This is a genomic window from Tannerella sp., from assembly GCF_030528505.1.
Classification (GTDB): domain Bacteria; phylum Bacteroidota; class Bacteroidia; order Bacteroidales; family Tannerellaceae; genus Tannerella.
Map to the genome: position 1 here is coordinate 1 of NZ_JAUMYS010000018.1, position 44,727 is coordinate 44,727.

Here is a 44,727-nt window from a genome sequence, read left to right on the forward strand (position 1 = left end):
GGCATACAAGGGCTGAAAGCCCGGATTATTTCAGCCCCATCCCGCAAGGGTGGGGGATCGACATCCGTACCTTGTTCGCAGAGCTGAAGACCTGAATGAAATTCATTATGATTTGTTCTATGAGGGTGTGTCGAAACGCAATGTTTGGGCACACCCTCTTCAGGTGTGTAAGAATGGGTGAAATGCAAGGCGCTAAGGATGAGGGTGAGGGAGCATACTAAGGTATGTGACCGAGCTCTCATTCCGCAAGCAACGAAGCAGTTTGCCCGTTATGACACACCACCACAACAGCTGTAACGGCTTGTCGGTATCCTTGCTCCGATCCGTCAAGCTATGTCCTTTCATCTTACATCCATCTATGGATGAAAAAAATAAGCAATATCCGACGAAAAGACAAACATAAACATTCGTCAATTGAGCAATAAGATTCAAAAAATCAGCATCTTTGCATCCGCCATCAAAAAATCATTACACATTCTTATAGCTATTCAATTCGGTAAAACATGGTGGGGTGAACATTGGTTACGTTCATTGGAAAATGCAGATTATGACAACCGTCTGCCACGAGGAGCCGCTTATGCAAGGAGCGGGTACGTACAATCTGTAAAAATGAACAATAATACGATAATGGCCAAAGTATCCGAAAGTCGCCCTTCTCCATACCGTCCCGCCATTTTTTGAAGATCAGATTGAAATACTGATGCAAAAAATCATTGCAAGGCCGGTGTTGATTTCGAAATTACTTAACCGGGAACTCGATCCCGCCATTTTAGATATTGCCGAACAAGCGATCGGGGATATTCGTGGATGTATCGGAACAGTCGCATCGGTTAACGAAAGAACATGGTAGAACGCTTCCAAACGAATCGGGCCAACAAAATATTCATTCTCTCGCTCAAAGCTGCCGGCACCGGATTAAACCTCACGGCCGCTTCGCACATCATCCACTACGACCTGTGGTGGAATCCTGCCGTCGAGAATCAGGCAACCGACAGAGCTTATCGTATCGGACAAAAGAAAAATGTAATGATGCATCGCCTGATTACTAAAAATACGTTTGAAGAAAAAATTGATGAATACCTGCGGGGCGAGGGTGTGTCAAAATGCAATGTTTGGGCCCACCCTCTTTAGGTGTGTAAGAATGGGTAAAAAGCAAGGCGCTAAGGATGAGGGTGAGGGAGCATACTAAGGGATGTGACCGAGCTCTCATTCCGCAAGCAACGAAGCAGTTTGCCCGTTATGACACACCGCCTTAATATAATATGCAAACAGACAGATATTAATTCCGTATTTTCAATAAACAACCATCCGCAAAGAAAAAGCTGCCCCACAATCCCAACATTGCAAGGCAGCTCCTATCACTTCTTGAAGCAAACGATACCTTATTTCGCTTGAAGCGAGTCCTTCGCTTGAGGATATCTGAAAGTAATCGGAAGCGTATATTTTACTGCCACATCCTTTCCTCTCTGTCTTCCGGGTTTCCAGTTCGGCATCGATTTGATCACCCTGATTGCTTCCGCATCCAAATCCGGATCAACACTTCTTACAATCTGAACATCCCGGAGACTTCCATCGCAGCTTACAACAAATGCTGTGACAACCCGTCCTTCGATTTTTTTCTCGATAGCTTTGACCGGGTACTTGATATTCTGAGCAAGATATTTCATCATCGCACTCATTCCACCCGGAAATTCAGGCATTTCCTCCACCACAACAAACACCACGGTATCTTCGGGTGTTGTAGGTACAGGTTTGGGTTTGGCGGCAGGCACTTTCGTTTTACGAGGAGCAAGCGTTTCCACTACCGTTTCGACCGGTGCGGCAACTTCCTGTCGAGGCGGAGCAACGACTTTTTCTACACTTTTTGCTTCGACGGGTTGGGCGGCCGGAGCAAAATAACTAACTTTGACACTCGAAATCTCGTCGAACGGACGTGAGATTTCCGGGCGGGCAAAGGCAACAACAGTCGTAGCTGCCAACGGGAGTACAAGCGCGTACTTCAACCGTGCCCATGCATTCGATTTTTTTTGTAACATCATAGTGATACGTTTTTTGAGGTTATTACTGTGATTATAGCCGTTGGCCATGGAGTAGAGTCGTGTGCCGACGGCTTTTTTTATAAGCAATAATTGATAATGTTGCGCTTCGAATCCTTCGTCGAGAACGGATTTATCGGCTTCATATTCGTGCGTATTCCGCAAGTCGCGGTATACCAGCCATGCGAAAGGATTGAACCATTGCAGAATGACGAAAACATGCGCAGCCATCAAATCCCACGAGTGGCGAAGGCGGATATGCGCCGTTTCGTGCGCGATAATCGCGGCACCGTCGTCGGTATAGTCCTCCTCGGAAAGCACAATATACTTCATCCAACTGAACGGAGCCATGCGCGTGTCGGTATGTATGATCAGCCGGATATCGTTATGCAATACCGTGCGCTTTGCTTTAGAGAGCAACCGCCATAACCGTAAATAAGACACTGCCTGATAAAGTACGCAAAAAGCGATGCCGATAAAATATAACGTAAAGACCGGTACAAAGACAGACTGCCAGACAGACGACTCGAATGGCGTCACAGCACCTTTGGAAAGAGCTGCGAGCGGCTCCTCAACGATCATTTCCGGCATCACATTCGCACCGGTACGGAACGACAGCGCACCGGCAAACAGCGGTATCATCCACGACAGCGCCATGATGACAAGCAGCGTGTAGCGATTGAGCCGATGAAACGTTTCACGACTGAGCACGAAGGTGTAAAACAAATAGAATACCGCGAGGCACAGTGCCGATTGCAGCGAATAAGAAAAAAATGCTCCCATGATGCTTCAAGATTGATCGCCTGCGGGCGGTGAGTTTTTTTCCACTTCACGGATCAAAGCCTTCAATTCTTCGACCGAAATATTTTCGCTCTGCACAAGCGACGAAACGGCGTGCAGATACGAATTATCGAAATATTTACGGATGACACTCCGCAACGTACCGCGCCGATGCTCTTCCTTACTGATGACGGCGTAGTACTGATACGTATTCCCGAACGTCTTATGCGCCAAAAACCCTTTCTCTTCCAGCCCCCTCACAATGGTCGAGAGCGTATTGAAATGAGGCTTCGGAGCCGGATAGAAATCGAGTATTTCCCTGACAAACAACGCTCCTTTCTCCCAAAAAAAGAGCATCAATTCTTCTTCTTTAGCTGTTAACTTTTGCATACATCTGTCCTCCTGTTCAAATTACGACCACAAATAACGAGATAATTTAGTTCATAAACTAACTTTTGTAGTTAAATATAACTAAAAGGAGTAGTTTCTCCGCATTTCTCTTTCTTATCTACTCTCCGAAAACACTTCCTTTTCATCGCTGCAACATGAGCACCTCAAACGATGCAAATGGATGAGCCATGCGAAAAAGGCCAAATCGTACGGTACGAGGTTCGCGGAAAAACATTATCTTTGCGGACGCAAAAAACAAGAGACAAATAGATTTACTAAAAAAGCAATACATCATGACAAAGAGCGCATTACAAATTGAGCGGGCACACTATGTTCCGAAGATGCCCACCGCACTGAAAGGAGCCGTAAAAGCCGTAGACGGCGAATATACTGAATCGGTAGCCGATCAGGAAGACATCAAAAAACTGTTTCCGAACACGTACGGCATGCCGATTGTGACATTCGAGAAAAGCAACGAAAAGAAAGCGATGCCGCCGATCAACGTCGGTGTGATTTTATCGGGCGGACAAGCGCCGGGCGGCCACAACGTAATTGCCGGACTGTTCGACGGACTGAAATCGGGAAACAAAGAATCCCGTCTGTATGGATTTATTTTAGGCCCGAGCGGTCTGATCGAGCACAAATATATGGAGTTAACGGCCGATATCATCGACGAATACCGTAACACGGGAGGATTCGACATGATCGGTTCGGGACGTACGAAGCTGGAACAGAAAGAACAGTTCGATAAAGGATTAGAGATTCTGAAAAAGCTCGACATCAAGGCGCTCGTGATTATCGGCGGTGACGACTCGAATACGAATGCCTGCGTACTGGCGGAATATTACAAATCGATCGGCGCCGGCGTGCAGGTGATCGGCTGTCCGAAAACGATCGACGGCGACTTGAAAAACGAGCAGGTAGAAACGTCGTTCGGTTTCGATACGGCATGTAAGGTCTATTCGGAGGTGATCGGAAATATCCAGCGCGACTGTAACTCGGCACGTAAATACTGGCACTTCATCAAACTGATGGGACGTTCGGCCTCGCATATCGCTTTGGAATGTGCGCTGCAAACCCACCCGAACGTCTGCATCATCTCGGAAGAGGTGGAAGCCAAAAACCAGACGCTCGACGATATCGTAAACCAGATCGCAACGGTTGTCCTCAAACGCTCGGAAGCCGGCAACAACTTCGGGACGGTGCTGATTCCCGAAGGACTGGTAGAATTTATCCCGGCCATGAAACGGCTGATCGCCGAACTGAACGACTTCCTCGCCAAGCACGAAACGGAGTTCAAGATGATCAAGAAGAGCGAGCAGCGCAGCTACATCATCGCGAAGCTGACGAAAGAAAACTCCGAGCTGTACGCCAGCTTACCCGAAGGCGTAGCCCGTCAGCTCACCCTCGAACGCGACCCGCACGGCAACGTACAGGTATCGCTTATCGAAACGGAGAAACTGCTGGCCGAGATGGTAGGCAACCGTCTGGCCGAATGGAAAGCGGAAGGGAAATATACCGGCAAGTTCGCCACTCAGATGCACTTCTTCGGTTACGAAGGCCGTTGCGCCGCTCCGTCGAACTACGACGCCGACTATTGCTATTCGCTCGGATATGCGGCTGCCTGCCTGATTCAGGCCGGTAAAACGGGCTACATGTCGTCGGTACGCAATACGACCGCATCGGCCGATAAATGGATTGCCGGCGGTATTCCGGTGACGATGATGATGAACATGGAGCGTCGTCACGGCGAAATGAAACCGGTGATTCAGAAGGCGCTCGTCAAACTCGAAGACGCTCCGTTCAAAGCATATGCCGCACGTCGCGAAGAATGGGCGCTGAGCACGGACTATGTCTATCCGGGTCCGATACAGTACTTCGGTCCGTCGAGCGTATGCGACCAACCGACGAAGACATTGCAGTTGGAACAACAGAAATAATCATCCCACATTCTATTATTATGTTTTCAGGAATTGTAGAAGAAGCCGCAACCGTCGTTGCGCTGGAGCAAGACAAGGGCAACCTGCATCTGACGTTGCATTGCTCGTTTGTCGACGAGTTGAAAATTGATCAGAGCATCTCGCACAACGGGGTGTGCCTGACCGTAGTGAAGAAAACGCCGGAGAGCTACACCGTGACGGCCATCAAAGAGACGCTCGAACGTTCGAATCTGGGGCTGCTCAAGGTGGGCGACCGGGTGAATCTGGAGCGCAGCATGCTGATGAACGGACGGCTGGACGGACACATCGTGCAGGGGCACGTCGATCAGACCGCGGTTTGCACGCGGGTAACGGAAGCCGACGGCAGCTGGTACTACGCTTTCGAATATGAAATCGACCCGGCGATGGCCAAACAGGGATACATGACCGTCGAGAAAGGCTCCGTCTGTGTGAACGGCGTCAGTCTGACCGTCTGCAACTCACAGACCAACCGTTTCGAGGTAGCCATCATTCCTTATACGCACGACTGTACGAATTTCGGGCAGATCGAGCAGGGAACGGTCGTGAACCTCGAATTCGACATCATCGGGAAATATCTCAGCAAACTGATGACATTTCAATAAAACACAAGGACAGAGAGGAGGAGTCAGGAAATGACCCTCCTCTTTTTCCATCGCCCCGTATAATAATAAATGTATGTGGCGACGAATCCGAGTGAGATACTCAGCACAATCGCCCACCAGATGCCTGTGCGTCCCCACGCATGGCTGAGACCGTAAGCCAGCGGTATACGGATCAGCCAGAAGGTAACGATCGTCGTCACCATCGCAAACAGCGTATCTCCGGCTCCGCGCATCGCGCCGTTGAAGATTCCCAACGCACCGTGAACCACGAGAAAACCTCCGAGAATCAACAGATATTCGTAACCGATGGCAATCACTTCGGCATCGTGCGTAAAAGCCTGCATCATTGCTTTCCCGAAGAAACATACGGCGGCAAACACCATGGCGCAAAAGAGCAGATTAAACGTCAAGGCAAAACGTACGCCTTCACGCACACGGTCTAACCGCTGCGCACCGATATTCTGTCCGCAAAAAGCAGCCAGCGCGCTCGAAACGGTCAGAAGCGCCTGCGTGATGAACGAATCGACCTTTCCGGCTGCCCCGTAAGCCGTCAACGTATCGGTTCCGAACCGGTTGACGATCCCCAGAAGCGCCACCAGACCGATGGCGATGGAGACCTGCTGGATACTCGTCGGGATGCCGATACGCAACCCCTGCATAAAGAGTTTGGTGTCGAAGACCCAATCCCTCCGACGAATGGACAGCAACGGATGACGCCGGTGGATGTATGCCAATACAATACATACCCCGATGCCCTGCGCCGCGACGGTCGCAAGGGCAGCTCCTTCGATCTCCCACCCGAACCCGACGATAAAAAGCAAATCGAACAGGATGTTCAGTACGGCGGTGATGAGGACGAAAATCATCGGACGCGCCGAATCGCCCATGCTCCGCAAAACGGACGACATGCTGTGGAACGTAATAAACAGCACCGTTCCGCCCACATAGATGCGAAAATAGCGGACGGCTTGCGGAATGACATCTTCAGGCGTGCGGGTCAGCCGAAAAAAATCTTCGGTAAATACGATGCCGGCCACCGACAGCAGTATACCGGCAATCAGCGTGAAGCCACAAAACGACGAAAAAGCGCGCTGTACCTTGTCGTACTGCCGCGCCCCGTAATATTGCGAAACGATGACCGTGATACCGCTCCCTATACCGATCACGAACGAGATAATGAAATAGTAGATGAAAAACGAAGCCGAAACGGCCGCCAGCGCCTCCTTGCCCAAAAATCGCCCGACGATTACACTGTCGGTAAGGTTGTAAACCTGCTGAATCAGATTGCCGATAAGCAAGGGAAAAGCAAACGTCAAGATGACCTTCCAGACCGCCCCTTGCGTTAAATCGTGTTTCGGTTTCATGTCGTAAAAGTAGAAAAGATTGCCGAATCTGCCAAATGCCGAATGCCGGTGCGAAAGAGATCATGGTCTTCCTCCAAACAAAGGCGGCCGTCATCCCGACGACCGCCTTCCTGTGAAATTAAAACTTAAATATCATGAAAACTAAAATCATATGCTCGTCATTCAAGCATATATTCGTTATCTATCTCACCACGACCTTACGTACCGTATCCGTGCCCAGCTTCACGATATACACCCCGCGAGAAACGCTAAGCGTGCGTTCTCCCGGCGACGAAGCCAGCTTATGTAACAACTGACCCGTCAGCGAGTAGACGTACACATCCTTCGGACTGCCCGTACGAACATACAGCACACCATTCGAAGACCAGACCTCGTCGGCCTGTTCTACCGAGATGTTCGAAACAGGACTCACGCCCGTGAGTCTCACCTTCAACGGGTCGATTACGTGACGGAATTGTACCGTCACCGTACCGTCCGCGTTATGCGTTACCTTCATAAAGCCTAACTCGTCCTGCGATTTCGAACCCGTCGTCACCTTCAAGCCTTCCAGCGTATAACCCGGCTCCGGTGTCAACACAAGCGTAAACGTACTTTGACTTCTCACATAGTGAAAACCCTGACCCGGAGACGTCGTTACATGGGCGTAACGACCGATTTCCACACTGTGCACCAAATCTACCGTGCCCTGATTCGGGTGATACTCGTAAGCACCCATATCGACCACATCGTCATAGATTCTCGCGCGACCGCTCAGATCGTTCCGCAATGATGAAACGTATCGGCCATCCGTCGGCCGGGAGAGCGTAAGGCTCGCGATATTCCTGAAGCCCGACAAAACAAAGGGGTTGTAGCCACGGTTTACCGACGGACTCGATTGTGACAGACGGTAATCGCCATCCTTGCGAGGCGTCAGGTCCGAATCATATCCTTTGCGCAAAAACAGCGGATCGCGATCCATATTGTTGCCTCCGTCGCGTCCCGGCGTAGCGCCCCAGCCCGACACGTTACAATGCTTCCAGTACGGACTTCCGCCCGCGTTCAGCACATCGCCGCCCAGCGAACCGTCCGTGAGGTTACCCCACACGATCGTGTTGCGGAGTACCGGATTGCCATCGCTGTTATAGAAGCCTGAAGCCGATGAGGCCATGTTCCCGCTTAACGTATTGTTTACCGAAAGGAAGTTGCTGCCGTTATTGTACAGACCACCTCCTGTCGAAGCGCGGTTATGGCTCAGTTCCGTATTATAGATCAGCACATCGTCCGATGAAGTACAGCCCGCATATTCCCCGCCGATGTAGATTCCGCCACCGGATTCACGCGCCGTGTTCTCTTTGACGATACAGTTAGCCACCGTTCCCGAGGCGCCCCCGCGGAACAGAATCCCCGCGCCTTCTCTTGCCGTTCCGCCCAGCACCGTGAAGCCATCGAGTCGCGCGTCGCGGCTTGTGCCGCACGAACCGTTCGTATACGTCGTCGAACCGTCGAAGATCACCACCGAATTACCGTTGCCCTTCAGCACCGTACGATACTCCGCAGGATTGCGTTCGCTCAGATTCGTCTCCGTGCCCTTGAAACCTCCGTACACATGTACACTGTCGTAATCGATCAGGAACGAACCTCCTTTGGGCGGGGTGTACTCGCCCTGAGCCACCCACACGTAATCGCCCTGCGAAGCCACCGAGAGCGCATCCTCAAGTCGCGGAAAGGCGTTTTCCCAGTCCGAACCGTCACCCTTGCCACCCGTAACAGAGCCGTTCACAAAGTAACCGTTAACGGCCGAACGGACATCAACCGTCAACTCGATCGTCGTGTCGCACGTGATTTGATGCACGCCGGCGCCGGCCGTAGCAGACAAACGTAAGGTTACTTTTTTCTCGCCCGTTGAATTCCACGTCACTAACGGAGCTGCGAACGATGAACGTTCGGGCTTACCGCCCTCGAATGTCCAGTGATACGTCAATGAGTTAGCCAGTGAGGGGCTGACGGACGCGTCGAAGAGTTGCGGAACATTTAGCTTGGCGGGTTTGTTGGGCTTGCGGTTGACGGCTGCCTGAAACTGCATATCGAGCACCCAGCAGGTATCTCTCACCCAGTATTGTTCACCTGCCCCCAAATCCTGATCCATCAGTAAGACGTATGGACCGTTTGTGCGGGCTTTCAGGACGGAGCGACTGGGCCCTTGCACGATCGAACTGTCGGGTAATATCCATTTGTAATCTTTGGCGTAGCCGCCCATCAAGGTTTTCGGTTGCGGATTCGATGCGCATCTCCACAGCGTATCGGGATCGAATTTAAACTGTCCGAAACCGGAGAGATAACCGTAATTCCCCGTACCGCCGGCGCTGTTAAAATAACCGAGTGAGAAAGGAGACTCGGAGTTTTCGATTTTCACCAGTTTGTTCTTAGCCGCATCCGGCAGCTCGATTTTTCCCCATTTCCAGTCGTCTATCCCCGGAAGCGGCATGTCGGTGACCGCAAGCGGATACGTATTTCCGTCATATCCGATCGTAAAGTAACGCTCGCAGGTATCGCGGAAAATAACGAAGATGGCATTTTTGTTGAAGTTGGACTGGTAGAACGAGAGCGCGCTTTGTCCGATCGAATATAACGACGGAATCAATGCCCCTCCTTCTTCTTTGCCGTAACCGGAGGCATGGTAACAATAGACGGGTTCGGAGGCTTCGACGGTAATTGCTTTCGTGATTTCGTTGTGACTGTTCCCCATTTCAAAGTCTGTAATTTGCCCGGCATTGACCGTACGGTTCACGGTTTGAAGCGTATGGGATGCATCGAAATATTTCAGGGTAATATTCGTGCCGTCTTTCGTTCCCATCAGGTAGAGGATGTCTTTGAGGCGGTAGACGGCCGGGGTATTATCGCCGGTGTATCCGCGAATCACGGCATATCGTTTGCCCAAACGATCGGTCGGGACCAGCTGATCGCCCATGGCGTCGTGTCCGGAGAAAGCCGGCAGTCCGGTAAAATCCTGCACCATCGTGACGGCAATCGGCTTGGTAGCGGTAATCTTGGAGCCGGTAAGTTTATGGGGATTATCACTCATCACGGTTTCTTTGAGTTTGAGCGTTTGTCCGCGGTTGAGTGGCCCGACATTCGTATGCGTACCGGCCGGAAATCCGTCGCAGTCTTTCTTGAGTTCGAACGACAGGTACGTATTGTCTTCCGTAGCGACGATATCGATCTGGTCATACCCGTCTCTAGGCTGAGGCAAGCCCGGCACCGTGGCGCCGATATTCGTATAATGCGTGGCAAAGGGAATGTAAAACTCGGTACCGAGCGCCGGAGCACCTTTGAGCGTGAAGAGATCGCCGGAGGTATAATTCATCAACTGATAATAGACGATGATGCCGACATCGGAGGTGACGCGTATGCCGTAGTTCGTAACCGTTCCGGCAGCAGCACGAGGATTTTCGACCTTGGCGATGGCTGCGGCATCTAAAAACTGCGCACGGTCGGAGCCTCCCGGAGGGATACTGTACGTCGTACGTTCGGGGGTGGCATTTCCGGCCCACAGTTCGAGGGTGACATGGGCCGTCTGCGTTTTGCTTTGATTGGAAAAGACGATGAAAATCGGCATATCCGTGCCCGTTTCCGGAACTCCGTATTGCGGCCTTGGATTCGGCCTGTCTAAATAAGTCCCGAAATCGGGCGAGACGAACCAGAATTCGGTATCCTGTGCATGGCCGTAAAAAGCAAGCCATGAGAGTGTAAGCAGTAATATAAACTTCTTCATAGAGGTATTTTTTATCACTTCATTGTAAATACGATATACTATAATTTCATGCAAAGATAAGAATACGACGCAGAAAAACAAGTTTTTTTTAGGTAATCAGAAAAAAAGACCTTATCTTTGGGACGTAACACGCTGTCCGGCATCCATCATCGGTATAGCCCGATAAACGATGCACGGGGTGTCCGGACAGACACAAATCTTTCTAAACTATGGTTAAATACGTATTATCAGAGAATTTGTTGACGGCTCGCCCCGATGATTTTATGGCGACGCCGGTGGATGTCAAATCGTTCGACCGGGACACGATCGTGGAAATGATGCTCAGACGAGGTACTTTGCTGACTAAAACGGACATTCTGGCGGTGCTCAACTCGCTCGAAGAGGTGGTTGCCGACATTGTCAAAGACGGCGGGGCGGTCAATATGCCGCTGTTCAACACGTCGTTTTCGATCAGCGGTGTTTTTGACGGAGCCATGGACGCGTTCGATCCCAACAGACATCGCCTCTACGTGAACCTGAACAAGGGTACGCTCTTGCGCGACGTGGAGAAGCAGGTAAAAACATCGAAGACCGAAGGATCGGCTGTTGCTCCTTCGGTAATCGAAGTGCGCGATGTGCTGAGCGGCACGAGCAACGAGAAACTTACCCCCGGAGGGGTCATACAGGTATTCGGCAGCGGGCTGCGTATCGAAGGAACAGAACCGTCTGTCGGGCTATGGTTCGTTCCTGCCGAAGGCGCACTGCCTCCGGTCAAGGCCAACGTACTGGTATCGAACAAACCTTCGAGCCTGACGGCCATGGTACCCGCGCTCGACGCCGGAACCTACCGCATCAGGGTAGCCACCCAGTATGCAGGAAGCGGTAGCCGGTTGTTGAAAACACCACGGATTACAACGTGGGAAAAAGTTTTTGTGGTCGGATAACCACGCGAACTTTTTGCACGGACAGTCCGTGCACCGTTGCACGGACGGAACGTACACTACTGCACGGACGATCCGTGCAGATTTTCATGATTTCGAGAATAAGGGGGGCACACGTAAAGCCCCCCTTATTAGTAAGGTATCTAAATCGGGGCAGAGACGCCCCTGCGTTCTACCCGAATAAAACACAAGCGCGAAGGTCACCCCCCGCGCTTGGAAACTCAGCGTTCTTTTTGCGTAACTATAAATAATTTCGCTTCGTTTTTTGAATCATCTTGCTTCGTTTTTTGCTCTCAATACCCGCGAATCGCTTCGATTCCGGGAAGAGTTTTTCCTTCGATGGCTTCGAGCAGCGCGCCGCCTCCGGTCGATACGTACGATACCCCGTCGGCCAATCCGAATTTATTGATACATGCTACCGAGTCGCCGCCTCCGATAAGCGAATAAGCGCCGTTCTTCGTGGCTTCGACAATGGCTTCGGCTACCGAGCGCGATCCGTGCGTAAAATTGTCGAACTCGAACACCCCTGTCGGGCCGTTCCAAAGAATCGTTTGCGAAGCGCGAATCACTTTACCATATTTCTCTTCTGTCTTAGGACCGATGTCCATGCCTTCCCATCCGTCGGGGATTTCATTGCTGGGAGCATAAGCCGTTTTCGCATCGTTGCTGAAATCGTCGGCAATCTTCGAATCTTCGGCCAATACGAGGTTCACACCTTTTTCTTTGGCTTTGGCCAGCAATTCGAGGGCGAGGTCTAATTTATCGTCTTCGCAGATCGACTTTCCGATTTTTCCACCCAGCGCCTTCATAAACGTATACGTCATTCCGCCCGTGATAATCAGGTTGTCGACCTTATTAAGCAGGTTCTCGATCACCTCGATCTTAGACGATACTTTCGATCCTCCCATAATGGCGGTAAAGGGTCGGTTGATGTCGTTGAGTACTTTCTCTACGGCCTTCACTTCCTTCTCCATCAGATAGCCGAACATCTTGTGATCGGCATCGAAATAAGCGGCCATCAACGCCGTTGAAGCATGCGCGCGATGGGCCGTTCCGAATGCGTCGTTCACATACACGTCGGCATAAGAAGCCAGCGTTTCGGCAAACTTCTTCTGGCTTTCCTTCACGGCTTTCTTGGCGGCCGCCTTCTCCTGCTCCGAAGCGTCTTCGGCCAATCCGCGGGGCTTGCCTTCTTCTTCGGCATAAAAGCGCAGGTTTTCGAGCAATAACACTTCGCCGGGTTGCAGGGCAGAGGCTTTGACTTTGGCTTCTTCGCCGATGCAATCGTTGGCGAACTGTACATCGACGCCCAGCAGGTCGGATACGTGTTTGAGAATATGTTTCAGCGAATATGTATCGGTAACGCCTTTGGGACGTCCCAGATGTGAACCGATGATGACGCTGCCGCCATCGCTCAGTATTTTTTTCAGGGTGGGTAAGGCAGCACGGATACGCGTATCGTCCGTGATATTGAATTGTTCGTCTAAGGGTACATTGAAATCTACCCGTACAAATGCCTTCTTTCCGGCAAAATTAAAGGAATCGATCGTCTGCATAATGATTGAATTTATCGAATATTAAATGTTGCGAATGTTTACCGGCTTGTTTTTCCAAGCCATGTGCAAAGGTATAAAATAATTGCCAACCGACAACCGGCAGCAGATAATTTTTACGCCTGCGGAAGAAAGAGATGCGGCCCGGGCGGCTGACCGCGTCGCAAGCCGCGTCACGTCAGCTTAAAGCGAATACGGAGCCGTCCGTTTTCGTAATCGTGCGAAATGATTTTAAAATGGCCGACTTCGCAGGTGTTCGAAACATGTTGTCCGATACAGGCGCAGGCGTCGTAGTCGCCGATGCGGACAATGCGCAATGTTTCGGATACGCCTTCGGGCAGTTTGCTCAAGTCGACAAACGCCGCCGCCTCTTCGTGCGACATGTACTCGCTCGTGACCGGCAGATGCCGGTCGATCACCGCGTTCACACGCTCAGCGATCTCCGCGATCTGTTCGTCCGTCGGGGCGGAGGCAAGCAGGTAGTCGCATTTCGATTTCTTGCGTTCGATGTGCGAATTTCGGGAGCGCGGACAACCGAACATTCTCACCATGGTTTGGTTCAGGATATGCTCGGCCGTGTGCATCGGGGGATGTTCCGTTTTATGGTGTTCGTTTAATAACGGGCTTTCTTGTTCCATTACTCTGATTTACGTTTTGAAGAAAAGAAGTTGTTCGGGACGATCAAAACTGTTCGAGCACCCGGATTCTTTTTTCGATGGGCGGATGGGTCGCAAATAATTCGTTGATGAACGAGGCGCCTTTCTTCATCGGGTTCTCGATAAAGAGCTGCGCGACATCGCTTTGTTCGACGGCTTCGATCAGCGGATCGGTCGATATTTTACGTAAGGCCGAGGCCAGTGCCTGCGGATTCTTCGTCATCTCGGCGCTTCCGGCGTCGGCCATGTATTCCCGATTGCGGGAGATGGCAAAGCGCATCAGAATCGTAATAAAGTAGCCGATGATGGCCAGTACCAGAATGACTAACAGGATAGCGAGCCCTCCTCCGTTTTTGTCGTTTTTACTGCTTCGTACGCTTCCGTGCAGCAGACTGCGCGAAGCAATCTGGGTGAGAAACGAAAAGATGCCGACGAAGACGATGGAAACGATCAGTACGTGTACGTCGCGATTGCGAATATGCATCAGCTCGTGCGCGATAACGGCTTCCAGCTCATCATCGCTCAGACGGTTGATAATTCCGCGCGAGAGCGAGACGGTATACGTCTGTTTATTCAGTCCGCTGGCAAAGGCATTCATCGACAAGTCTTCGATCACGTTGATTTTCGGCATCGGCATCCCGTTGGCCATACAAAGGTTCTCGACCAGATTATAAACGCGTTTATTGTCCCGCCGTTCCAGCGTATGCGACCCGGTCGCGGCATGGATGATGGCCGTATTGGAGAAGTAAGCGACCAGAAACCAGACGAAACAAACGCCCACCACCCATGGCGCGGCGTTGAGAAACGATTCGTTCGCAATGAACCAGGAATCTTCCCAGGAAGAAACGGCCGCCGCATCGTCCGAGCCGAGAAAGACATGGATAATCACGAAGAAAACCCATGTCAGAAAAAGGATGACGCAAGGGAAAAGCAATAACATCATCATCGATCGGATGTTATTTCTCCGTTGCTGCGTCTGTATACCGAGGTATTTCACCGGATCAGAAATTTATCTTCGGCGCCTCGTCCAGTTGCGCGCGTTGTTGCTGGCCGAGATCGAACATCGTCTCGCGACGGAAACCGAACATGCCGGCCACAAGATTAGCCGGGAACGTTTCGACGGCATTGTTGTATTCCTTCGTCGCCGAATTGAAGTAACGACGCACGGCCGCCAGTTTGTTTTCGATATCGGCCATCTCCTCCTGCAACTGCATAAAGTTGGCGTTGGCTTTCAGGTCGGGATAAGCTTCGACCGACACGGTCAGCCCCCGTAGCGCGGCAGACAACTGATTCTCGGCCGCAATTTTCTGATCGATACTCTGTGCCGACATGGCAGCGGAACGGGCTTGCGTGATGCTCTTCAGCGTTTCACTTTCATGCTTCATATACCCTTTAACGGCTTCGACCAGCTGCGGTATCAGATCGTGACGCTGTTTTAACTGCACATCGATATCGGCAAACGCATTTTCGCGATTGTTGCGGAAACGGACCAGCCGGTTGTATACCGACATAAAAAAAAGAAACAATACTACGACGATGACAATCGTAATGATTAATCCTACACTCATTTTCGTTTGAATAAAAAATTGAACATGCGGCAAAGATAGATATTTTTTCCGTAACCCCATTCCCCCTTGCGAAACAAACCCTTCATGTACAAAGAGGCCTTGACAGCAAATGAATAACCAACGCGCATGGAATTACCACACGACCGTAAAAGTATCGGATAAAATTTCGATGTTTGGCATTTCTACCCTATATTTGCCGATCGGGATACATATAATATATAGCAAACTTAGACGGGTTTCAGCAGAAAGTACATGATGTACGATAAATTACAAAACATGATTAGTCAAGTGAACCGGATCGGGGGATATGGCATTCTTCTTTGTCTGTCACTTGCAATACCGGCATGGGGCTTAGGTCTTTTTTTTCCTCTTATAGGCGGACCGGTATTCGGCATTATAACAGGGATCATGATCGGTCATCTGATCAAAGATAAAACCCGGATCGCTTCGGGTATTTCGTTTGTATCGAAAAAAGTCTTGCAATACGCCGTCGTTCTGTTAGGCTTTGGTCTGGACTTGCAAACGGTCATCACGGTAGGGAGTACATCGCTTCCCCTTATCATCGTTTCTATCGGAGCGGCATTGACCGTCGCCTATCTCTTGGGCAAAGCCATGCATATACCAGCGGGCACAGCCACACTCGTGGGAGTCGGCTCGTCGATCTGTGGAGGATCGGCCATCGCAGCCACCGCTCCGGTGATCAACGCCCGTGATGAGGAAATCGCTCAGGCCGTATCCGTCATCTTTCTGTTCAACGTAATCGCCGCCATCCTGTTTCCTTGGTTGGGAGACGGATTGAATTTCTCGCATGCCGGATTTGCGCTCTTCGCCGGAACAGCCATCAACGACACCTCGTCGGTAACAGCTGCCGCATCGGTCTGGGACAGCATGCATCAGACCGGAACACAAGTCTTAGACCATGCCACCATCGTCAAATTGACCCGAACACTCGCCATCATTCCAATCACACTCTCTCTGGCCCTCTATCAGGCGAAAAAACAGCCACGTGCGAACGGATTTTCGTTGAAAAGAACATTCCCGATGTTTATCGCCTGTTTTATTTTAGCCTCTCTGCTGACCACAATCTGCAACTACGCAATAGAAAGAGGAGGATTACGCGGTGAATTTACGGACATGATTCAAGGAACTTTCTCTTCACTGAAGCAATTGAGCAAATTCTTTATTATTATGGCAATGACGGCTATCGGTTTAAATACGGATATAAAAAAACTGCTTCGGTCGGGGACCAAACCTTTACTGCTGGGACTATGCTGTTGGATCACCATCATTCTGGCAAGCATCGGTTTACAAAAGATGTTGGGTTTCTTTTAATTCTCTCTCCCGATGCGATGACAATAAGCAATCATCTTTTACTTTTAAACTCATAAATTATATGAAAACAAAAATGCTATTTTTCTGCTGGATGACCTGTATGCTCATCCCTGCTCTGAAAGCACAAGACAACTCGGCCTTATTGAAAATCGGTACGCAGGCGCCTGCTTTTACGTTGACCTCGATCGACGGTAAAACGGTCAGCCTCTCCGATTTCAAGGGACGTTACGTGTTGATCGATTTCTGGGCATCATGGTGTCACGACTGTCGAAAGGCCAGCCCCGAAATGGTGGCGCTATTCGCACAATACGGAAAGGAGAACATTACGTTTCTCGGCGTATCGTTCGACGACAAGCGCGAGAACTGGGAGAACGCCGTAAAACACGATCAACTGACGTGGACGCATGTAAGCGAACTGAAAAAATGGAAAGAAACGACCATTTCCGGGCAATACGGCATCCGATGGATCCCGACCGTCTACCTGATCGATCCCGAAGGGCGAGTGGCGTATGCCGATATTAACGGACGCGGGTTGGAAGAGAAACTGCAGGAGATTTTCGGACGCAAATAAAACCTTGCTACCATACAGCCCCTCGCGTTTTTTCCTGCAATAAAAAATAACTACCTTTGCCACGTTTTAAGTTTAGGAGATGTCAGTAGCAGTATCAGAAGACAACCGCAAGGTAACGACACACCGCCTTTTTGAAATGAAACAGCGCGGCGAAAAGATTTCGATGCTTACGGCCTACGACTATTCGATGGCACAAATCATCGACCGGGCAGGCATGGATGTGATTCTCGTCGGCGATTCGGCCTCGAACGTCATGGCAGGCAATGTAACAACCCTTCCCATTACACTCGATCAGATGATTTATCACGGCAAATCGGTGATGAAAGCCGTCAAACGGGCGCTTGTCGTCGTCGATCTGCCTTTCGGAACGTATCAGGGCAATTCGAAAGAGGCACTCGCCTCGGCCATCCGCGTGATGAAAGAGACCCATGCCGACTGCATCAAAATGGAAGGCGGGTCGGAAATCAAAGAATCCATACAACGTATCTTGTGCGCCGGCATTCCGATCATGGGACATTTGGGATTGACGCCGCAATCGATCAACAAGTTCGGTACCTACGCCGTCCGTGCCCGCGAAGAAGAAGAAGCCCGCAAACTGCTCGAAGATGCGCATCTGCTCGAAGAGTGGGGATGTTTCGCGCTGGTACTCGAAAAGATTCCCGCAGCATTGGCTTCACAGGTAGCTTCCGAACTGAAAATCCCCGTGATCGGTATCGGTGCCGGGGGCGGTGTAGACGGTCAGGTGCTGGTGATGCACGACATGCTCGGGATCAATCAGGATTTTTCGCCTCGCTTCCTGCGTCGCTACGCCAATCTTTACGAAGAGATGACCAAGGCGCTTCACACCTACATCGAAGATGTCAAAGCAGGCGATTTCCCGAACGAGAGCGAACAATATTAAAAAACGAAAACAAACTACAATGGCAAAAGAACTAAAGGAACTCACTTCACAGGACGAAAACTATTCACAATGGTATCAGGACTTGGTCGTAAAAGCCGATTTGGCCGAAAATTCGGCCGTGCGCGGCTGTATGGTCATCAAGCCCTACGGGTATGCAATCTGGGAAAAGATGCAGCGCATTCTCGACAATAAATTTAAGGAAACAGGACACCAGAATGCTTATTTTCCACTGCTGATCCCGAAATCGTTTCTGAGCCGCGAAGCTGACCACGTCGAAGGGTTCGCCAAAGAGTGCGCCGTTGTGACGCACTACCGTCTGAAGAATGACCCGGAAGGTAGCGGGGTCATCGTCGATCCGGCCGCCCGCCTCGAAGAAGAACTTATCATCCGCCCTACCTCCGAAACCATCATCTGGAACACGTATAAAAACTGGATTCAGTCGTATCGCGATCTACCGTTGCTCATCAACCAGTGGGCGAACGTGATGCGCTGGGAAATGCGTACGCGCCTGTTTCTGCGTACGGCCGAATTCCTCTGGCAGGAAGGCCATACGGCACATGCCACACGCGAAGAAGCCGAAATTGAAGCACGGAAGATGCAGGATGTCTATGCCGATTTTGCCGAAAACGATATGGCTATGCCTGTAATCAAAGGCGTAAAGACCGAAAGCGAGCGGTTTGCCGGTGCCGTCGATACATACACCATTGAGGCGATGATGCAGGACGGGAAAGCCTTACAGGCCGGTACATCGCATTTCCTCGGACAGAATTTCGGGAAGGCCTTCGATGTGACGTTCATCGATAAAGAAGGAAAGACCGACTATGCGTGGGCCACTTCGTGGGGCGTTTCCACACGGCTCATCGGGGCGCTGATTATGTCGCACTCCGACAACAACGGGCTGGTGCTGCCTCCGCATCTGGCACCGATACAAGTCGTGATCATCCCGATTTACCGCTCTGCCGAGCAATTGGCGCAAATCAGCGAGAAGGTCGATCAAATCATCGCCGGTCTGAAAGCGTTAGGCATCAGCGTGAAATATGACGACCGCGATACAAAGAAACCCGGCTGGAAATTCGCCGAATACGAGCTGAAAGGAGTGCCCGTACGCTTGGCTATGGGCGGACGCGATCTCGAAAACAACACAATCGAGGTCATGCGTCGCGATACGCTCGAAAAAGAAACGGTTACCTGCGATGGAATCGAGGCATACGTGAAGAATCTGCTTAAAGAAATTCAGAAGAATATTTTCCGGAAAGCGTTGGATAACCGTGAGAAGCATACGGTCAAAGTCGATACATATGAAGAATTTAAAGAAAAACTCGAAGAAGGCAACTTCATTCTGGCTCATTGGGACGGTACGCCCGAAACGGAAGAACGCATCAAAAACGAAACGAAAGCGACGATCCGCTGCATTCCTTTCGACGACACAACGCCGGGACAATGTATGGTAACCGGCAAACCGTCCGCACAACGCGTTCTTTTCGCACGAGCCTATTAATAATAGATGTTAGAAATATCATAAAGTGAAAGAAATATGGAAGTAAGAGGAAAAATCATCGTCGTTCAGCCGGTTCAGACGGGCGAAGGCAAGAACGGAACATGGAGAAAACAGGAATACGTGATCGAATATGACCGGAACGCTCAGTATCCGCGAAAAATGATGTTCAACCTTTGGGGAGACCGGATCGACCAGTTTAACATTCAGGAAGGACAGGATCTGAAAATTTCGTTCGACATCGATTGCCGTGAATACAACGGACGCTGGTATAACGATATACGCGCCTGGCGAGTGGAGCCGGATAACGAATCGGGCGGAATGCAACCGATCGATCAACCGCTTCCGCCGCCGGAAATTCCCCCTTCCGATCCGGCAGACGATCTGCCTTTCTGAAAACGGAAAGAGAGTCAGGAAACACTTCGCTCCGATGCGTCATTTCCTTACGTGCGACGCGACCGGTAGAAGTACCCGCAAGAGGGGGCCGGTAATAAACCGTACCTGCCCTCTCCCGTACGGATACTGCAATCTTTAACCTGAACTGTGGAAAAGAGAACGGATATATATGATTTCAACCGTTTGTATCACGACTACCGTCAACGATACATCCGTTTTGCCCGTACCTATGTACGCGACACGGCCACAGCGGAAGATATCGTAATGGACAGCTTGATGTACTATTGGGAAAACCGCTCCGTTCTGCCGCATCAGACGAATATTCCGGCGTATGTCCTGACTATCGTAAAGAACAGATGTATCAATTACCTGAGACGTGAGCAAAAACGTGAGGAAGTGGAACGTTTTATTTCGGAGTATGAGGCCTGGGAACTGAATGTGCGCATCTCCACCCTCGAAGCTTGTAATCCGGAGCAGCTCTTCTCTGAAGAAATACAGTCCATCATACAAAAGACGCTCAACTCCCTTTCGGAACAGTCGCGTCAAATATTTATCCGCAGCAAGTACGAACGCCAAAGTCATCGCGAAATCGCAAATGATCTCGAACTTTCAATCAAAAGCATCGAGTATCATATCACCAAAACGCTTAAAGTCCTCCGCCAAGCCCTTAAAGATTATTTCCCCGCTTTGCTCGTGCTGCTCGGTACTTGACTATTACGCAAGCTCCACAGTACGCCTAAAAATCGGATATGAAATGCGGTCTTTTTCGATGGACGAATGGATGCCTCAGCACACACGTTTGGGAGACTGATCGAATGATGCCGTATTCGTGACGAAATGTATATACAAAAAAGGAGCTCTCTCATTTTGAGAAAGCTCTCTCTTTATAGGAGGCCGCACTGCCGATATGAACAAACTCCGTATGACAGGTTTTGAGTGCCTTTGACGCCTTTGTAATCTGCTGTGCCGAAGCATTCACAAGGAATTGCAGCCCGCCATCAGCGCCAAGAGCGTGTCTCGGAATTGTATTTTATCTGATGAGTTTCCCAATCTAACAATGCGGCTTTACTCATTCTTCGTCTGCAAATATAACAGATTCTTAAACGACATCCAAATAATTCCCATGAAAAAAGAGTAAAAAAATCAAATTTTGACACAAACGTAAAATAAGATATCCCCTCTCATGAAAAAACAAAGGCGGTGTGTCATAACGGGCAAACTGCTTCGTTGCTTGCGGAATGAGAGCTCGGTCACATACCTTAGTATGCTCCCTCACCCTCATCCTTAGCGCCTTGCTTTTTACCCATTCTTACACACCTAAAGAGGGTGTGCCCAAATATTGCATTTTGACACACCCTCTTGTATTTATTCTTCTCGCAAAGTTCTGCCTATTTCAGATACAGCGCAGAAAACGATTACAACCTGCCCCAATCGTGGGTTTGGATAGCAAAGATACGAAAAACATGAATCTACTTCATCAGCGATCCTAACAAGCCACGACCAAATTTAAACAAGGTATTAACAACCTCGCGCTTAGCCTTAGTCGAAGCCATCTTGGTCAAACTCCCCATCACGCTATTGTCTTTCTCACGCTTGCGCTGACGCTCCAACCGCTCACGCTCGACACGTTCGGCGCGTTGCTGGCGCTCTAATTCCTTTTGTTGCTTGGCCTCTTCTTTCTGGCGCATGGCTTCTTCCTGTGCCTGCCGCGTTCGGGCCAATCGTTCGGATAGAATCTCAAATGCCGATTCACGGTCTACCGATCGTTCATATTTGCCGAACACGAGCGAGGTTTGCATCATTCGTCGACGTTCGTCCGGAGTAACCGGGCCGGCTTGCCCTTCGGGAGGAAGGATGACTGCACGTTCAACGATCGTCGGGCTACCTTTTTCGTCAAGGAACGAAACAAGCGCTTCCCCTACCCCAAGCTCCGTAATGACTTTCTTCGTATCGAATGCGGGATTCTGTCGGAAGGTCGACGCGGCCGTAGCCACCGCCTTCTGGTCGCGAGGCGTAAAGGCACGCAAGGCATGTTGCACGCGATTTCCCATCTGTCCCAGAATCGTTTCAGGCACATCAAGCGGATTCTGCGTGCAGAAGTAAACCCCTACCCCCTTCGAACGGATCAGGCGAACAACTTGTTCGATTTTCTCCAACAAGGCTTTCGAGATATCATTGAAAAGCATATGCGCTTCGTCGAAGAAGAAGACCAGTTTGGGCTTGTCCAGATCACCGACCTCGGGCAACTGCTCGAAAAGCTCGGAAAGCAGATATAACAAAAAGGATGTGTACACTTTAGGCGAGTGGATCAGCTTGTCGGCCGCGAGCACATTAATCAGGCCCCGTCCGCCCTGCGTCTGCATAAAATCGAAGATATCCAATGCGGGTTCTCCGAAGAATACGTCGCCCCCCTGTTCCTCAAGCGCCAACAACCCACGCTGAATCGCTCCGATGCTGGCCGGCGAAATATTACCGTACGACACCGTATATTTGTCTCGTTCCGTACCGAGATGTTCGAGCATCTTACGCAAATCTTTCAGATCGATCAGCAAAAGCTGCTCATCGTCGGCAATACGGAAAGCGATCGTGAGCACACTGCTCTGTACGTCGTTCAGGTCCAGCAGGCGGCTGAGGAGCATCGGTCCCATCTCGGAGACTGTTGTACGTAACGGATGTCCCTGCTCTCCGAAAATATCCCAAAAACATACCGGAAAGCCACGATATTCGAAGCCTTTTTCTGTCAAACGATGCTGATCGACATTTTTTTGTAGGTTCGGATTGCTGCCTCCCGGCCTGCTAATCCCAGAAAGATCGCCTTTGATATCCGTGGCAAACACGGGAATGCCCATACTGCTGAAAGTTTCAGCCATATTTTGCAAGGTGCACGTCTTTCCCGTTCCGGTAGCTCCCGTAATCAGCCCATGACGATTCGCCATTTTGGGGAGAAGGCAGATATCCTGCCCCTCCGCAATGGCTATAAGCGCTTTTTGATTCTTATCCAGCATAAGAGCATTGTTAAGAATGAACTTTTATTTATCCATCTTCACATCCGAAAGGTCGACCACATTGGCGCGGCTGGCTGCGATCCGGTCAAATTCATCCTTGGCACCAACGGTCAGCTTTTCAAATTCACGCTGACCCGTTCCGGCCGGAATCAAATGACCACAGATTACATTTTCTTTCAATCCTTCGAGACGGTCGATCTTTCCACAGATCGCGGCTTCATTCAACACTTTGGTCGTTTCCTGGAACGATGCGGCCGACATAAAGCTGGTAGTCTGCAAAGCTGCACGTGTGATTCCCTGCAAGATCTGGTTCGTCGTTGCAGGAACGGCATCCCGTGCTTCTACCGGTCGCTTGTCGCGACGCTTCAGCATACTGTTCTCGTCGCGGAGTTTACGCGCCGTGACAATCTGTCCCGCATTGAGTGTCGCCGAATCACCGGCATCCGTCACCACCTTCTTACCCCAGATACGGTCATTCTCTTCCATCACTTCGAGCTTGTCAACGACTTGCTGCTCGAGGAAACGAGTATCTCCCGGATCTACGATTTCGACCTTGCGCATCATCTGACGAACAATCACCTCAAAATGTTTATCATTAATCTTCACTCCCTGCAGACGATACACATCCTGCACCTCGTTCACGATATACTCCTGAACGGCGGTCGGACCTTTGATCGCCAAAATATCGGAAGGAGTAATCGCTCCGTCGGAAAGCGGCATACCGGCACGTACGTAATCGTTTTCCTGCACCAGCAACTGCTTCGACAAGGGAACCATGTATTTCTTCACTTCCCCAAGCTTCGAGGTCACCATGATTTCACGATTACCGCGTTTGATTTTTCCGAAGCTGACTTCACCGTCGATCTCCGAAACAATAGCCGGATTAGATGGGTTGCGCGCTTCGAACAATTCCGTAACACGTGGCAATCCACCCGTGATATCACCGGTCTTACCTACCGCGCGCGGAATCTTTACCAGCACCTCACCCGCTTTGATCATATCGCCTTCTTCTTTCACCACATGGGCGCCCAAAGGCAACGAGTAATTCTTCAGCGGCTCATTGTCGGCATTCAAAATATGTGCGGCCGGTATCTTCGTCTTATCTTTCGATTCGATGATGATCTTCTCTTTCAAACCGGTCGTTTCATCACTTTCTACCTTATAAGTCACATTTTCATCCATGCTTTCGAAAGAAAGCTTTCCTGCAACTTCCGAGACAATCACGGCATTGAACGGATCCCACTCCATAATCTTATCTCCCTTCTGAATCATCGCTCCATGATCGAAGAACAATTTCGATCCGTAAGGGATATTATGATTATGCAAGATGATCTTCGTATGAGGATCTACGATACGAAGTTCCGCCAAACGGCTGACTACAATCTTACATTTTTCCGTTTCGGACTCTACGGCACGCAACTCATCAATCTCAAGTACTCCGTCGTATTTCGAAACGAGACTGTTTTCCGTTGCAATATTCGACGCGATACCACCGACGTGGAACGTACGAAGCGTCAACTGTGTTCCCGGTTCACCGATAGACTGTGCGGCAATCACACCGACTACTTCACCTTTCTGCACCATTTGTCCCGTTGCCAGGTTACGTCCGTAGCACTTCGCACAAACGCCTTTCTTCGACTCGCAGGTCAGCACCGAGCGAATTTCAACGCTCTCGATCGGCGAGTTTTGTATCTCGGTCGCCTGCTTCTCACGAATTTCCTCACCCGACTTAACGATGATTCTACCCGTAATCGGATGGATAATATCGTGAACCGATACACGGCCAAGGATGCGTTCGTAAAGCGATGCAATCACTTCTTCGTTGTTCTTCAACTCCGTACAAGTCAGCCCGCGCAATGTGCCGCAGTCTTCCTCATTGATGATCACATCATGTGACACGTCGACGAGACGACGGGTCAGATAGCCGGCATCGGCCGTCTTCAACGCTGTATCCGCCAAACCTTTTCGAGCACCGTGCGTGGAGATAAAGTACTCCAGCACCGACAATCCTTCTTTAAAGTTCGACAAAATCGGGTTTTCAATAATCTGTCCGCCGTCGCTTCCGCTCTTTTGCGGCTTGGCCATCAATCCACGCATACCCGAAAGCTGACGAATCTGCTCTTTCGAACCACGCGCTCCCGAATCCATCATCATGTAGATCGAGTTGAATCCATCGTCGTCAGCGCTAAGTTGATCGATCAGGGTCTTCGACAAACGGCTGTTGACGTGTGTCCACGTATCGATAATCTGATTATAACGCTCGTTATTCGTGATGAAACCCATGTTATAGTTCGCCGTGATCTGCTCTACTTCATCATAGCCTTCTTTCACGATATCATCTTTTTCCGGCGGAATCAACACATCGGCCAAATTGAACGACAAACCGCCCTTGAAAGCCATATAATAGCCCAAATTCTTGATGTCGTCGAGGAACTGAGCCGTACGAGCCACACCACATGCCTTGATCACCCGGCTGATGATATCGCGCAGCGCTTTCTTTCCCCAAACTTCATTAATATATCCGACTTCATCCGGTACATATTCATTGGCCATCAAACGACCGACAGAAGTTTCCACCATCTTCCTGACCGTTTCTCCCTCTTCATCCAAATCGTTCACATAGACCTTAATCGGGGCATGAATATTCACCTTCTTTTCGTTGTATGCAATCATCGCCTCTTCAGGACCATAGAACACAAGGCCTTCGCCTCGCGCTCCTCGCCGGAGCTTCGTGATATAGTACAAACCAAGCACCATGTCTTGAGAAGGCACCGTAATTGGAGCACCATTCGCCGGATTCAGGATATTATGCGAGGCAAGCATCAACATCTGAGCTTCCAGCACGGCCTCATTACCGAGCGGCAAATGGACAGCCATCTGGTCGCCGTCGAAGTCGGCATTGAACGCCGTACAAGCCAACGGATGCAACTGAATAGCCTTTCCTTCGATAAGCTTGGGCTGGAACGCCTGAATACCCAAACGGTGCAACGTCGGAGCACGGTTCAGCAAGACCGGATGTCCTTTCATCACATATTCCAGAATATCCCATACGACCGGTTCTTTGCGATCTACGATTTTTTTGGCAGATTTGACCGTCTTCACAATGCCGCGTTCAATCAACTTACGGATGATAAACGGCTTATATAACTCGGCAGCCATACCTTTCGGCAGACCGCACTCGTGCATTTTCAATTCGGGGCCGACCACAATGACCGAACGTGCAGAATAGTCGACACGTTTACCCAACAGATTCTGACGGAAACGTCCTTGTTTTCCTTTCAAGCTGTCTGAAAGCGACTTCAACAGACGGTTGGCATCCGTTTTCACGGCGCTTGACTTGCGCGAATTATCGAACAATGAATCGACCGCCTCCTGCAACATACGCTTTTCGTTTCGAAGAATAACTTCCGGGGCGCGGATATCAATCAACCGTTTCAGACGGTTGTTACGGATAATCACGCGACGATATAAATCATTCAAATCGGAAGTGGCAAAACGACCTCCATCCAGCGGAACAAGCGGACGCAATTCCGGCGGAATGACAGGTACCACCTTAATAATCATCCATTCCGGCTTATTCCGGCCTTTCGACGCACGAAACGATTCAACCACCTGCAAACGTTTCAGTGCCTCATTCTTTCGTTGCTGCGACGTGTCTGTCGTTGCATGATGACGCAAATCGTACGATAAGGTATCCAAGTCCAAACGAACAAGCAAGTCGTAAATCGCTTCTGCACCGATTTTTGCAATAAACTTGTTCGGGTCGGAATCTTCAAGCATTTGGTTTTCTTTCGGTAACGTATCGAGGATATTCAGATACTCTTCTTCGGACAATAAGTCCATATCATTAACACCTTCTGCCGCCCCTTTCTGGATCACGATATATCGTTCATAGTAGATAATCGAATCCATCTTCTTGGTAGGTAGTCCCAGCAGATAACCGATCTTATTCGGTAAAGAACGAAAATACCAGATATGTGCCACCGGAACGACTAACTGAATATGTCCGGAACGCTCACGGCGCACCTTCTTCTCCGTTACTTCCACTCCGCATCGGTCACAAACAATTCCCTTATAACGAATACGTTTATACTTTCCGCAATAACATTCGTAATTTTTTACCGGGCCAAAAATCCGTTCGCAGAACAAACCGTCGCGTTCGGGTTTGTACGTACGGTAATTGATCGTCTCCGGCTTCAATACCTCTCCGTACGAGTTTTCAAGAATCTCTTCCGGCGAAGCCAGTCCGATGGTAATCTTCGTAAACTCACTCTTTATCTTATTTTCTCTTCTAAAAGCCATATTTTTCTCTATTTTATAAAGAGTTATCTTTAATCTAATGTAAGACTTAAACAAAGGCCTCTCAACTCGTGAAGCAATACATTCAACGACTCGGGAATACCCGGTTTAGGCATATTCTCGCCTTTCACAATCGCTTCGTATGCTTTCGAACGGCCGACTACATCGTCCGACTTGATTGTCAAGATTTCTTGCAAGATGTGAGCGGCCCCGAAGGCTTCGATCGCCCAAACCTCCATCTCTCCGAAACGTTGACCACCAAACTGCGCCTTACCTCCTAACGGTTGCTGCGTAATCAATGAATACGGACCGATGGAACGAGCGTGCATCTTGTCGTCGACCATGTGTCCCAACTTCAAGAAGTACGTAACTCCTACCGTTGCCGGCTGGTCAAAGCGCTCTCCCGTGCCGCCGTCATACAAGTAGGTCTTACCATAACGCGGTATGCCTGCTTTATCAGTCCATTCATTCAAATCGTCGATCGATGCTCCGTCGAAAATCGGCGTAGCGAATTTCACATCGAGCGTCTTTCCGGCCCATCCCAAAACGGCTTCAAAAATCTGTCCGAGGTTCATACGCGAAGGTACACCCAACGGGTTCAAACAGATATCCACCGGCGTACCGTCCTCAAGGAAAGGCATGTCTTCCTGACGTACAATCTTCGAAACGATACCTTTATTACCATGGCGCCCGGCCATCTTATCGCCGACTTGAATCTTACGTTTCTTGGCAATGTAAACTTTGGCTATCTGCACGATTCCGGTAGGCAGCTCATCTCCAATCGTGAGATCGAACTTCTTCCGGCGCAATTCGGCATCTAATTCCTTATATTTCTTCAGATAATTAACAATCAGCTGCTTGATCAGCTCATTCTTATGGGCGTCAGTCGTCCATTTGCTTACCTGCACCGTGTTATAATCCAACTCTTCCAAGGCTTTACGCGAGAATTTGGCGCCACGGGCAATAACCTCCGTATTCAAATAGTCTTTTACGCCTTGCGAGGTTTTGCCGTTCGTGAGTTCCTGCAACTTATCGACGAGCAAGCTCTTCAATGCGGCCATCTTTTCTTCGTATTCTTCGTCCAGCTTCGGCAGTACAGCCTTATCGGACATACGAGAATTGCGTTTTTTCACCATCTTCGAGAACAGGCTCGTTTCAATAACGACCCCTTGCAACGAAGGCGTCGCTTTCAAGGAAGCGTCTTTTACGTCGCCGGCCTTGTCGCCGAAAATCGCACGCAACAACTTTTCTTCGGGAGAAGGATCGGACTCTCCTTTCGGCGTGATCTTTCCGATCAGGATATCGCCGGGTTTAACGTGTGCGCCTACACGGATGATACCACGCTCGTCGAGGTCTTTGATGGCTTCCTCACTCACGTTCGGGATATCGGAAGTTAACTCTTCCATACCACGCTTCGTTTCACGCACTTCCAGGATATACTCATCCACATGAACCGACGTAAAGAAATCTTCACGAACCATGCGTTCATTCAGTACTACGGCATCCTCATAGTTATATCCCTTCCACGGCATATAAGCCACTTTAACGTTACGTCCCAAAGCAAGCTCTCCGTTTTGTGTCGAATAACCTTCCGTCAGGATATCCCCGGCTTTTACGCGTTGACCGCAACGACAAATCGGGCGCAAATCGACGGTTGTACTTTGGTTCGTTTTCCGCCATTTCGGAATGATATACGTTTTCACCGCATCTTCGAAGCTTACAAATTCCTCATCTTCCGTGCGGTCATATTTAATCTTGATACAAGTAGCGTCTACAAAGACGATTTCGCCCTCTCCTTCTGCGATAATCTGGGTGCGCGAATCACGAGCCACCTGTGCTTCAATACCGGTTCCGACAATCGGAGCATCGGTACGAATCAACGGTACGGCCTGACGCATCATGTTCGATCCCATCAAGGCACGGTTCGCATCATCATGTTCGAGGAAAGGAATCAACGCCGCCGCAATCGAAGCGATTTGGGTCGGAGCAACGTCCATCAAATCGACCTTCTCCGGTTCTACCACGGGGAAGTCGGCTTCATACCTCGATTTCACCTTATCGCGCACAAAACGTCCGTTATCATCCAACGGGGCATTTCCTTGGGCTACGATCTTATTCTCTTCTTCTTCGGCCGTATAATATTCCAAAGCCTCTTCCGAGAAATCCACTCTTCCTTCTTCGACCTTACGGTAAGGAGTAGCGATGAATCCCAACTCATTGATTTTCGCATACACACAAAGCGAAGAAATCAAGCCGATATTCGGACCTTCCGGTGTTTCAATCGGACAAAGACGTCCGTAATGCGTATAATGAACGTCACGCACCTCAAACCCGGCACGTTCGCGCGAGAGACCTCCGGGACCTAAAGCCGACAAACGACGCTTATGGGTAATCTCTGCCAACGGATTCGTCTGATCCATAAATTGCGACAACGCGTTCGTCCCGAAAAAAGAGTTCACAACCGACGAAATCGTTTTGGCATTGATCAGATCGATCGGAGTGAACACCTCGTTATCACGAACATTCATCCGTTCACGAACGGTACGCGACATACGCGCCAGCCCGATTCCAAACTGGTTATACAACTGCTCACCAACCGTCCGGACACGACGGTTACTCAAATGGTCAATATCATCTACAACTGCCTTCGAATTAATCAGTTCAATCAGATATTTGATAATTTCAATAATATCTTCTTTCGTTAAGACCCTGATATCTTCGCTGGTAGTCAATCCTAACTTGCGATTTATGCGGAAACGTCCCACATCTCCCAAATCATAACGCTTTTCGGAGAAGAACAAGTTCGTAATTACTTCTCGTGCGCTGGCTTCATCAGCGGGCTCCGCATTACGTAACTGACGATAAATATACAATACGGCTTCCTTCTCCGAGTTACTCGGATCCTTCTGAAGCGTATTGTAAATGATCGCGTAATCGGCCAGATTCTGATCTTCGCGGTGTAACAAAATATGTTGTACCCCCGAATCAATGATTTCATTGATATTATCTTCGCTCAGTTCCGCTTCACGGTCGATAACCACGTCATTACGCTCGATAGAAACGACTTCGCCCGTATCTTCATCGACAAAATCTTCCACCCATGTCTTCAACACGCGGGCAGCCAATTTTCGCCCGATATATTTCTTTAAGTTCGTTTTGTTTACTTTGACTTCTTCCGCCAAGTTGAATATCTCCAAGATATCCTTATCGCTTTCGAAACCGATAGCACGCAACAAGGTTGTTACAGGCAGCTTTTTCTTACGGTCGATGTAGGCATACATCACGTTGTTGATATCCGTTGCAAACTCAATCCATGAACCTTTGAACGGAATAATACGGGCAGAATATAATTTCGTCCCGTTGGCATGCGTATTCTGTCCGAAAAATACACCCGGCGAACGGTGTAACTGTGATACGACAACACGTTCGGCACCGTTTATCACAAACGTCCCGCGATCCGTCATATAAGGAATTGGGCCCAGGTAGACATCCTGAATTACCGTGTCGAAATCTTCGTGTTCCGGGTCGGTACAGTATAATTTAAGTTTGGCTTTTAACGGAACACTGTAGGTCAATCCGCGCGCAATGCACTCGTCAATCGAATACCGGGGCGGATCTACATAATAATCCAAAAACTCCAACACGAAATTATTTCGTGTATCCGCGATAGGGAAGTTTTCGGAAAACACTTTATACAAGCCCTCCTTTTTTCTTTTTTCGGGCGGCGTATCAAGTTGTAAAAAGTCTTGAAATGACTTCAATTGTACTTCGAGAAAGTCCGGATAAGCGAGGAAGTTCTTTATCGAAGCAAAATTTATCCTTTGAGTTTGAGCTGCAGAAGACATTTAGTTAGTAGTTAGGAATTGTTTTTGAACTTGTAATGAAATAGACACAAAAAGGTTAAGAATCCCCGACTTACGGGGAGACTTAACCAAATCACCTGTTTATCAGGCTATAGACACTATTTAAGCTCAACTTCTGCTCCTGCTTCTTCCAACTTTTTCTTCAAATCTTCAGCCTCGGCCTTAGCCACACCTTCTTTTACGTTGCTCGGAGCACCGTCAACCATATCTTTTGCTTCTTTCAAGCCCAGACCGGTCAACTCTTTCACTAATTTAACGACTGCCAGCTTATTCGCACCAGCGGACTTCAGCACTACATCGAAAGAAGATTTCTCTTCAGCGGCTGCTGCGCCTGCTGCCGGACCGGCTGCTACCGCTACGGCTGCGGCTGCCGGCTCAATACCGTATTCCTCTTTCAAAATCGTCGTTAATTCGCTCACTTCCTTTACGGTAAGATTTACTAATTGTTCTGCAAAAGCTTTCAAATCTGCCATTTTTGTATGATTTAAATGATTATTATTCTGTTAATTAAATTTTCATCTCTTCTCGAGAGTTTGTAAAATACCATGAATAGCTTGTCCGGATGAAGACTGCAAAGCAGACATCACATTCTTGATCGGTGACTGCAACAATCCAATCAAATCTCCAATCATCTCTTCTCTGCTCTTCAGACTTGCCAGGGCATCAAGGTTCTCTGCTCCTATGTAGAAGCTTTCTTGTACATAGGCGGCTTTCAGTTGAGGTTTCACCTCTCCCTTCATGCCTTTTGTAAAATCCTTCATCAAGCGAGCCGGAGCATTGACCACATTCGAAAACATAACGGCCGTATTTCCCTTGAGGGTTTCATACAAGGCCGAATAATCCGCGTCCATGGACTCCAAAGCCCTTTTAAACAAAGTATTTTTTACAACGACTAACTTTACATTTTCTTTGTAACAAACTCTTCTCAACGCACTCGTCTTCTCCGCATCCAATGCTTCGATGTCCGTCAAGTAGAAGTTCGCATATTCTTTCAATGTTTCGGTCAACCGTTCAACAACGATACTTTTATCTTCCTTTTTCATTTGTTCCTAAACTTTAAAGTAATTAATCTTCAACCGTCTTCGGGTCAACCTTAATACCCGGACTCATTGTACTAGAAAGATAAATGCTCTTTATATAGGTACCTTTGGCAGCCGACGGTTTCAATTTGATAAGTGTTGAAATAAATTCTTTCGCATTTCCACTTATCTGCTCCGGGCTGAAAGATACTTTACCGATGGAAGAGTGAACGATTCCGGCTTTGTCGACTTTAAAATCGATTTTGCCTTGTTTCACCTCTTTCACGGCGTTCCCAATTTCATTCGTTACCGTTCCGCTCTTAGGATTCGGCATCAAGCCGCGAGGGCCCAACACACGTCCTAATGCACCGATTTTACCCATGATTGCGGGCATCGTGATGATGATATCGATATCGGTCCATCCACCTTTAATTTTTTCGATATATTCATCTAGTCCCACATAATCGGCTCCGGCTGCTTTAGCCTCGGCTTCTTTATCAGGAGTACACAATGCAAGAACCCTTGTTTCTTTACCTGTCCCATGAGGAAGTGATACCACCCCTCTCACCATTTGGTTGGATTTACGGGGGTCAACACCGAGACGAACATCCACATCTACCGAAGCATCGAATTTAGTCGTTGTAATTTCTTTGACTAATGCCGAAGCTTCCTGTAACGTGTACATTTTCCCTTCTTCAAGCTTACCCTCCGCCAATTTCCGATTTTTCGTTACTTTACTCATCTTCCAATTGACTTTTAATGGTTCGTTTCCGGGAATGTCCCAGTTACCGTAATACCCATGCTTCGCGCTGTACCGGCGACCATCTTCATCGCAGATTCAACGGTAAAGCAGTTCAGATCGACCAACTTGTCTTCCGCAATTGCCTTCACCGTATCCCAAGTGACTTGCGCCACTTTTTTACGGTTGGGCTGTGCCGATCCGCTCTTTTGCTTGCTGGCTTCAAGCAGCTGCACAGCAACAGGCGGTGTCTTTACGACAAAATCAAACGTCTTATCCGCATAATAGGTAATTACCACAGGTAACACCTTACCGGCCTTGTCTTGGGTTCTGGCATTGAATTGCTTGCAGAACTCCATAATATTTATTCCCTTGGAACCCAATGCAGGTCCAACGGGAGGAGAAGGGTTGGCCGCTCCTCCTTTTATCTGCAATTTAATTTGTCCAGCAATTTCTTTCGCCATCTTTCTTTAATTTAATATTTAATTCAGATTTTGGAAAAGTACTCGTCATTCGTAACAATGATTACTCTTTTTCCACTTGTACATAACTTAATTCAAGGGGCGTTTTACGTCCAAAGATTTTGACAATCACCTTGAGTTTCTTTTTCTCCGCATTTACTTCTTCAATGACACCACTGAAACCGTTGAAAGGTCCATACGTTACTTTCACCGTTTCACCTACATAATATTGAACATCGAGTTCTTCCGGTTGTTCTTGTAATTCATCCAGCGTTCCTAACACACGGCTCACCTCCGACGGACGTAACGGAACAGGGTTTTCCAACCCGCCCAAAAATCCGATTACATGAGGTATTTCGCGCAAACGATGGATCACCTCTCCCACCAGATTGGCTTCCACCAATACGTATCCGGGCAAATAGGCACGCTCCTTGACGACCTTTTTGCCATTACGCATGGTGAACGTCTTCTCTGTCGGGATAAGTACCTGAGAAACATAATTTCCCAAGTCCGAATTTCTCATTTCGGCCTCCAGATATTCACGCACCTTATTCTCCTTCCCGCTGATTGCGCGGAGAACATAGAATTTTTGTTGAGAATCTGACATTACAAAACCTTATAAACTGTAGATGAATTTCATCACAGCCTCAAATCCAAAGTCAATGGCGCCAATAAGTACTGCTATGATAAGGGAAGCAAACATAACAACGACAGCACTATTTGACAACTCCGCTTTCGTCGGCCAAGAAACCTTATGTACAAGCTCGTTATACGAGTCTTTGATATAAGCTATTACTCTCTTCATTATTTGTTATTTATTGCACGGAAGGAGAGGCTCGAACTCCCGACACCTGGTTTTGGAGACCAGTGCTCTACCGACTGAGCTACTTCCGTAAAGTACAGTCGGCCGTTATAGGCGAACCGACTGTATGTGTGATTTATTAGTCTATCAACTCCGTAATCTGACCGGCACCTACCGTACGGCCACCTTCACGGATAGCAAAACGCAAACCAATGTTACATGCTACAGGATAGATCAATTCCACTTCGATCGTCACGTTGTCACCGGGCATAACCATTTCTACCCCACTCGGCAGAGAGATTTCACCTGTCACGTCCAACGTACGGATATAGAACTGCGGACGATATTTGTTGTGGAACGGCGTATGACGACCACCTTCTTCTTTCTTCAAGATATAAACCTCTGCCTTAAATTTGGAGTGAGGTTTAACCTGTCCCGGATGGCAAAGTACCATACCGCGCTTGATTTCATTCTTATCAATACCACGGAGCAACAGACCTACGTTATCTCCGGCTTGACCTTCGTCCAAAATCTTACGGAACATTTCAACCCCCGTCACAACAGACTTTCTTCCTTCAGCACCCAAACCGATGATCTGAACTTCATCTCCGGTATGAACCACACCCGTTTCAATACGTCCTGTAGCAACCGTACCACGTCCCGTAATCGAGAACACGTCTTCAACCGGCATCAAGAACGGTTTGTCCACATCGCGCGGAGGCAACGGAATCCAAGTATCAACAGCATCCATCAATTCCATGATCTTTTCTTCCCATTTCGCATCTCCATTCAATCCACCCAATGCAGAACCTTGAATAACAGGAGTATTATCTCCATCGAAATTGTAGAACGAAAGCAGTTCACGCATTTCCATTTCTACCAATTCCAACATTTCAGCATCGTCAACCATATCGCACTTATTCATAAACACGACCAGACGAGGAACGTTTACCTGACGAGCCAACAAGATGTGTTCGCGAGTCTGAGGCATCGGACCGTCAGTAGCCGCAACAACGATGATCGCACCGTCCATCTGAGCAGCACCCGTTACCATGTTCTTCACATAGTCGGCGTGACCCGGACAGTCTACGTGTGCATAGTGACGGTTTGCCGTCTCATATTCCACGTGCGACGTGTTAATGGTAATACCTCTTTCTTTTTCTTCCGGAGCATTGTCGATCGAATCGAACGAACGCAATTCAGAAAGACCTTTCTTCGCCAAAACAGTTGTAATAGCAGCTGTCAAGGTAGTTTTACCATGGTCAACGTGACCAATCGTACCGATGTTTACATGCGGTTTTGTCCTGTTAAAATGTTCTTTTGCCATAACTCAAATTGTCTTTTATGTAATAATTAATAATTTTCTTCTTTCTATTTTATCTGAGCCGGTGCCGAGACTTGAACTCGGGACCTCTTCCTTACCAAGGAAGTGCTCTACCGCTGAGCTACACAGGCATTACACACTCGTTTATAAACAGACCATATATTTTTAAATGTACGCATGTACTATAATATAATAGCAACCTGTTCAAAAACTATTTTTCTATTCGCTCACTCTTCTCTTTCGAGCCTCTTGTCGGATTCGAACCAACGACCCCGAGATTACAAATCACGTGCTCTGGCCAGCTGAGCTAAAGAGGCCTTTCGCATAAAATGAGCCGCTTCGTGGTAAGCGAAACGGCTGCAAATTTAGACATTATTTTATTACGTAGCAAATTTCCACCTTTTTTTTTTACTTTGCCCTGCTTTTTTCTTTCACTTTGATCAATTGCTTCTCTAAAGCAACAACTGCATCGTCAACAGCTTCTTCGAATGTATCACTTACTTTCTCGGCAAAAAGATCGTTGTTTTTTATCTTTAAACGAATCCCAACCTGTTTGTTTTGAACAGACTCTGGCTTCACAACACGCAAAGCCACCTCTGCCCCCAAAATGCCGTCATGATACTGATTCAGTTTTGAAACTTTTTTTTGAATAAACGCTTCCAAACGCTCGGTTGCATCAAAATGAATTGCTTGAACTCTGATTTCCATAATTTACCTCCTTACTTTTTTGCTCTTGGATGAGCATGATACATTTTTTTTAATTCTTCAAAAGTAATATGCGTATAGACAGAGGTAGAAGCCAGACTGCCGTGTCCGAGCAACTCTTTCACGGCATTCAACTCCGCTCCGTCATTCAACATACTCGTTGCAAAAGAATGTCTGAGCACATGCGGACTGCATTTTGCCAACATCGGGACACCGGACAATCGTTCCCTGACGATACGATAGACGATAGACCCCGTCAAAGGCTTGCCATTTTTCCGCACAAAGAGATGCATGGAATCATCGACAGAAATTTCTTTTTCTTTCTCCGAGATATAATGTACAATCATCTCTTTTAAGCGCTCCGCAAACGGAATGATACGCTGCTTATTACGCTTACCGTTCACCCTGAGCTGCATGGCTTCCATATCAACATCGGCATGCCGAATTCCGACAAGCTCCGAGCGCCGGAGACCTGTCTGATACAACATTTCAAGCAACAGACGATCACGGCTACCCTCAAAATCGGAATCAAAGGAAGAACCGTCAAGCAAATCCGCCATCTCTTTCTCTTTCACAAAAGAAGGTAAAGGGCGCGACATCTTAGGCCCGACCAACAAACGTACCGGGCTTTCAGACAACACTCCCTGCTTCAACAAAAACTTAAAGAACGATTTCAGCGAACTCAGCTTGCGGTTGACCGAGCTGGAAGCCATTGACCTATCCAAAAGAGAAACCATCCACGAACGAACACAATCCGCATCGATCAACCGAACATCAATCGCTGCCCCTTCCGCATTCGCACGGACGAACGCTTCAAACTGAAGCAGATCCCGCTCATATGCCGCTACGGTAAGAGCCGAGTAGCCCCTCTCATAGCGAAGGTAACTTAAAAATGGCTTAATAAACGTATTCACGCCGCATTGTTTTAACGCGACGAATATAAGGAGTTTTTTTTATTAAACCAAAAAAGGTGGTAAAAAAAACGGATGATTACTCTTCAGCCTGCTGTAATTGCTGCACGTAAATCGCACGAATACGTTCTTTTCTTTTTTCAACGGAAGGTTTGGAAAAAGCCTGACGTTTTCTCAGCTCTTTTACAACCCCTGTTTTTTCAAACTTTCTTTTGAACTTCTTCAATGCTCTTTCGATGCTTTCGCCTTCTTTTAATGGAACTACAATCATAAATTATTACTTTAATGCTTATTTTATTTTTTATTTCATCCGTAAAAATCGGGCACAAAAGTACGGATAGTTTTATTACTTACAAAACTTTCCGATATATTTTTACCCGAACAAAGGGATTCGGTTCTTTTTATCTATCTTTGTGCCGAATCAACACGGAAGAATTCATTCATAATAATGTAACAAATGGCACTTGTAAAATCAGTTCGGGGTTTTGTACCCTCTATCGGGAAGGACACTTTTCTGGCAGATAATGCAACCATTATCGGAGATGTGGTGATTGGTGAAGGATGCAGCATCTGGTTCGGTGCGATATTACGCGGCGATGTCAACTCGATCCGTATCGGGAACGGGGTCAACATACAAGATGGTTCGGTACTTCATACTTTATATGAAAAGTCGACGATCGAGATTGGCGACAATGTGTCGGTCGGGCATAATGTTACGATTCACGGAGCCAAGATATGCGACGGGGCACTGATCGGGATGGGAGCCGTAGTGCTCGATCACGCGGTGATCGGCGAAGGAGCCATCGTGGCGGCGGGATCGGTCGTACTAAGCAACACGCAGGTAGAGCCGGGCAGCATCTACGCCGGAGCCCCCGCGAAGTTCGTAAAGAAAGTAGATCCGGAGCAATCGAAAGAGATCAATCAAAAGATCGCACGGAATTATCACATGTACGCTTCATGGTATAAATCGGAAGATTGATGCATTTTCTCTCCAAAAGCATACTGATTCCGGCACTTACATTGGCCACAGCCGTTACCGGCTATGTGGCATGGTGCACATTGAATCAGGAGAAAAACCATGCATCGCCCGACGGCGTAGTACAACAGGTCGATGAACCGCAACAGGCAAGACTCGTCTTTGCCGGCGATCTGATGCAGCACATGCCACAAGTTCGCGCCGCCCGTCGGCCGGACGGAACCTTCGACTACTCGGAGACGTTTCGTTACGTCAAACCGATCTTCGAAGAAGCAGACTTCGCCATGCTGAATTTCGAAACGACGCTCACGCCCACGTCGCGTTATACGGGCTATCCGATGTTTCGTTCTCCGGCACAACTGGCGGACGCGATTCGCCATATCGGTATCGACGCCGTGGTGATGGCCAATAATCATATTTGTGACAACGGGCGAACAGGAATCGAGTACATGACGGCACGTTTCGACTCGCTGGGTATCGTTCATACCGGCGCGTTCATTGACAGTACGCGATATCGTATGAATCACCCGTTGCGTTTCGAGGTCAAAGGAATCCGGTTTGCGCTGCTCAACTATACGTACGACACGAATGGGGTTCCCATCCCTAAGGGAACGATCGTAAACCTGATCGACACGACAGCTATCCAAAACGATTTAAAGCGGATCGACCGCTCCGAAACGGATTGCATCATCGTATTCTTTCACTGGGGCGACGAGTACGTACGAAAGCCCAATCATACTCAACGGAAGCTGGCGGAGCTATGTCATCGCTACGGGACGGAAATCGTGATGGGCAGCCATCCGCACGTGATTCAGCCTTTCGAGGCCGGATACGATACGGACAGCATCGTCCGCTCCGTGACAGTCTACTCGCTGGGCAACTTCGTATCAAATCAGCGCGACCGATACAAAAACGGCGGACTGATCGTTACGCTCGACGTAGAAAAGAAAAACGAACAAATCGAGATTTGTCCGTACTATACACCGGTATGGGTGGCTATGCCGAACTATCGCATTCTACCGCCCTCAGTGGCCGATACGCTTCCGCTACCGTCCGGACAACGGGAAAGTTACCGCCAGTTTATTCGGGACACCCGTACCCTGCTCGACAACGACCGGATATTCAAAGAGAGATAGGGACTCGTTTTTGAAAAGCATACGACAGTGTTCTCACCATTTATACGTATCGGTTCCCAATCCGATGCTTATCGCTTTTAGATCCGATGCCTATCGGATTTTTTTCGATGCCTATCGGTTTTTCAGGTTTACCGTCTTCGTCTATCGAATCAGTTAGCATGAGTCTTTAAAGATACATTCATCTCCTGAAGAATCCGATCGGTTACCCCGCTGTTGCGCTGCACATAATCACCGACGATTCGTCCGGACTCCGCACGCTGTTCCGGCTTGCCGATAAATGCATCCATGCGGGCTATAAATGCGGCTTCATCCTGTAAGGAGAATCCGCCACCGCAGGCAATCAGCTCATGCGCTTCGCGAAATTTCTGATATTTGGGCCCGAACAGTACCGGAATGCCGTAAACAGCGGCTTCGAGCGTGTTGTGAATCCCTTTTCCGAACCCCCCCCCCACATAAGCCACATCTCCGTAACGATAAATGGACGAGAGCAAACCGAAACTGTCGATAATCAGACAGTCCTTACCGGCTACCGGCTGATCATTCGTCTCAGAAAGACGGATGGAAGGACGATGAAGGAGCGATTCGATATACAGCAAATGCTCCCGCGGGATTTCATGCGGCGCAATGATCAATTTCACTTCCGGATGCGTATTAAAATACGGAATGATGATCGACTCATCTTCGGGCCACGAACTGCCTGCGACCAGAATCAGCGAAGTCCCGTCTCCTACAAAATCTTTCACCGCGGGAAGTTCGCGTGCCTGCCGTTGCACGGCCAGCACCCGGTCGAAACGCGTATCTCCGCACACCTGAACGTTCGTAATCCCGAACTCCGCCAGCAGACTTCGCGACGCTTCGTCCTGCACGAACAGACGCTCAAAACAGGTAAGCGCTTTCCGGTACCAGCTTCCGTACCACCTGAAAAATAGTTGTTCACGCCGAAAGATACCGGAAACGAGGTACGTCGGAATGTTTCTTTTTTTCAACTCCGTCAGGTAATTCAGCCAGAACTCGTATTTGATAAAGACCGCCACCGCCGGATTGGCCAGATGTAAGAACTTTCTCACCTTATACGGCGTATCGAAAGGCAAATAACAAATCACATCCGCCCCGTCGTAATTCTTACGCACTTCGTAGCCGGACGGCGAAAAGAACGTCAACAGAATTTTATAGTCGGGATAGCGCTTTCGAATCGCCTCCATCAAAGGACGCCCCTGCTCAAACTCACCGAGCGACGCGGCATGAAACCAAATATATCGGGCATTCCGGTCGATCTTTTTCCGCAGGATGCCGTTCGTATGCCACTGCCCCACGCGCGTCATCCGCGCCTTACGGTGGAAGAACGAAGACAATTCGACGGCAAACGCATACAGATGCAATGCCAGTGTGTAAACGTGACGCATCAACCTAATACTTCTATCGCCCGGCCGATTCTCCGAATCGTCTCTTCCTTTCCGATCGCTTCGGTGATATGAAACACTTGCGGCCCGATGCCTTGCCCCACAAGCGCCAGACGCGCGGCATTCATGATATTCCCGAGATTGTACCCTTTCTCGGCAATCCATGCTTTCACATATTCTTCGGTACCCGCTACATCGAACGGCTCGCGACGGCGTAACACCTCGATCAATTCCGTCAACTGCGCCGCACTGTCTTCCTTCCAGCGTTTCTTGCGCGTTTTCTCGTCGTACGTCTCCGGCGCGACAAAGAAATAATACGTCTGTTCCCACAGTTCGGGCACGAAACTCACGCGCTCTTTCATCAGTCCGACGACTTTTTCGACATAAGCCTCATCCGTACCGACAACGCCATGCTCTTCGAGAACCGGCCGAAACATGACGGCAATATCTCTGTCGCTACGTTTACGGATATATTGGTGATTGAACCATTTGCCCTTCTCGTAGTCGAACTTCGCACCGCTCTTGCTGCAATGAGCCAGATCGAAAAGCGAAATCAGTTCGTCCATCGCCATCAGTTCGCGATCATCTCCGGGATTCCATCCGAGCAACGCCAGAAAATTGATTACGGCCTCAGGCAGATAACCGCTCTCGCGATACCCCGATGACACTTCGCCGGTCTTCGGATCACGCCATTCGAGCGGAAAGACGGGAAAACCCAAACGATCTCCGTCGCGCTTGCTCAACTTGCCGCCACCTTCGGGTTTAAGGAGCAAGGGCAGATGCGCAAAGCAAGGCATCGTATCGGTCCAGCCGAGATAACGATAAAGCAGGACATGCAACGGAGCGCTCGAGAGCCACTCTTCCCCACGAATCACATGGGTAATCTCCATCAAATGGTCATCCACAATATTAGCCAGATGATACGTCGGCAAATGATCGGCCGATTTATAAAGCACCTTATCGTCAAGGATGGAGGTATTGATCACGACTTCGCCACGTATCAGATCGTTCACATGGATGTCTTCGCCCGGTTCGATTTTCGTACGGACCACATAGCGATGTCCTGCATCGATCAGCGACTTCACCTCATCGGCCGAAAGCGTCAAAGAATTGCGCATCTGCATCCGCGTCGAAGCGTCGTACTGAAAATTCGGAATCTCCTTTCGCTTGGCTTCCAGTTCTTCGGGCGTATCGAAAGCAATGTAAGCGAGTCCCGCATCCAGCAAACGGTCTACATATTGTTTGTAGATTTCCTTCCGTTCGCTCTGACGGTAAGGGCCATACTTTCCTCCATAGCCCACACCCTCATCGAAAGGAAGGCCAAGCCATTGAAACGACTCGATGATATATTCTTCCGCGCCCGGCACAAATCGCTGTGTATCCGTATCCTCGATACGAAGAATCATCTCACCGCCATGCTGTTTGGCAAACAAATAATTATACAAGGCTGTACGTACACCGCCGATATGAAGCGGCCCTGTAGGACTGGGTGCAAAACGCACTCTTACTTTTCGTTCCGACATATATTTAGACGAATTTGAATACTTATTACGAATGCGCAAAAGTAAGCAATTTCCGCATAATGCCGTCATATCGGAAAGAGTATTTGCCCGCCAAGTCCATAAAGAGAGTTCAATACATTCATATAGAGGCGTCCGATCATTGTCATATCCTAAAAAAGGTTGACACTATATTGATACTCTGCCTCACATTTCCCTGAAGCCGACATCCACATCCGTTTTTTTACTATTTTTGCATCGGGATGCTGCATAAAACAAAGGGAATTGTATTACATACCCTTCCGTACAACGACAAATACATTATAATAAATATGTATACGGAAGAATTCGGGCGTATTTCTTACATGGTGACGAACTCGCGCCGTAAGAAGGCAAAGATTCCGCATGCTTTCCTGATGCCTCTTTCCGTCCTCGATATGGAAGTGGAACATCTGAACAACAGAGATATCCAACGCATCCATGAAGCCCGCCCGGCCTTTCTGGCGATGCAGCTCCATCAGCATCCTGTAAAGAACGCCGAAGCCTTGTTTCTGTCCGAAGTCCTCTACCGGGTCATTCAGGAAAAGGAAGCGAACAAGCCCCTGTTCAACTACCTGTACCACGCCATCCGTTGGCTCGAAATCGCCGACGAAGGCATCGCCAACTTCCACCTCGCATTTCTCTTCCGGCTATCGAACTATCTCGGTATCCATCCCAATAAAGAATGGTATGCCGAAGGGCAATATTTCGATATGCTGAACGGTTCGTTTTCGGACACTCTTCCCGAACACAATCATTATTTAGACAGGGACGAGAGCCTCGTCTTTGCCCGTTTGTTAAAAATGAATTTCCAAAATATGTCGGTGTTCTCTTTTTCCCGAACAGAGCGCACCCGTATCATCCGACATATTCTTGATTACTACCGTCTTCATTTGTCCGATTTCCCGGAGATAAAATCGCTCGAAGTGATGCAAGCCCTTTTTAACCAATAAAAAACATTAAACCCTTCAAAGATATTCAAGCGAGCATTTGCATTTTTATCCGAAAGCAAGTATCTTTGTAACGACTTATAAAATTCACTTGTATGAAAGCGATTTTATCAACATTAATTTTTACATTTTTAAGCATTACACTTATGAGTTTTGAAACACCAAAGCTTCCCTATGCACAGAATGCATTGGAACCTGTAATCAGCCAGCAGACGATCGAATATCATTACGGTAAACATTTACAGAACTATGTAAATACATTGAACAAACTTGTAGTAGGTACGGAATACGAAGGAAAAAGCATCGTAGAGATTGTTCAAACAGCTCCCGACGGTGCCATTTTCAACAATGCCGGTCAAGCGCTGAATCATGAGATTTACTTCCTGCAGTTCAAGCCTCAGACAGAGCATAACGCTCCGAAAGGCAAACTTGCTGAAGCCATCAATCGCGATTTCGGCAGCTTCGAGGCCTTCCAAAAGAAGTTTACGGAAGCATCCTTAACCTTGTTCGGATCGGGATGGTCTTTCTTATCCATCGACAAAGAAGGTAAATTAGTGATCACACAGGAAGCCAACGGCGCCAATCCGGTACGGAGAGGATACACACCGATCTTCGGTATCGACGTGTGGGAACACGCTTACTACCTGGATTACCAGAACAGACGTGCCGACCATATCGAAGCGGTATGGAGCATCATCGACTGGGAAGTGGTAGAGAGCAGAATGAAATAAAGAAAGGTCGCATCGGAAGAGACCGCCGGCCGACCGCTTGAACCGTCGGCCGGTCTTTTAATGGTTCTGTAGTTCAATGGATAGAACGGAAGTTTCCTAAACTTTAAATCCGGGTTCGATTCCCGGCGGGACTACACTCTCAGAGGTTGCAGAGGAACAAAACAAGTGAAACCTCGACCAAACAAAATCATACGGCGGTGTGTCATAACGGGCAAACTGCTTCGTTGTTTGCGGAATGAGAGCTCGGTCACATCCCTTAGTATGCTCCCTCACCCTCATCCTTAGCGCCTTGCTTTTTACCCATTCTTACACACCTAAAGAGGGGGTGCCCAAACATTGCATTTTGACACACCCTCTTTTTTATCCCGGATTCCGCAATAGAACAAATAAGAATGAATTTCATTCAGGCTTTCAGCCCTCTGAATAGGGTGCGGACATCGATACCCCACCCTTGCAGGATGGGGCTGAACTAATTCGGGCTTTCAGCCCTTGGATGCCCTTCGGGGGGTGAGTTGTTGAAATGTTGATTTTGTTGGCTGTCATGTCCTGAAAAAAGTTGACAGAAAAATATCGGACAAAATGACAAAAAGAG

38 protein-coding genes and 4 tRNA genes are annotated in these 44,727 nt (G+C 48.7%); 16 read left to right on the forward strand and 26 right to left on the reverse strand.

The annotated features are described in order from the left end of the window. Positions 1–414: 414 nt before the first annotated feature. Entirely contained in the window at positions 415–681 is a 267-nt protein-coding gene (locus tag Q4A89_RS04145) for a hypothetical protein (protein WP_303183993.1), read from the forward strand. Between the two features lie 162 nt (positions 682–843). Further along, a complete protein-coding gene (locus Q4A89_RS04150; RefSeq protein ID WP_303183994.1) occupies positions 844–1,131 on the forward strand; it encodes a helicase-related protein in 288 nt (95 codons plus the stop codon). A gap of 251 nt (positions 1,132–1,382) precedes the next feature. On the opposite strand, the gene Q4A89_RS04155 is transcribed toward Q4A89_RS04150, so the two are convergent. After that, complete coding sequence (locus Q4A89_RS04155) at positions 1,383–2,819, reverse strand: M56 family metallopeptidase (protein WP_303183995.1); 1,437 nt, start codon at positions 2,817–2,819, stop codon at positions 1,383–1,385. A gap of 6 nt (positions 2,820–2,825) precedes the next feature. After that, the gene (locus tag Q4A89_RS04160; RefSeq protein WP_303183996.1) at positions 2,826–3,206 is read right to left on the reverse strand and encodes a BlaI/MecI/CopY family transcriptional regulator; all 381 of its coding nucleotides are present in this window, start codon (positions 3,204–3,206) and stop codon (positions 2,826–2,828) included. 293 nt (positions 3,207–3,499) lie between these two features. Here Q4A89_RS04160 and Q4A89_RS04165 point away from each other — a divergent pair, with 293 nt between their 5' ends. Both Q4A89_RS04165 and Q4A89_RS04170 read left to right on the forward strand, forming a co-directional pair. Continuing rightward, positions 3,500–5,146, forward strand: a complete 1,647-nt coding sequence (locus Q4A89_RS04165) for a diphosphate--fructose-6-phosphate 1-phosphotransferase (RefSeq protein ID WP_303183997.1) — start codon at positions 3,500–3,502, stop codon at positions 5,144–5,146. A 20-nt stretch (positions 5,147–5,166) separates the two neighbouring features. Next, positions 5,167–5,769: a riboflavin synthase gene (locus Q4A89_RS04170; RefSeq protein ID WP_303183998.1), complete on the forward strand. Its 603-nt coding sequence runs from the start codon at positions 5,167–5,169 to the stop codon at positions 5,767–5,769. Positions 5,770–5,792: 23 nt separating this feature from the next. On the opposite strand, the gene Q4A89_RS04175 is transcribed toward Q4A89_RS04170, so the two are convergent. Next, positions 5,793–7,133: an MATE family efflux transporter gene (locus Q4A89_RS04175; protein ID WP_303183999.1), complete on the reverse strand. Its 1,341-nt coding sequence runs from the start codon at positions 7,131–7,133 to the stop codon at positions 5,793–5,795. 181 nt (positions 7,134–7,314) lie between these two features. Beyond that, on the reverse strand, positions 7,315–10,884 hold the full coding sequence (locus tag Q4A89_RS04180) for a hypothetical protein (protein WP_303184000.1): 3,570 nt from the start codon (positions 10,882–10,884) through the stop codon (positions 7,315–7,317). Positions 10,885–11,093: 209 nt separating this feature from the next. Between Q4A89_RS04180 and Q4A89_RS04185 the strand changes: the two genes are divergently transcribed. After that, on the forward strand, positions 11,094–11,807 hold the full coding sequence (locus Q4A89_RS04185) for a DNA-binding domain-containing protein (RefSeq protein ID WP_303184001.1): 714 nt from the start codon (positions 11,094–11,096) through the stop codon (positions 11,805–11,807). A 290-nt stretch (positions 11,808–12,097) separates the two neighbouring features. Here the strand turns inward: Q4A89_RS04185 and pgk are convergent, their stop codons facing one another. From pgk to Q4A89_RS04205, 4 genes are all read right to left on the reverse strand, one after another. Beyond that, positions 12,098–13,360 carry a phosphoglycerate kinase gene (gene pgk / locus Q4A89_RS04190; RefSeq protein ID WP_303184002.1) on the reverse strand — a complete coding sequence of 421 codons (1,263 nt, stop codon included), beginning with the start codon at positions 13,358–13,360 and terminating at the stop codon, positions 12,098–12,100. Positions 13,361–13,530: 170 nt separating this feature from the next. Next, positions 13,531–13,995, reverse strand: a complete 465-nt coding sequence (locus Q4A89_RS04195; protein WP_303184003.1) for a hypothetical protein — start codon at positions 13,993–13,995, stop codon at positions 13,531–13,533. 43 nt (positions 13,996–14,038) lie between these two features. Then, on the reverse strand, positions 14,039–15,010 hold the full coding sequence (locus Q4A89_RS04200; RefSeq protein WP_303184004.1) for a M48 family metallopeptidase: 972 nt from the start codon (positions 15,008–15,010) through the stop codon (positions 14,039–14,041). 4 nt (positions 15,011–15,014) lie between these two features. Continuing rightward, positions 15,015–15,581, reverse strand: a complete 567-nt coding sequence (locus Q4A89_RS04205; protein WP_303184005.1) for a LemA family protein — start codon at positions 15,579–15,581, stop codon at positions 15,015–15,017. 276 nt (positions 15,582–15,857) lie between these two features. Here Q4A89_RS04205 and Q4A89_RS04210 point away from each other — a divergent pair, with 276 nt between their 5' ends. From Q4A89_RS04210 to Q4A89_RS04235, 6 genes are all read left to right on the forward strand, one after another. After that, positions 15,858–16,913 carry a YeiH family protein gene (locus Q4A89_RS04210; protein WP_303184006.1) on the forward strand — a complete coding sequence of 352 codons (1,056 nt, stop codon included), beginning with the start codon at positions 15,858–15,860 and terminating at the stop codon, positions 16,911–16,913. A 61-nt stretch (positions 16,914–16,974) separates the two neighbouring features. After that, a complete protein-coding gene (locus Q4A89_RS04215; protein WP_303184007.1) occupies positions 16,975–17,484 on the forward strand; it encodes a peroxiredoxin in 510 nt (169 codons plus the stop codon). Positions 17,485–17,563: 79 nt separating this feature from the next. Further along, a complete protein-coding gene (gene panB / locus Q4A89_RS04220; protein WP_303184008.1) occupies positions 17,564–18,385 on the forward strand; it encodes a 3-methyl-2-oxobutanoate hydroxymethyltransferase in 822 nt (273 codons plus the stop codon). Positions 18,386–18,404: 19 nt separating this feature from the next. Continuing rightward, positions 18,405–19,883, forward strand: a complete 1,479-nt coding sequence (gene proS, locus Q4A89_RS04225; protein ID WP_303184009.1) for a proline--tRNA ligase — start codon at positions 18,405–18,407, stop codon at positions 19,881–19,883. 36 nt (positions 19,884–19,919) lie between these two features. Next, on the forward strand, positions 19,920–20,276 hold the full coding sequence (locus Q4A89_RS04230) for a DUF3127 domain-containing protein (protein ID WP_303184010.1): 357 nt from the start codon (positions 19,920–19,922) through the stop codon (positions 20,274–20,276). Between the two features lie 147 nt (positions 20,277–20,423). Further along, the gene (locus Q4A89_RS04235; protein ID WP_303184011.1) at positions 20,424–20,987 is read left to right on the forward strand and encodes an RNA polymerase sigma-70 factor; all 564 of its coding nucleotides are present in this window, start codon (positions 20,424–20,426) and stop codon (positions 20,985–20,987) included. A 758-nt stretch (positions 20,988–21,745) separates the two neighbouring features. Here Q4A89_RS04235 and Q4A89_RS04240 read toward each other — a convergent pair. The 16 genes from Q4A89_RS04240 to rpsU form a co-directional block, all read right to left on the reverse strand. Then, positions 21,746–23,281 (reverse strand): helicase HerA-like domain-containing protein, encoded by a 1,536-nt coding sequence (locus Q4A89_RS04240; RefSeq protein ID WP_303184012.1) that lies wholly within the window; start codon positions 23,279–23,281, stop codon positions 21,746–21,748. Positions 23,282–23,305: 24 nt separating this feature from the next. After that, positions 23,306–27,583 carry a DNA-directed RNA polymerase subunit beta' gene (rpoC, locus tag Q4A89_RS04245; protein ID WP_303184013.1) on the reverse strand — a complete coding sequence of 1,426 codons (4,278 nt, stop codon included), beginning with the start codon at positions 27,581–27,583 and terminating at the stop codon, positions 23,306–23,308. Positions 27,584–27,612: 29 nt separating this feature from the next. Beyond that, entirely contained in the window at positions 27,613–31,425 is a 3,813-nt protein-coding gene (rpoB, locus tag Q4A89_RS04250; RefSeq protein WP_303184014.1) for a DNA-directed RNA polymerase subunit beta, read from the reverse strand. Between the two features lie 116 nt (positions 31,426–31,541). Continuing rightward, positions 31,542–31,916, reverse strand: a complete 375-nt coding sequence (rplL, locus tag Q4A89_RS04255) for a 50S ribosomal protein L7/L12 (protein WP_124750749.1) — start codon at positions 31,914–31,916, stop codon at positions 31,542–31,544. Between the two features lie 42 nt (positions 31,917–31,958). Then, complete coding sequence (gene rplJ / locus Q4A89_RS04260) at positions 31,959–32,486, reverse strand: 50S ribosomal protein L10 (protein WP_303184015.1); 528 nt, start codon at positions 32,484–32,486, stop codon at positions 31,959–31,961. 22 nt (positions 32,487–32,508) lie between these two features. After that, positions 32,509–33,204 carry a 50S ribosomal protein L1 gene (rplA, locus tag Q4A89_RS04265; RefSeq protein WP_124750747.1) on the reverse strand — a complete coding sequence of 232 codons (696 nt, stop codon included), beginning with the start codon at positions 33,202–33,204 and terminating at the stop codon, positions 32,509–32,511. 14 nt (positions 33,205–33,218) lie between these two features. Further along, entirely contained in the window at positions 33,219–33,665 is a 447-nt protein-coding gene (gene rplK / locus Q4A89_RS04270; RefSeq protein ID WP_014225272.1) for a 50S ribosomal protein L11, read from the reverse strand. A gap of 61 nt (positions 33,666–33,726) precedes the next feature. Next, a complete protein-coding gene (gene nusG / locus Q4A89_RS04275) occupies positions 33,727–34,269 on the reverse strand; it encodes a transcription termination/antitermination protein NusG (RefSeq protein ID WP_303184016.1) in 543 nt (180 codons plus the stop codon). Between the two features lie 9 nt (positions 34,270–34,278). Next, a complete protein-coding gene (secE, locus tag Q4A89_RS04280) occupies positions 34,279–34,467 on the reverse strand; it encodes a preprotein translocase subunit SecE (protein ID WP_014225270.1) in 189 nt (62 codons plus the stop codon). Between the two features lie 16 nt (positions 34,468–34,483). Continuing rightward, a tRNA-Trp gene (locus Q4A89_RS04285) sits at positions 34,484–34,556 on the reverse strand. Positions 34,557–34,603: 47 nt separating this feature from the next. Next, positions 34,604–35,791: an elongation factor Tu gene (tuf, locus tag Q4A89_RS04290; RefSeq protein WP_303184017.1), complete on the reverse strand. Its 1,188-nt coding sequence runs from the start codon at positions 35,789–35,791 to the stop codon at positions 34,604–34,606. A gap of 56 nt (positions 35,792–35,847) precedes the next feature. Continuing rightward, a tRNA-Thr gene (locus Q4A89_RS04295) sits at positions 35,848–35,919 on the reverse strand. Positions 35,920–36,031: 112 nt separating this feature from the next. Next, positions 36,032–36,105: transfer RNA gene (locus Q4A89_RS04300), tRNA-Thr, on the reverse strand. Positions 36,106–36,196: 91 nt separating this feature from the next. After that, a complete protein-coding gene (gene raiA, locus Q4A89_RS04305) occupies positions 36,197–36,496 on the reverse strand; it encodes a ribosome-associated translation inhibitor RaiA (RefSeq protein ID WP_303184018.1) in 300 nt (99 codons plus the stop codon). Between the two features lie 11 nt (positions 36,497–36,507). Then, positions 36,508–37,407, reverse strand: coding sequence for a tyrosine-type recombinase/integrase (locus Q4A89_RS04310; RefSeq protein WP_303184019.1), 900 nt, complete (start codon positions 37,405–37,407; stop codon positions 36,508–36,510). A gap of 76 nt (positions 37,408–37,483) precedes the next feature. Then, positions 37,484–37,675 (reverse strand): 30S ribosomal protein S21, encoded by a 192-nt coding sequence (gene rpsU / locus Q4A89_RS04315; RefSeq protein ID WP_124750742.1) that lies wholly within the window; start codon positions 37,673–37,675, stop codon positions 37,484–37,486. Positions 37,676–37,861: 186 nt separating this feature from the next. On the opposite strand from rpsU, the gene Q4A89_RS04320 reads away from it, so the two are divergent. Together Q4A89_RS04320 and Q4A89_RS04325 are read left to right on the forward strand one after the other, a co-directional pair. After that, positions 37,862–38,383, forward strand: coding sequence for a gamma carbonic anhydrase family protein (locus tag Q4A89_RS04320; protein ID WP_303184020.1), 522 nt, complete (start codon positions 37,862–37,864; stop codon positions 38,381–38,383). Continuing rightward, on the forward strand, positions 38,383–39,516 hold the full coding sequence (locus Q4A89_RS04325; RefSeq protein ID WP_303184021.1) for a CapA family protein: 1,134 nt from the start codon (positions 38,383–38,385) through the stop codon (positions 39,514–39,516). Before Q4A89_RS04320 ends, Q4A89_RS04325 begins: the two co-directional genes overlap by 1 nt. 149 nt (positions 39,517–39,665) lie before the next feature. Here the strand turns inward: Q4A89_RS04325 and Q4A89_RS04330 are convergent, their stop codons facing one another. Further along, entirely contained in the window at positions 39,666–40,919 is a 1,254-nt protein-coding gene (locus Q4A89_RS04330) for a 3-deoxy-D-manno-octulosonic acid transferase (protein ID WP_303184022.1), read from the reverse strand. Further along, a complete protein-coding gene (gltX, locus tag Q4A89_RS04335) occupies positions 40,919–42,439 on the reverse strand; it encodes a glutamate--tRNA ligase (protein ID WP_303184023.1) in 1,521 nt (506 codons plus the stop codon). Before gltX ends, Q4A89_RS04330 begins: the two co-directional genes overlap by 1 nt. A gap of 239 nt (positions 42,440–42,678) precedes the next feature. On the opposite strand from gltX, the gene recO reads away from it, so the two are divergent. The 3 genes from recO to Q4A89_RS04350 all read left to right on the forward strand — a co-directional run bounded on the left by recO (position 42,679) and on the right by Q4A89_RS04350 (position 44,269). Beyond that, positions 42,679–43,407 (forward strand): DNA repair protein RecO, encoded by a 729-nt coding sequence (gene recO / locus Q4A89_RS04340; RefSeq protein WP_303184024.1) that lies wholly within the window; start codon positions 42,679–42,681, stop codon positions 43,405–43,407. A 143-nt stretch (positions 43,408–43,550) separates the two neighbouring features. Further along, positions 43,551–44,135 carry a superoxide dismutase gene (locus tag Q4A89_RS04345; protein WP_303184025.1) on the forward strand — a complete coding sequence of 195 codons (585 nt, stop codon included), beginning with the start codon at positions 43,551–43,553 and terminating at the stop codon, positions 44,133–44,135. Positions 44,136–44,197: 62 nt separating this feature from the next. After that, positions 44,198–44,269, forward strand: a tRNA-Arg gene (locus tag Q4A89_RS04350). Positions 44,270–44,727: the final 458 nt, after the last annotated feature.

Coding starts and splice junctions, on each gene's coding strand:
- Q4A89_RS04150 (WP_303183994.1), top strand. CDS start 844: ATGGTAGAACGCTTCCAAACGAATCGGGCCAACAAAATATTCATTCTC.
- Q4A89_RS04155 (WP_303183995.1), bottom strand. CDS start 2,819: ATGGGAGCATTTTTTTCTTATTCGCTGCAATCGGCACTGTGCCTCGCG.
- Q4A89_RS04160 (WP_303183996.1), bottom strand. CDS start 3,206: ATGCAAAAGTTAACAGCTAAAGAAGAAGAATTGATGCTCTTTTTTTGG.
- Q4A89_RS04165 (WP_303183997.1), top strand. CDS start 3,500: ATGACAAAGAGCGCATTACAAATTGAGCGGGCACACTATGTTCCGAAG.
- Q4A89_RS04170 (WP_303183998.1), top strand. CDS start 5,167: ATGTTTTCAGGAATTGTAGAAGAAGCCGCAACCGTCGTTGCGCTGGAG.
- Q4A89_RS04175 (WP_303183999.1), bottom strand. CDS start 7,133: ATGAAACCGAAACACGATTTAACGCAAGGGGCGGTCTGGAAGGTCATC.
- Q4A89_RS04180 (WP_303184000.1), bottom strand. CDS start 10,884: ATGAAGAAGTTTATATTACTGCTTACACTCTCATGGCTTGCTTTTTAC.
- Q4A89_RS04185 (WP_303184001.1), top strand. CDS start 11,094: ATGGTTAAATACGTATTATCAGAGAATTTGTTGACGGCTCGCCCCGAT.
- pgk (WP_303184002.1), bottom strand. CDS start 13,360: ATGCAGACGATCGATTCCTTTAATTTTGCCGGAAAGAAGGCATTTGTA.
- Q4A89_RS04195 (WP_303184003.1), bottom strand. CDS start 13,995: ATGGAACAAGAAAGCCCGTTATTAAACGAACACCATAAAACGGAACAT.
- Q4A89_RS04205 (WP_303184005.1), bottom strand. CDS start 15,581: ATGAGTGTAGGATTAATCATTACGATTGTCATCGTCGTAGTATTGTTT.
- Q4A89_RS04210 (WP_303184006.1), top strand. CDS start 15,858: ATGATTAGTCAAGTGAACCGGATCGGGGGATATGGCATTCTTCTTTGT.
- Q4A89_RS04215 (WP_303184007.1), top strand. CDS start 16,975: ATGAAAACAAAAATGCTATTTTTCTGCTGGATGACCTGTATGCTCATC.
- panB (WP_303184008.1), top strand. CDS start 17,564: ATGTCAGTAGCAGTATCAGAAGACAACCGCAAGGTAACGACACACCGC.
- proS (WP_303184009.1), top strand. CDS start 18,405: ATGGCAAAAGAACTAAAGGAACTCACTTCACAGGACGAAAACTATTCA.
- Q4A89_RS04230 (WP_303184010.1), top strand. CDS start 19,920: ATGGAAGTAAGAGGAAAAATCATCGTCGTTCAGCCGGTTCAGACGGGC.
- Q4A89_RS04240 (WP_303184012.1), bottom strand. CDS start 23,281: ATGCTGGATAAGAATCAAAAAGCGCTTATAGCCATTGCGGAGGGGCAG.
- rpoC (WP_303184013.1), bottom strand. CDS start 27,583: ATGGCTTTTAGAAGAGAAAATAAGATAAAGAGTGAGTTTACGAAGATT.
- rpoB (WP_303184014.1), bottom strand. CDS start 31,425: ATGTCTTCTGCAGCTCAAACTCAAAGGATAAATTTTGCTTCGATAAAG.
- rplL (WP_124750749.1), bottom strand. CDS start 31,916: ATGGCAGATTTGAAAGCTTTTGCAGAACAATTAGTAAATCTTACCGTA.
- rplJ (WP_303184015.1), bottom strand. CDS start 32,486: ATGAAAAAGGAAGATAAAAGTATCGTTGTTGAACGGTTGACCGAAACA.
- rplA (WP_124750747.1), bottom strand. CDS start 33,204: ATGAGTAAAGTAACGAAAAATCGGAAATTGGCGGAGGGTAAGCTTGAA.
- rplK (WP_014225272.1), bottom strand. CDS start 33,665: ATGGCGAAAGAAATTGCTGGACAAATTAAATTGCAGATAAAAGGAGGA.
- nusG (WP_303184016.1), bottom strand. CDS start 34,269: ATGTCAGATTCTCAACAAAAATTCTATGTTCTCCGCGCAATCAGCGGG.
- secE (WP_014225270.1), bottom strand. CDS start 34,467: ATGAAGAGAGTAATAGCTTATATCAAAGACTCGTATAACGAGCTTGTA.
- tuf (WP_303184017.1), bottom strand. CDS start 35,791: ATGGCAAAAGAACATTTTAACAGGACAAAACCGCATGTAAACATCGGT.
- raiA (WP_303184018.1), bottom strand. CDS start 36,496: ATGGAAATCAGAGTTCAAGCAATTCATTTTGATGCAACCGAGCGTTTG.
- rpsU (WP_124750742.1), bottom strand. CDS start 37,675: ATGATTGTAGTTCCATTAAAAGAAGGCGAAAGCATCGAAAGAGCATTG.
- Q4A89_RS04320 (WP_303184020.1), top strand. CDS start 37,862: ATGGCACTTGTAAAATCAGTTCGGGGTTTTGTACCCTCTATCGGGAAG.
- Q4A89_RS04325 (WP_303184021.1), top strand. CDS start 38,383: ATGCATTTTCTCTCCAAAAGCATACTGATTCCGGCACTTACATTGGCC.
- Q4A89_RS04330 (WP_303184022.1), bottom strand. CDS start 40,919: ATGCGTCACGTTTACACACTGGCATTGCATCTGTATGCGTTTGCCGTC.
- gltX (WP_303184023.1), bottom strand. CDS start 42,439: ATGTCGGAACGAAAAGTAAGAGTGCGTTTTGCACCCAGTCCTACAGGG.
- recO (WP_303184024.1), top strand. CDS start 42,679: ATGCTGCATAAAACAAAGGGAATTGTATTACATACCCTTCCGTACAAC.
- Q4A89_RS04345 (WP_303184025.1), top strand. CDS start 43,551: ATGAGTTTTGAAACACCAAAGCTTCCCTATGCACAGAATGCATTGGAA.